Raw genomic sequence first — 55,918 nt, 5'->3', positions numbered from 1 at the left:
CTTGGCCACTCTTGACCGCTCAGAACGTCCGTTAATAGAGTCCCAGCATATTCAGTATCAGGAACTTTGTTCAGAATACCGAACAGCTGGAAGGACGCCACGGTGGCAGCTACACCAGTCTGGAGTGTGGACCCCCGAACGGGGAAGCCGCGCGAGCAGGTCGCGGTCGAGGCCACCGCGGAGGAGGTCGACCGCGCGGTGCGGTCCGCGCACGCCGTTCGCTCCGCCCTCGCCGACCGCACGGCGCGGGCCGCCCTCCTGCGCACCGCCGCCGGCCTCCTCGACGAGGCCGCGCAGCACGTCGTCGAGGCGGCCGACGCGGAGACCGCGCTCGGCCCGGCGCGGCTGACGGGCGAACTCGCCCGTACGACGGCTCAGCTCAGGGCCTTCGCGGACGTCGTCGACGAGGGCGCCTTCCTGGACATCAGGATCGACCACGAGGACGGCACCAGGACGCCGCCCTGGCCCGACCTGCGCCGCTACAAGATCCCACTGGGCGTCGTAGCGGTCTACGCGGCCAGCAACTTCCCGCTCGCCTTCTCGGTGCCCGGCGGCGACACCGCGAGCGCCCTCGCGGCGGGCTGCCCGGTGGTCGTCAAGGCGCACCCCGACCACCCCGCCACGTCGGAACTCTGCGTGTCCGTACTGCGCAGGGCGGCGGCCCGAGTGGGCCTGCCGGAAGACGTGGTGAGCCTGCTCCACGGCTTCGACGCCGGCATCGAGCTGGTGCGCCACCCCCTGGTCGCGGCGGCCGGCTTCACCGGTTCCGTGCGCGGCGGCCGGGCGCTCTTCGACGCCGCGGCGGCCCGGCCCGCTCCGATCCCTTTCCACGGCGAACTCGGCTCCCTCAACCCGGTCGTGATCACGACGGCCGCGGCGGAGGAGCGGGCCGAGCAGATCGGGGCGGGGCTCGCGGGCTCCATGACGCTGGGCGCGGGGCAGTTCTGCACCAAGCCGGGCTTCGTGCTCGCCCCCGACGGAGCGGCCGGCGACCGGCTGCTGAAGTCCCTCACCGCCGCGCTCAGCGACACCGGCCCCGGCGTCATGCTGGACCACCGCATGCGGGAGGCGTTCGTCGAGGGCGTGCGGGAGCGGGCGGGCCTTCCGGAGACGGAGGCCCCCGTCACCCCCGGCGCGGGCGGCGAGCACACCGTCAGCGCGGGCTTCCTCACCGTCCCGGCGCGGCTGCTCGCCGAGGAGGGGGCGCACGACCTCCTCCTGGAGGAGTGCTTCGGACCCGTCACCGTGGTCGCGCGCTACGTGGACCCCGCCGAGATCGGCGCCGTCCTGTCCCGGCTGCCCGGCAACCTCACCGCCACGCTCCAGCTCTCCGCGCAGGAGGAGGCGGGAGACGCGGGGGCCGGCGCCGAGCTGCTCGCCGAGCTCACGCCCCTGGCGGGGCGCGTGCTGGTCAACGGGTGGCCGACGGGCGTCGCCGTCGCCCCCGCGCAGCACCACGGCGGGCCTTACCCGGCGACGACCTCGACGTCCACGTCGGTGGGGGCGACGGCCGTCGAGCGGTGGCTGCGGCCGGTCACGTACCAGTCGACGCCCCAGGCGCTGCTGCCGGTGGAGCTGCGCGACGACAACCCGGCGGGGCTGCCGCGCCGGGTGGACGGCCGCCAGGAGTAGGAGCCGGGGTGCCGGGGCGCGGCCCCGGCACCCTCCGCCGACGGGAATGAGTCGCTCCGGCCGGCTGTTGAGCGGGGAGCGGAGGCACCCTCCGTGCCCTCGCACACGACTCACCCGGAGTGAAGAACCACATGCGCGTCGAGATCTGGAGCGACATCGCCTGCCCCTGGTGCTACATCGGCAAGGCCCGCTTCGAGAAGAGCCTGGCCGCCTTCCCGCACCGGGACGACGTCGAGGTGGTGCACCGCTCCTTCGAGCTCGACCCCGCGAGCCCCAAGGGCGTCACCGAACCGGTGACCGGCATGCTGGCCAGGAAGTACGGGCGCACGCACGAGGAAGTGCTGGCCATGGAACAGCAGGTCGCCTCCCAGGCGCGGGCGGAGGGGCTCGGCTTCCTGACCGGGGGCCGGGACCACGGCAACACCTTCGACGTCCACCGGCTGCTCCACCTCGTCAAGGCCCGCGGCCGACAGAACGAGCTGCTCGATCTCGCCTACCGGGCCAACTTCGCCGAGGAGCGGTCCGTCTTCGACACGCGGGTCCTGCTGGACCTGGCCGAGGAGGCGGGGCTCGACGCCGGCGAGGCGCGCGCCGTGCTGGCCGACGAAGGCGCGTACGCCGACGAGGTGCGCGGCGACGAGCGGGAGGCCGCCGAGCTGGGGGCGAGCGGTGTGCCGTTCTTCGTCCTCGACCGGCGCTACGGCATCTCCGGCGGCCAGCCGGCCGAGGTCTTCACCCGGGCCCTGGAGCAGGCGTGGGACAGCCGCGCCGTCACGCCGCTCGCGACGGTCGGCGCGGGCGGCGAGACATGCGACGCGGCGGGTGCGTGCGACGTATAAGCCTCTCTTGGAGGCCGGCGGCAAAAATACGCCATGGACGGGGAGTTGGCGGCGTAGCAGAGTAGGGGCATGAAGCCCCTGACTCTCACCGACGTCGTGGCCGCCGAGTTCGCGCCGGAGACGACGTACCTCAACACCTCTTCCTGCGGCCTCTCGCCCCGCCGCGCCGTGGCGGCCGTCAAGGCGGCGGCCGAGCAGAGTGCCACCGGACGGGACACCTTCGACTTCGCCCCGGTGACCGCCGCACGGGCCTCCTTCGCCCGTATCGTCGGCGTCCCCGCCGAGCGGGTCGCCGTGGGCACCGCGGTGTCGGTCCACGTCGGCCTGATCGCGGCCTCCCTGCCCGCAGGGGCCGAAGTCCTCAGCCCCGAGGGCGACTTCTCCTCGGTGGTCAACCCCTTCGCGGTCCGCGGCGACCTCAAGACGCGGTACGTGCCGCTGGAGGCGCTGGCCGAGTCCGTGCGCCCCGAAACCTCGCTGGTGGCCTGGTCGGCGGTGCAGTCCGCCGACGGGCGCGTCGCCGACCTCGGCGCCGTACGGGCTGCGGCCGCCGCGCACGGCGCCCGTACGCTCGTCGACGCGACGCAGGCGGCGGGCTGGTTCCCGTTCGACGCGGGGCTCTTCGACTACACGGTCACCGGAAGCTACAAGTACCTGCTGGCGCCGCGCGGCACCTCGTTCCTCACCGTCACGGAAGAGGCGCAGGAGTCCCTCACGCCGATCCACGCCGGGTGGCTCGCGGGCGAGGACGTCTGGGGCAGCACCTACGGCCCGGTCAACCAACTGGCACGCAGTGCGCGCCGGTTCGACGAGCCGCCGCCCTTCGTGGCGTACGCGGGGGCCGAGCACGCCCTCGCGCTCCTGGAGGAGGTCGGCATCGAGAACGTGCGCGAGCACGGCCTCGCGCTCGCCGCCCGCTACCGAGAGGGGCTCGTGTCGCTCGGCCACACGCCGGTCCCCGGCGACTCGGTGGTCGTGGCCGTCCCGGGCCTCGGGCACCGGATCGACGCGCTGGCGTCGGCGGACATCGCCGTGTCCGTCCGGGCGGGCAACCTGCGCGCCTCGTTCCACCTGTACAACACCACCGCCGACGTGGACCGGACGCTGGATGTGCTCGCGGGCTGAGCACGCCGCCGGGCGGGCCCGGTTTCCACCCGGCCCGCCCGGCGATCGCGTGCGCTGTACGCGGTCCTCACTTCACCGGCGTGAAGTCCCTCGCGCCGATGAACTCGGGACGGCGTACCGGCGCGGCGAACGGCTCGACGGCCGTGTTCTCCACGCTGTTGAAGACGATGAAGACGTTGCTGCGCGCGTACGGCGTGATGTTGTCGCCCGAGCCGTGCATCGCGTTGCAGTCGAACCAGGTCGCCGAGCCGGCCTTGCCCGTGAACAGCCGGATGCCGTGGCGGTCCGCCATGCGCGTCAGCACCTCGTCCGACGGGATGCCGGCGTCCTGCATCTGCAGCGAGCGCTTGTAGTTGTCCTTGGGCGTCTCTCCCGCGCAGCCCAGAAACTCCTTGTGCGACCCCGGCATGATCATCAGACCGCCGTTGGTGTCGTAGTTCTCGGTCAGCGCGATCGAGACGGACACGGTCCGCATGTTCGGCAGGCCGTCCTCGGCGTGCCACGTCTCGAAGTCCGAGTGCCAGTAGAAGCCCGAGGCCCCGAAGCCCGGCTTGACGTTGATCCGCGACTGGTGGACGTACACGTCCGAGCCGAGGATCTGCCGGGCCCTGCCGACGACCCGCGGGTCCCGCACGAGCCGGGCGAACAGCTCACTGATGCGGTGCACCTCGAAGACCGACCGTACGTCCTGCGACTTCGGCTCGATGATCGAGCGCTCGTCCGCGCGCACCCCCGGGTCGCTGACCAGCCGGTCCAGCTCCGCCCGGTAGAGCGACACCTCTTCGGGGGTGATGAGCTGGTCGACGGTGAGGAAACCGTCCCGCTCGAAGGCCATGAGCTCGGCCGGCTCGATCGGCCCCGGCGCGCCGGGCGCGGACCAGACGACCGGGTCCTGGCGGGGGGTGGTCACCTCGGCGGCGCCGCGCGTCGGGTAGAGGTCGACGCGTCGCGTCTCGGTGTGTGCGGTCAGTACGTCGGTCATGGTTCAGACCTCCTCGGTCAGCAGCGGGTAGACACCGTTCTCGTCGTGGTCCTCCCGTCCGGTGACGGGAGGGTTGAAGACGCATACGCAGCGGAAGTCGGTCTTGGGGCGCATGGTGTGGCGCTCGTGGCCGTCCAGCAGGTACATCGTGCCCGGCGTGATCCAGTGGGTCTCGCCGGTCTCGTCGTTGGTGAGCTCGGCCTCGCCCTCCGTGCAGAGCACGGCCTCGATGTGGTTCGCGTACCACATCGACGTCTCCGTACCCGCGTACAGCACGGTCTCGTGGAGCGAGAAGCCGACCTTCTCCTTGGCGAGCACGATGCGCTTGCTCTCCCAGGTTCCGGAAGCGGCCTTCACATGACGGTCGGTTCCCTCTATGTCCTTGAACGATCGGACGATCACGGTGAGTTGAGCCCTTCTGTATTGCTTCGGTACTGCCTGGGACGCCGGGCGTTCAGGCGTTCAGGTCGTGGTGCCTCCCTGCGCGGCGGCCTTCAGCCGGTCTCGCGGACGGAGCGGGCCAGGATGCTGAGGCCCTGGTCGAGCTCCTCGGGGGTGATGGTGAGCGCAGGCAGCAGCTTGACGACCTCGCTCTCCGGGCCGGAGGTCTCCAGCAGCATGCCGAGCTCGAAGGCGCGGCGGCAGACGGCGGTGGCGCGCGACTTGTCGGCGAACTCCATGCCCCAGACCAGGCCGCGGCCCCGGAAGCTCACGCCGGCCTCGGCGTTCTCGTCGGCGATGGACAGCAGGGCACGCTCGACCTGCTCGCCGCGGGCCAGCGTCTGCTTCTCCATCTGGCCGTCGGCCCAGTACGTGTTGAGCGCGGCGGTGGCGGTGACGAACGCCGGGTTGTTGCCGCGGAAGGTGCCGTTGTGCTCTCCGGGCTCCCAGACGTCCAGCTCGGGCTTGAAGAGGCAGAGCGACATGGGCAGGCCGTAACCGCTGATCGACTTCGACAGGGTGACGATGTCCGGCGTGATGCCGGCCTCCTCGAAGGAGAAGAAGCCGCCGGTGCGGCCGCAGCCCATCTGGATGTCGTCGACGATCAGCAACATGTCCTGGCGGTGGCACAGGTCCTGCAGCGCGCGCAGCCACTCGGCGCGGGCGACGTTGATGCCGCCCTCGCCCTGCACCGTCTCCACGATCACGGCGGCGGGCTTGTTGAGGCCCGAGCCCTGGTCCTGCAGGAGGCGCTCGAACCACAGGAAGTCCGGGACCTGGCCGTCGAAGTAGTTGTCGAACGGCATCGGCGTGCCGTGGACGAGCGGTATGCCCGCGCCGGCGCGCTTGAACGCGTTGCCGGTGACGGCGAGCGAGCCGAGCGACATGCCGTGGAAGGCGTTCGTGAAGGACACGACCGACTCGCGGCCCTTGACCTTGCGGGCGAGCTTCAGCGCGGCCTCGACGGCGTTGGTCCCGGTCGGGCCGGGGAACATCACCTTGTACGGCAGGTCGCGCGGCCGCAGGACCACGTTCTCGAAGGTCTCGAGGAAGGCGCGCTTGGCGGCCGTCGCCATGTCCAGGCCGTGCGTGATGCCGTCGCGCTCGATGTAGTCGATCAGCGCCCGTTTCAGCACGGGGTTGTTGTGGCCGTAGTTGAGCGACCCGGCGCCGGCGAAGAAGTCGAGGTAGGTGTGGCCGTCCTCGTCGTGCAGGTGGCTGCCCTGCGCGCGGTCGAACACGGCCGGCCAGCCGCGGCAGTAGCTGCGTACCTCGGATTCCAGGGTCTCGAAGACGCTCAGGGCGGGGGGAGTGATGGTCACAGCGGTCTCCTGGGAGAGAGAGGACGTACGAAGGGAAGAGGAAGGGGCCGGTTCAGGCGGCGAGCGGGCCGATGCGGTACAGCACCTCGGGCAGGTGGGTTCCCTCGGGGAACAACCCGCCGTCGAAGAGCACTTCGCGCTCGAGGCCCGCTCCGCGCCGCTCGGCGTAGGAGGTGAACAGCCGGTTGGAAGCGGTGTTGTCCGGCGTCACGGTCGTCTCGATCGTCGTCACGCCGTGCCGGGCGGCGACCTTCTCGGTCAGCGCCTCCAGGAGCGTGCCGGCCAGCCCCCGGCCGCGGTGGTCGTGGTCGACGGCGACCTGCCACACGACGAGGGTGTCGGGGCGCTCGGGGCGTATGTAGCCCGTGATGAAGGCGATCGGCTCACCGCCGGGGCTGTCCCTGGCCACGACGGACGTCGCCGCGAAGTCGCGGCACCACAGCAGATAGCTGTACGAGGAGTTGAGGTCCAGGGCCTGGGAGTCGCGGGCGATGCGCCAGATCGCGGCTCCGTCCTCCACTCGCGGAGCTTCGATCTGCAGGAATTCGCTTCGGGCACTTGCAAGGTCTGCTGGTGCGGCGGTCATGCGGAAGGAATTTACCGAGCAAATTCAAAAAATGCATCGTCGGAAGGGGTTGGGCGAGAGCGGAATCTGTGTTATCGCGCGAGACCGCTCTTCCCGCGAGCAGACTGCAAATGCGGGCGATTTGACCGGAAATAACCGGTCAAATCGCCTTCATTGTGGGGTCGGTCACACGGTCGAAACCCGGCCGAGTTCTCGTTGAAACTTTGGCGTTTACGGTCGGGGAAACGGGGCAGAAGAAAACGGGAAGCTGCGCCGATAAAGCAGCTTCCCGTTATCCGTTAATTCACTGGAATTCACAGAACCTATGCGCTGGGCCAGGTTTCCGCCACGGCCTTTCGGGCACTTTCGGAGTCGACATGCACACCGGACTCGCTCAGTGCCGCCCCGATTGCGGCGAGCGACGACCGGACCACGTCCCGCGTGGCGTCGGCGCCGTAGTGATTGACGCGGATCATCTCCTCGGCCAGCGCCCCGCCGCCCGCGATGAGCGGCACGGACGGGTCGGCGGCGAGCGCCTTCGCGACGATCTCCGACGCGTTCACCCCGGCCGGGGTGCGCAGCGTCGTGGCGACCGGCGCGGCCTCCCGCGCCTCGTGGACGTACGGCTCCAGGCCGCCGCCCAGCGCGAGCGCGCCCGCGCGCGTGGCCGTCGCGGCGGCCAGGTGCCTGGCCTGCACTGCGCCGAGCCCTTCCGCCTCGATGCGCTCCAGGCACGCCTCCAGCGCCAGCATCTCCAGCTGCGCGGGCGCGTGCAGCAGCGCCCTGCGGCCGCCGTCGATCCACCGCTCCTTCCAGTCCAGGAGGGAGAGGTACGAGCGGCGCGGGGCGGCGGGGTTCGCGGCGAAGCGCTCCCAGGCGCGCTCGCTCACCGACACCGCGGAGACCCCGGCCGGCCCGCCCATCGCCTTCTGCGCCCCGATCACGCACAGGTCGACGCCCCAGGCGTCGGGCAACAGGGGCTCGGCGCCCACCGAGGCGACCGCGTCGAGCATGAACAGGGCGCCGTGGGACCGTACGGCCTCACCGATCTCCGCGACGGGGTTGGTGTTGCCGGTGGCGGCCTCCGCGTGCACCAGCGAGACGAAGTCGATCTCCGGGTGCTCGTCGAGCGCCCGCGCGATCTGCTCGGCGGTGACCGCCGTGTCGAACGGCACGGTCAGGTCGAAGACCGCCGCGCCGCAGTCGCGCAGCCAGTTGCCGAAGGTCTGCCCGTACGGACCGGTCACCACGTTCAGCGCGGCCGAGCCGGGACGGGCGCCGCCGCGGATGCAGCCTTCGAGGGGAAGCAGCGCCTCGCCCTGCGTGACGACCACGTCCTGCTCGGTGGAGAGCAGCGAGGCGACCCGGCGTTCGACGGCGGCGAAGTGCGCGGCGGTCAGCGGGGCCAGGTCCAGGAACGGATGTGTCACGGCGGAGCTCTCTTCGATCTTCGGATGTTCGATCTCTCCCGGCCGAGCGTAACCGCCCCCTCGTAGAGTGCTGTGCATGAGTGAGCGCATGGTGCTGCGGGTGAAGGGGCGGGTGCTCGCCGGGCCCGACGACGTACGGGACGAGCTGTGGGCCGTCGACGGCAGAATCACGTACGAACGGCCCCCCGGCGCAGGCGATGTGCCGGTCGTCCACGGCTGGGCGCTGCCCGGTCTCGTCGACGCGCACTGCCATGTCGGACTCGACCGGCACGGCCCCGTCGACGAGGCGACCAGCGAGAAGCAGGCGCTCACCGACCGGGACGCGGGCACGCTGCTGCTCCGGGACGCCGGATCGCCGTCCGACACCCGCTGGATCGACGACCGCACCGACCTGCCGAAGATCATCAGGGCGGGCCGGCACATCGCCCGCACCCGCCGCTACATCCGCAACTACGCCCACGAGATCGAGCCGGGCGACCTGGTCGCGTACGTCGCGCGGGAGGCGCGGCGCGGTGACGGCTGGGTCAAGCTCGTCGGCGACTGGCTCGACCGGGAGACCGGGGACCTGGGCGCGTGCTGGCCGCGCGGCGAGGTCGGGGCGGCCATCGCCGAGGCGCACCGGCTCGGTGCCCGCGTCACCGCGCACTGTTTCGCGGAGGAGTCGCTGCGCGACCTCGTCGAAGCGGGCATCGACTGCGTCGAGCACGCCACGGGCCTCACCGAGGACACCATTCCGCTCTTCGCCGAGCGCGGGGTGGCGATCGTCCCGACCCTCGTCAACATCGGGACGTTCCCGCACCTCGCGGACAGCGGCGAGGCGAAGTTCCCGCGCTGGTCGGCGCACATGCGCGCCCTGCACGCGCGCCGGTACGACACGGTCCGCGCGGCGTACGACGCGGGCATCCCGGTCTTCGTCGGCACGGACGCCGGCGGTTCGCTCGCCCACGGGTTGGTGGCGGACGAGGTCGCGGAGCTGGTGAAGGCGGGCATCCCCGCGATCGAGGCCCTGTCGGCCACGGCGTGGGGCGCCCGGCGGTGGCTCGGACGGCCGCTGCTGGAGGAGGGCGACCCGGCGGACCTGGTGGTGTACGACGAGGACCCGCGCGCGGACGTACGGGTGCTGGCGGCGCCGCGGCGGATCATCCTGAACGGGCGGATCGTCGCCGGCTGACGGGAACGGGCGTGCGTGGCGCACCCGCGTTATTCGAATGCGAGGTCGGAAACCTCACGAAGGAGTGAACTCACCTCAGGTGGCTGACCGTTCACTCTCAGTGCGTAAGTATTCCTGTGTCTCAGCCGCCCCGGCGCTCACGTGTCCCCGTGGAGTGCGCCGGGCGGCGCCGTGTCACTTGTGGGGGTCCCACCGCTTTGAACAGCTCCTTCTTCAGCATGCCCGCACGCCGGTCCACGGACCGGTCCGTACGCCGGTGCACGCGCCGGTCCGCAGCCGCCGCGGCTGCCGTCGCCCTCACCGCAGGCCCCGCCGCCGGACTGCTCCTCGCCCCGGCGGCGCACGCCACCGGCGGTGGCGGTGAGGGGAAGGCGAGTGCCGTGGTGCTCCGCACCGGCCTCGACGTCTCCCTGCTCAACAAGACGGTCGACGTGCCGCTGACCGCCGCGCTCAACGAGGTCGAGGCCCCGGGGAACGCAGAGAAGACCGCGCTGACGGTCGAGTTGGACGGTGTCGAGCAGGGTGATCCGGTCAGCGTGCTCCGCGCGGACGTGGCCACCGCCAGGGCGACGGCCGACGAGCACCGGGCCGAGGGGTACGTCAACCTCGCGCACGCCAAGGTGCACGTGCCGGGTCTGCCGCTGCTCTCGCTCGTCGAGGTCGAGAAGGTCACCTCGAAGGCCCTGTGCGAGGCGGGCAGGCGGCCGGTGGCCGAGTCGAACGTCCTGGGTGCGGTGACCGTTCTCGGGAAGAAGGTCACCCTGTCGGCGGGCGGGCCGACGCGGGTCGAGGTGCCGGCGGTGGGCGTGGTGACGCTCGACCTGTCGAAGACGCACACCACCTCCCGTACGGCGGCGGCCACCGCGCTCGAACTCAAGGTGTCGGTGAACCCCCTCAAGCTGAACGTCGCCGAGGTCGACGGCACCGTCACGCTCGCCTCCGCGACGTGCGAGTCCCCGAAGGCCCCGCCCGCGAAGGAGGGGCCGCGGGAGGAACCCAGCGCCCCGCCCGCGCGGGACGTGAAGCCCCAGACGCAACCGGCGCCGGAGGCCAACCTGGCCGAGACGGGCGGCAGTTCGGCGACCCCCTACCTCGCGGGCGGATCGGCCCTGCTGCTCGCGGCAGGCGGCGGCGCCGTGGCGGCGGCACGGCGCCGGTCCCGCAACGGAGCCTGACCGAGGGGGCCGGGGGAGCGCCCCGGGCGGGGAGCGGCCGGGTTCGACAGCCGCCGGGGGAGCGCGCCGGGCGGGGGGAGCGGCCGGGCTCGACAGCCCGGCCGCGCGGCCCCGGTCCGCCCGCCGGGCCACGGCGACGCGTCCGGCTCGCGGGTGAGGCGGCAGGGACTTGCCCCGCCGCCCGCACTCAGCGCCCGACCAGGGTCAGTGCCTGGTCCAGGGCCTGGAGGAAGCGGCCGGTCGTCGCGCGGTCGCGCACGGCCAGGCGCAGCCAGCGCGGACCGAGGCCCGGGAACGTGTCCCCCCGGCGCACCGCGAAGCCCAGTCCCCGCAGGCGTACCCGTACCTCGTCGGCCCGGTCCATCCGTACGAGGACGAACGGACCCTCCGCCCCCGCGACGACCCGCACCTCCTCGAACTCCGCCAGACCGGCCAGCAGATGCGCCCGGTCCTCCGCCACCCGGTGCGCGGCCCGCGCGGCCTCCGCGAGCGCCGCCGGAGCGACGCACGCCTGGGCGGCGGCCAGCGCCGGCGACGACACCGGCCACAGCGGTTGGGCCCGCTCCAGCGCCGCTACGGTCTCCGGCGCCGCCAGGACGTAACCGATGCGCAGGCCGGCCAGGCCCCACGTCTTCGTCAGGCTCCGCAGGACCACGAGGCCCGGCACGTCCGTGCGCCCCGCCAGGGCCTCCGGCTCGCCCGGCACCGCGTCCATGAACGCCTCGTCGACCACCAGCGTCCGCCCGGGACGCGCCAGCCGGACGATGCTCTGCGCCGGGTGCAGGACCGACGTGGGGTTGGTCGGATTGCCGATCACCACCAGGTCCGCGTCCTCGGGCACGTCGTCCGGGCCGAGCCGGAAGCCGTCGCGCTCCCGCAGCAGCACCCGCCCGACCTCGTGCCCTGCGTCCCGAAGCGCCGCCTCCGGCTCCGTGAACTGCGGGTGCACGACGACGGGCCGCCGCACCGCGAGCGCCCGCGCGAGCAGCACGAACGCCTCCGCCGCGCCGGCCGTCAGCAGCACCCGCTCCACCGGCAGCCCGTGCCGTTCCGCGACCGCCGCGCGCGCGGCCCGCCCGTCCGGGTAGGCCGCGAGCGTGTCGAGGGAGGCGGCGATACGGGCCTTCAGCCACGCCGGGGGAGTGCCGGCCCGTACGTTGACCGCGAGATCGGTGAGATCGCCCTCCCGCACCTCGGCGTCCCCGTGGTGCCGCAGATCGTGCGCCGGGACCTGCGCGCCGGTGTCAGTGGGCGTGTGCATGGCTGCCGTGGTGGTGATGGTGGTGTCCGTCGTCGTCCGGGTGGAAGTGCGGCTGCTGCGGCGCCCCCACCTTGTCCTCGAAACCGGGCAGGGCGATGCGGTAGACGCAGGAGTCGCAGTTCATCCTCAGGTCCCCCTTCACGGCTTCCCGGTAGCGCTCCATCACGAGGTCCATCAACTCCTCGGTGGGGCCGATCACATCGGCCGAGCGCACCTGGGTCTGCGGGTGCGCGTCGGCCCAGTCCCGCGTCTGCTCCTTCACCCGGTCCGGCAGGATCCCGGTGAAGAGGAAGTACGGCAGGACCACGATGTGCCGGGCCCCGAGCCTGGTGCAGCGGTCGAGTCCACTCGGCACGTCCGGCGCGGCGAGCGACACGAACGCGGTCTCCACACCCGCGTACCCCCGTCCCTCCCAGAACAGTCGTGCGGCCTTGTGCACCTCCGCGTTGGCGTCCGGGTCGGTCGAGCCGCGCCCCACGAGCAGCACCGTCACGTCCGACCGGTCCACCTCGCCGAGCACCTCGTCGACCCGCCGCTCCAGCACGGCCAGCAGACCCGGGTGCGGGCCCAGCGGACGGCCGTAGGTGTACGAGATCCCCGGGTGGCGCTCCTTCTCGCGGGACAGCGCGGCCGGTATGTCGCCCTTGGCATGACCGGCGGAGACGAGCATGAGGGGAACGGCCGCGAAGCGCGAGACGCCGCGTTCGACCAACGAGGCCACCGCGTCGCCGAGCGGCGGCGGGGACAGCTCGATGAAGCCGCCCGCGACGGGCAGTTCGGGATGGCGCCGGCCCAGTTCCCCGACGAAGTCGCGGAAGGCTCCGGCCCCGGCTTCGTCCCGGGTGCCGTGGCCGGCGATGAGCAGTGCGGGCGCGGTGGTCACGCGTTCTCCTTGGTGAGGGGGGTGGGGGTGTGGCGCGCGAGAGGGGTGTAGAGCAGGGCGTTCAGGGCCGCCGCCGCGACCGCCGAACCGCCCTTCTCCGACACGTTGCTGACAGCCGGCAGACCGCTCTCGCGCAGTGCCGCCTTGGACTCGGCCGCGCCGACGAAGCCGACGGGCAGGCCGATGACGAGCGCGGGTTCGGCGTCCAGGAGCAGCAGCTCCTCCAGCGCGGTGGGCGCGCAGCCGATCACCCACAGGGCCCCGGGCCCCACCTGCTCGTACGCCAGCCTGATCGCGTGGGCGCTGCGGGTCAGTTCCGGGCCCGCCTTCGCCTCCTTCAGCCGGCACACGGTCTCGCGCCGGGTGATGCCCGCCGCGACCATCTCCACGTCCACGACGACCGGCGCGCCGGAGTGCAGCGCGGCGTGCGCGGCCTCCAGGGTGCGCTCGTCGCAGACCAGATCGGTGGCGTACTCCAGGTCCGCCGCCGAGTGGATGACCCGCTCCACGACGGCCCGGGTCAGCGGCGCGAAGTGCGACGTGTCGAGGCGCGAGCGCAGGCGCCGGAAGGACTCCTGCTCGATGGGGTGCACGATCCTGTCCGTCGTCATCACGAACCCTCCGTCTGCCAGCGGTAGCCGCGCGGTGTCACCATGCGGCCGGCGATCTCGCGGGCGGCGGTGTTGCCGACGACCACGACGGTCATCATGTCGACGGTCGCCGGGTCGAGCGCGGCGATCGTGGTGAGGCGGCTTGTTCCGTCCGGTCGCGAGGCGTTGCGCACCACGCCGACGGGCGTCGTGGGCGCGCGGTGCTCCGCGAGGATCGACAGCGCCTTGGGGAGCTGCCAGTCGCGGCCCCGGCTGCGGGGGTTGTAGAACGTCACGACGATGTCGGCCTCCGCCGCGGCCCGTACCCGCCGTTCGATGACCTCCCACGGCGTGTGCAGGTCGGACAGGCTGATCGACACGTGGTCGTGGCCGAGCGGCGCGCCCAGGATCGCGGCGGCGGCGAGCGCCGCCGTCACTCCCGGTACGCCGACGACGTCGATGTCGTCGCTCGCCTCGGCGAGCGCGGGCGAGGCCATGGCGTACACGCCCGCGTCCCCCGACCCGATGAGCGCGACCGCGTGCCCGGCGCGGGCCTCGGCGACGGCGGTACGGGCCCGCTCCTCCTCGGCGCCGAGCCCCGACTCCAGCACGCGCGTACCAGGTCGCAGCAGGTCCCGGATCTGGTCCACGTACTGGTCGAGTCCGACGAGCACCGAGGCCCGCCGGATCTCGTCGCGGGCGCGCGGCGTCAGCAGGTCACGGGCGCCCGGCCCGAGCCCGACGACCGCGAGCCGGCCGCGCGGCCTGCGGCGCACGACGGCGCAGGTGGCCATCGCCGCCCGCCCCTCGGGCGCCGACTTGCGTTTCGGTACGACGAGTTCACCGCCCCCGGCGAGCGCGGCGGCCTCCGCGACGGAGGGTGTGCCGACGGCGGCCAGCGGCGCCCCCGAGGGGTTCGGGACGTCGATGCGGGCCAGCTCGTCGGCGGCGTACGTCCGCAGCGGCACACCCAGCCGGGCCGCCGCCTCCACGATCCCGGCCTCGTCGGCCTTGGCGTCCACGGTCGCGAGCGCGGCGACGGAACGCGCCGAGAGTCCGGCGTCCGCGAGGCTCCGCTCGATCAGGGCGAGCACCTCGTCGGCGGGCGCGCCCCTGCTGGCGCCCACCCCGACGACCAGCGACGGCGGTCGGAGCACGACCTCGCGCTCCCCGATGCCGAGCACCCGGTCGCTGACGCGCACCACGGCGGGTGCGTCGTGCGCCTCCCGCGCCGCCTCGGCCGCGGCGGCCTCGGCGACGACGCCGGCGGCGACGGTGGCGGCCATGGCCCCCGGCAGCCCGCCCACCGGCACGGCGGCGACCGCGGCGGCCTCCGCCATGCCGACGGCGTCCTCGCCGGCGTGACCCGCACCGGTCTTCTCCGGCGTTCCGGCGCCGGACGCCCGCGAGCCGCCGGCCACCGGCGTCGCGGCGTCGTCCGCGCGCGTGACGTTCGCCGGCAGGGGCGGCAGCGGCCACACCGCGTCCGCCGCCAGCGTGACCGGTGCGCCGTCCAGGATCGCCCGCGTCACGGCCGCCGTCGCGCCCTCGACGGGCCAGCCCAGCGTGTCGAGGCCGGGTATGTCCGTGGCGTCCGTGGCCGTCGTGATCACCGGGTCGCAGCCCAGGACGTCCGACACCGCGAGCGCCAGCTCGTTCGCACCGCCGCCGTGGCCGCCGAGGAGCGCGACCGCGTGCCGCCCCGCCTCGTCGACGCAGACCACACCCGGGTCGGACGCCTTGTCCGCGAGGAGCGGGGCGAGAAGCCGTACGACCGCTCCCGTCGCGAGGAAGCACACCACCTGGTCGCACTCGGCGAAGGCGCGTCCGACCGCTTCCCGCACCGGGCCGTCGTACACCCGTGCACGGCCGGGCCAGGCCGCGGCCAGCCGGTCGCGGGCCACGGCGCCTGCCGCCGTGGCGGAGATGAGGCCGATCACTGAACTGCTCCTTCACTTGCCGGATCCGCGGGGCGGTGGCCCCACAGCAGAAAGACAGGGTTGGCGGCCGCGAGCCGGGTGACGTCCCCCGGCAGCGGCGCGAGACGCGACGACTGCAGCAGTACGCCCTCGGGTTCGAACCCGGCGGACGCCAGGGCCGCCCGTACCGCCGGGACCCGGTCCAGCGCCGCCAGCGCGACCACGACGGTGCGCCGCGCCCTGCGCGCGCACGCCGCCACGATGGCGGGCAGCTCCCGCCCGCCGCCGCCGACGAACACCGCGTCGGGCTCGGGCAGTTGGGACAGCACCGTCGGCGCCGCTCCGTGCACGGTCTGTACGTCGACCCCGTGCGCGGCGGCGTTCGCGCGGACGCGCTCCACGCCGTCGCAGGTCTTCTCCACCGCGATCGCCGCCGCCCCCAGCCGCGCGCACTCCACGGCCACGGAACCCGAACCGGCCCCGATGTCCCACACGAGGTCGCCCAGGCGCGGGCCGAGCCTGGCGAGCGCCAGCGCCCGTACCTCGAACTTCGTGATCATCGAGTCGCGGTGCTCGAACGCGGCCTCGGCCAGCGCCCAGCCGGCCGGTCCGGGGCCCCGCCCGGCGACCGTCCGCTGCGCCGGCGCGAGCGTGCGCGCCGCGTCGAGGCACACGACGACGCTGACCGCGGCCGGCCAGTCGCGCGCCGCCGCCTCCGACGGCGTGAGGCGCTCGACGCTCTCGCCCCCGTCCGCGTCGCCGAGCGCCGACGCCACGACGAGGGTGCGCGGGACGCCGGTACGGGCGAGGGCCGCGCCCAGTTCGCCGGGTCCGGCGCCGGGCCCGGTCAGGACGGCCGTCTTCGGGTGCGCCCGGCACACGTTCACGGCGGTGCGCAGCTCGCGCCCGTGCGCGCTCACGACCACCGCGTCGTCCCACGGCAGCCCGAGGCGCGCGAACGCCACCGCGACCGAGGGCGAGCCCGGCCGTACGTCCAGGGCGTCCGCGCCGAACCGTTCCGCCAGCGCCCGTACGATCCCGAAGAACCCCGGGTCGCCGGAGGCCAGCACCACGACCCCGGCGTCCGCGCCGTCCGCAGCCGCCTTGGCCAGGTGCTCCGCGACCGCGTCAAGCGCCGGCGCCAGCGGCCCCAGCACCACCCGGGCCGTGCCGTCCGGCAGCCCGGCGGCGTCCAGGTGCCGCCGCCCGCCGACGACGAGCCGGGCGGCGTCGAGCGCCGTCCGGGCGTCGGTGCCGAGCGGGGCACCCGTCCCCGTGCCGAAGACAGTGATCATGAGCCGGACCTTCCCGCCGCCGGTTCCGCGCCGGATCCCGTGCCCGCCTCCGCCGACTGCCGCTCCGCGCGCAGCGCCGCCCGCGCGGCGCGGTCCGCCCGGCGGAACCCGTGGAAGTGGCCCGGGTGGTAGAGGTGCGAGCGCGTGCCGGAGGCGGCCAGGGCGGGCCCCACCAGGAAGAGCGTGTGCTTCCAGAGCTTGTGCTCCTTCACCGTCTCCTCCAGCGTGGCGATGGTGCAGCGCAGCACCAACTCCTCGGGCCAGGTGACCTGGTACGCGATGACGACCGGGGTGTCGGTCGGGTAACCGCCCTCCAGCAGCTCCGCCGTCAGCTGCCCCGAGCGGGCCGCCGAGAGGAAGACGGCCATCGTCGTGCCGTGCCGCGCGAACTCCCGTACCTCCTCGCCGGGCGGCATCGGCGTCTTGCCGCCGCCGAGCCGGGTCAGGATCACGGACTGAGCGACCTCGGGGATCGTCAGCTCGCGCCGCGCGATCGCGGCGACCGCCGAGAAGGACGAGACGCCCGGCACGATCTCGACGTCCAGGCCGAGTGCGTCGCACCGGTCGACCTGCTCCTGCGTGCCGCCCCACAGCGCGGGGTCGCCGGAGTGCACGCGGGCCACCTTCAGCCCGTCCCGCAGCGCCCGCTCGTACACCGCCACCACGTCCTCCAGGGACATGGCGGCGGAGTCCAGGATCTCGGCGTCCTCGCGCGCGTGCTCCAGGATCTCGGCCTGGACGAGGCTCGCCGCCCAGATCACCACGTCGGCGTCGGCGATGGCGCGTGCGGCACGGAAGGTCAGCAGGTCGGCGGCGCCGGGGCCGGCGCCCACGAAGGTCACCTTGCCGGTGGGGGCATCGGCCATGAGTGGGGGTCCTCTCGGGATTCGGGGGTGCAGCGGGGGTGATCACGGATGTGCGCGGCAGGGGGTCAATCGACTAGCAAGAGCACATGGCGGTGTTCGTCGCGCTCGGCGCGTTCCTCATGACACTCTTCGGTGGCTGGGTGGCGCTGCGCGTCACGGACCGCCGCCACCTCGTCCTCGGACTGGCCGGCGGGCTGATGCTCGGCGTCGTCGGACTGGAACTGCTGCCCGAGGCGCTGGAGGCCGCGGGCGGCGAGGTGTTCGGCGTACCGCGGGCCCTTCTGCTGTTCGTCGGCGGCTTTCTGGTGGCGCACCTGGTGGAGCGCCTGCTCGCCGTACGCCGGGCGGCGCACGGCGCGCACCTCCCCGAAGCGGGGAGCGTGTCCACCGGGGACGGACCGGCGACGGGCGGACGAGTCCCTCAGGTGGGACTGACCGCCGCGGGCGCGATGGTCGGGCACAGCCTGCTGGACGGCATCGCGATCGGCGCCGCCTTCCAGGTCGGCGAGGGCATGGGGACGACCGTCGCGCTCGCCGTCGTCACCCACGACTTCGCCGACGGGTTCAACACGTACACGCTCACCAGTCTGTACGGGAACGCGCGCCGCAAGGCCGTGGCGATGCTGTTCGCGGACGCACTGGCCCCGGTGGTCGGTGCGGCGTCCACTCTCCTGTTCACCCTTCCGGGGGAACTTCTGGGCAGCTACCTGGGCTTCTTCGGGGGCGCGCTGCTCTACCTCGCGGCCGCCGAGATCCTGCCCGAGGCCCACCACGACCACCCCGCCCGCTCCACCCTGCTGTGCACGGTCGCGGGGGTGGCGTTCGTCTGGCTGGTGGTGGGCATCGCGGGCTGAACTCACAACTTTCCCCCGCGACCGCCGTCGCGCCGCGGGGGCGCGATCAGCGTGGACAGGTACGGCAGGGACCCGCCCTCCGCCAGCTCGGAAGCGGGCCGGATCGATTCCTCGGGCAGCCCGAGCGCCGAGCCCCACACCGCGTCCTCGGTGCGCCCGGTCTCGCGCAGTGCGGTCGCCACCTCGCCCGCGAGCCGCCCGAACTTGTACGCCACGACGGTTCCCGGGCCCTCCAGCGCCTCCTTCAGCACACCGGCCCCGGCCGTCACGGGAACGAGCGTCAGTGGTTCCGTCCCCTCCGTGAGCACGGCCCCGCTGCGGGCGGCGAGATCCTGCATGGCGGTGATGCCCGGCACGGTCACGACCTCCGTCCCCGGCACCAGCCCGGCGATCGTCTGCGCGAGATACGTGAACGTCGAGTAGACGTTGGGGTCACCGATCGTCGCGAACGCCACCGAGCCGTGCTCCCGCAGGAGTTCGGCGACCCGGGAGCCCGCCGCGTCCCAGGCGGCCTCGCGCCGCGCCCGGTCCTCGCGCTCGTTGAGTGCGAAGACGACCCGGACGATCTTCGCCGCGTCGACGTAGTGCAGCACGGTCGCCTCGGCCCGCCCGCGCTCGCCGCTGTCCATCACCGGTACGACCACAACGGCCGCGTCCCGCAGGGCGTTGACGCCCTTGACGGTCACCAGCTCGGGATCACCGGGCCCGACTCCGACACCGGTCAGCCTGGTGACCGGCCCCTCCACGCCACTCAACCCGCTCATCCCGCACACCTCTCGACAAATCTCATGGCCATCCCTGGCTCGGCAGCCCAGTGGGTATGCAGATAACTCGCATGCACACCCAGTTGTACGAACCCCTCGACCCGCCGCTCCGGCAGGTGCATCCCCCACGCCGGAGCCGCTCCCGCCCCGGGCTCGATCACGGTCCGGTGGAACTCGTGGCCGCGCAGCCGCGTTCCGGTGGCCGCCAGCGAACTGTCCGACACGGCGACCGCCTCGCGGTACCCCAGGGTCAGCCGCTCCGACATCCGCGCCCCGGCGTCGAGCACCCCGCACATGGGCTGCCCGTCGAGGGACCGCGACAGGTACAGCAGCCCCGCGCACTCCGCGGCGACGGGCGCCCCCGACCGGGCCAGCCGCGCGACGGCCTCGCGCAACGGCTCGTTGCCGGACAGCTCCGGGGCGTACACCTCGGGGAACCCGCCGCCGACGACGAGCCCACGGGTCCCCGGGGGCAGGGCCTCGTCCCGGAGCGGGTCGAACGGCACGACCTCCGCGCCGGCGGCGGCCAGCAACTCACCGTGCTCGGCGTACGAGAAGGTGAACGCCGGCCCGGAGGCGACGGCGACCACCGGTCGCCCGCTCACCGCGCCGCCGACCCGGGCCGCGGGGTCCCAGGCGTCCGCACCGAGCTCCGGCGCGCTGCGCGCCAGCGCCAGCAGCGCCTCCAGGTCGCAGCCCGCGCGCACCTGCTCCGCCAGCGCCGCGACCGCGTCGACCGCTTCGGCCCGCCGCTCGGCGACCGGGACGAGGCCCAGGTGCCGCGAGGGCGTCCGTACCTGACGCTCGCGCCGGAGGGCGCCCAGCACCGGCACGCCCGACGCGTCGAGCGCCTCCCGCAGCAACTCCTCGTGCCGCGCGGACCCCACCTTGTTCAGGATCACACCGCCGATCCGCACCTCGGGGTCCCAGGAGGCGAAACCGTGCACCAGTGCCGCCACCGACCGCGACTGCGACGACGCGTCGACCACCAGCACCACCGGCGCCCGCAGCAGCTTCGCGATCTGCGCGGTGGACGCCAGTTCGCCGTGGCCCGAGGCCCCGTCGTACATGCCCATCACGCCCTCGACGACGGCGAGATCGCACCCGGCCGAACCGTGCGCGAAGAGCGGCGCGATGAGCTCCGTACCGCACAGGTACGCGTCGAGGTTGCGCCCTGGACGGCCGGTGGCCAGCGCGTGGTACCCGGGATCGATGTAGTCGGGCCCCACCTTGTGCGGCGACACGGCGAGCCCGGCGGCCGCGAAGGCGGCCATCAGCCCCGTCGCGACGGTGGTCTTCCCGCTGCCCGACGACGGCGCGGCGACGACGAGACGTGCTACCACTCGATGCCCCGCTGCCCCTTCTGGCCCGCGTCCATCGGGTGCTTGACCTTCGACATGTCCGTCACCAGGTCGGCGGCCTCGACGAGCTTCTCCGGGGCGTTGCGCCCGGTGATCACGACGTGCTGGGTGCCGGGCCGGTCCCGCAGCACCTCGACCACCTCGTCGGTGTCCACCCAGCCCCAGTGCATCGGGTACGCGAACTCGTCGAGCACGTACAGCTTGTACGTCTCGGCGGCCAGGTCGCGCTTGACCTGCTCCCACCCCTCGCGCGCCGCCGCCTCGTTGTCGAGCTGCGCGTCGCGCTGGACCCAGGACCAGCCCTCGCCCATCTTGTGCCAGGCGACGGACCCGCCCTCGCCGCTCGCGCCCAGCACCTTCAGCGCGTTCTCCTCGCCGACCTTCCACTTCGCCGACTTGACGAACTGGAACACCCCGATCGGCCACCCCTGGTTCCAGGCGCGCAGCGCGAGCCCGAACGCGGCGGTCGACTTGCCCTTCCCGATCCCCGTGTGCACGACGACCAGCGGCCGGTTGCGGCGCTGGCGCGTGGTGAGTCCGTCGTCCGGTACGACGCTCGGCTGTCCCTGCGGCATCAGGCCGCCCTCCTGTTGGTTTCCTGTACGTCCTTGACGAGCCCGGCGATGCTGTCGGCCCGCAGCTCGTCGAGCGTGACGGCCGTGCCGCCCAGCTCGCGCGCCAGGTCGCCGGCCAGCCCCAGCCGCACCGGACCCGACTCGCAGTCCACGACCACCGAGGCGACGCCCTCCGCCTCGTGCAGCCGGGCCGCGCGCGCCGCCAGCGCCACCGGCTCCGGCCCGCCCGTCGCCCGCCCGTCGGTCACGACCACGAGCAGCGGCCGCCGCGAGGGATCGCGCATCCGCTCCACCCGCAGCACGTCGTGCGCCTTCAGCAGCCCGGCGGACAGCGGCGTACGGCCGCCCGTGGGCAGCGTCTCCAGCCGGACGGCCGCCGCGTCCACGGACGACGTCGGCGGAAGCACGAGCTCCGCGTCCTTCCCCCGGAACGTGACCATCCCGACCTTGTCCCGCCGCTGGTACGCGTCCAGCAGCAGCGACAGCACCGCGCCCTTGACCGCGCTCATCCGCTGCCGGGCGGCCATCGAACCGGACGCGTCCACGACGAACAGCACCAGGTTCCCCTCCCGCCCCTCGCGCGTCGCCTGCCGCAGATCGTCCCGCCGCACCACCAGACCGGGCCCGCTGCGCCCCCGCGCCCGCTGGTGCGGGGCGGCGGCCTGCACGGTCGCCGCGAGGTGCAGCTTGGTGAGCGCGCCCCGCGGCCGGCGGGCCCCGGTCGTGCGGCCGTGCTCGGTACGGGCCCGGGAGCGGCGCCCGGCCGCCCCCTCGCCGAGACCCGGCACGCTCAGCGTCTTCGTACGGAACGGCTCCCCGGCCCGCGCGGCGGCCTGCTCGCCCCCCGAACCCGCGGGCGCGTGCTGCCCCTCGCCGGCGTCCGGCTCGGCCTCACCGGGTTCGTCCCCGTCCGCCGTCCCGGGCGAATCGTCACCGTCCCCCTGCGGCGGCCGGCCGCCTCCGCCGGGCCCGTCGGGATCCGGATCGGGATCGTCCTCGTCGGACCCGCTGTTCTGCTCCAGCGTGTCGTCCAGCTTGTCCTCGTCGAGCCCCGGCGCGTCGAAGGGGTTGCGCCGCCGCCGGTGCGGCAGCGCGAGCAGCGCGGCCTGCCGTACGTCCTCGGCCAGTACGTCGGTGCGCCCGGCCCAGGCCGCCAGTGCGGTCGCCGTACGGGCCATCACGATGTCCGCGCGCATCCCGTCGACCTCGAAGGCCGCGCACGTGGCCGCGATCTGCCGCAGTGCCCCGTCCCCGAGCCGCACCTCGGGCAGCAGCGCCCGCGCGGCCACGATGCGGGCCCGCAGCGCCGCCTCCTCGCCCGCCCACCGCGCGGCGAACCCGGCGGGGTCGTCGTCGTACGCGAGCCTGCGCCGTACGACCTCCACCCGCTGATCGGTGTCCCGCGAGGCGGACACCTCCACGGTCAGCCCGAACCGGTCCAGCAACTGCGGCCGCAGCTCGCCCTCTTCGGGGTTCATGGTCCCGACGAGCAGGAACCGCGCGGCGTGCCGCACGGACACGCCCTCGCGCTCGACGTACGACGCGCCCATCGCGGCGGCGTCAAGCAGCAGGTCGACCAGGTGGTCGTGCAGCAGGTTGACCTCGTCGACGTACAGGATCCCGCGGTGGGCGTCGGCCAGCAGGCCCGGCTCGAACGCCTTGACGCCCTCGGACAGCGCCCGCTCGATGTCGAGCGCGCCGACGAGCCGGTCCTCGGAGGCGCCGACGGGCAGCTCGACCGTCCGCGCGGGGCGCGACACTCCGCCCCCCGCCTCGTGCGGCCCGTCCGGGCACGCCGGGTCGGGGGAGCCCGGGTCGCAGGAGAACCGGCACCCGGCGACCACCGCCACCTCGGGCATCAGCGCCGCCAGGGCGCGCACGGCGGTCGACTTGGCGGTGCCCTTCTCGCCGCGCACGAGCACACCGCCGACGGCGGGCGAGACGGCGTTCAGCAGCAGCCCGAGCCGCAGGTCGTCCTGCCCGACGATGGCGGTAAAGGGGTACGGCGTACTCAAGAGGAAGCCTCCACTTCAAGCTGGTTCAGGGCACCCGGAACGCACTGCGGCCCGCTCACGCGTCGTCCCCTTCCAGGTCGCCTTCGAGCTCCAGGTACGTGGCCCGCAGCCGCTCCAGCGTGTCCGCGTCCGGCTCGGCCCACAGCCCGCGCTCGGCCGCCTCCAGGAGCCGCTCCGTGATGCCCCTGAGCGCCCACGGGTTGGACTTCTTCATGAAGTCCCGGTTCTCCGGGTCGAAGACGTACTCGCTCGACAACTTCTCGTACATCCAGTCGTCGACGACCCCCGCGGTCGCGTCGTACCCGAACAGGTAGTCCACCGTGGCGGCCATCTCGAAGGCGCCCTTGTAGCCGTGCCTGCGCATGGCCGCCATCCACCGGGGGTTGACCACGCGCGCGCGGAAGACGCGGTGCGTCTCCTCGCCCAGCGTCCGGGTCTTCACCTGGTCCGGCGTCGCGCTGTCGCCCACGTACGCCTCGGGGGACTCGCCCGTCAGGTGCCGCACCATGGCGACCATGCCGCCGTGGTACTGGAAGTAGTCGTCCGCGTCGACGAGGTCGTGCTCGCGGGTGTCGACGTTCTTCGCGGCCACCGCGATCCGGCGGAACGCCGTCTCCATGTCACCGCGGGCGGCCCTGCCCTCCAGGCCGCGCCCGTACGCGTAGCCGCCCCACACCGCGTACACCTCGGCCAGGTCCGCGTCCGAGCGCCAGTTGCGCGCGTCGATCAGCGGCAGCAGACCGGCGCCGTACGCCCCCGGCTTCGAGCCGAAGATGCGGGCCGTCGCGCGCCGCCGGTCGCCGTGCTCCGCCGTGTCCTCGTCGGCGTGCGCCCGTACGAAGTTGCGGTCGGCGGGCTCGTCCAGTTCGGCCACCGCGCGCACCGCGTCGTCGATCAGCCCCACCACGTGCGGGAACGCGTCCCGGAAGAAACCGGAGATGCGCACCGTCACGTCGATGCGCGGCCGTCCCAGTTCGTCCAGCGGCACGATCTCGAAGCCGGTCACCCGCCGCGAGGCGTCGTCCCACACCGGCCGGCAGCCCAGCAGCGCCAGGATCTCCGCGATGTCGTCGCCCTGGGTGCGCATCGCGGACGTGCCCCACACCGTCAGGCCGACCGACTTCGGGTAGTCGCCGGTGTCCGTCAGGTACCGCGCCACCAGCGAGTCGGCCAGCGCCTGCCCGACCTCCCACGACAGCCGCGACGGGATCGCCTTCGGGTCGACGGAGTAGAAGTTGCGCCCGGTCGGCAGCACGTTGACCAGGCCGCGCGTCGGCGACCCCGAGGGCCCGGCCGGTACGTAACCGCCGTCCAGCGCGTGCAGGATGTTGCCGATCTCGTCCGTCGTACGGGCCAGCCTCGGCACCACCTCGTCGCACGCGAACCGCAGCACGGCCACGGCGTCCGGCAGTTCGACGCCCAGGACCTCGCCCACCAGACCGGCGGCCTCCGCCGCGTCCCAGCGCCGCTCCTCCATGCCCTCCGCGAGCCGCCGGCACAGCTGCTCCAGCAGGTCGATCGCGTCCGCGCCGGTGCGCGCCGGACCGTCCACCAGAGCCGTCAGCCCGTCCGGCACCTTGACCGGCGCGCCCGGCTCGCCCAGCAGCTCCTTCTCGACCAGCCCGAAGTGCTCCGCCAGGCAGGCGCGCAGCCCCGGCAGGGCGTTGGCCTTGCCGCCCCACACCTGCGAGGCACGCAGCACGGCGAGGACCAGGTTCACCCGCGCCTCGGCCTCCGGAGCGCCGCCCAGGATGTGCAGGCCGTCGCGGATCTGCACGTCCTTGATCTCGCACAGGTAGCCGTCGATGTGCATGACGAACTCGTCGAAGTCGTCGTCGTCCGGCTGCTCGTCGAGGTGCAGGTCGTGGTGGAGCTGGGCCGCCGTCACCAGCGTCCAGATCTGCGCCCGTACGGCGGGCGCCTTCGCCGGGTCGAGGTCGCTCACCAGCGCGTACTCGTCCAGCAGTTGCTCCAGCTTCGCCAGGTCGCCGTACGTGTCCGCCCGCGCCATCGGCGGCACCAGGTGGTCCACGACCGTGGCGTGCCCGCGCCGCTTGGCCTGCGTGCCCTCACCGGGGTCGTTCACGATGAACGGGTAGATCAGCGGCAGTTCGCCCAGGACGGCGTCCGGGCCGCAGCCCGCCGACAGGCCGAGGCCCTTGCCCGGCAGCCACTCCATCGTCCCGTGCTTGCCCATGTGCACGATCGCGTCCGCGCCGAAGCTGTTCTCCAGCCATCGGTACGCCGCCATGTAGTGGTGCGACGGCGGCATGTCGGGGTCGTGGTAGATCGCGATCGGGTTCTCCCCGAAGCCGCGCGGCGGCTGGATCATCACGACGACGTTGCCGAACTGGAGCGACGCCAGCACGATCTCGTCCCCGTCGACGTACAGCTGCCCGGGCGCCTCGCCCCAGTGCTCCAGCATCCCGTCCCGCAGGTCCGGCTCCAGCGCGTCGAACCACGCCTGGTAGTCCGCGAGCGGCACGCGCGCGGGCGCGGCGGCGAGCTGCTCCTCGGTCAGCCACTCCACGTCGTGGCCACCGGCGTTGATGAGCCGGTGGATCAGCTCGTCGCCGTTGTCCGGGTGGCCCTCGACGGCGTACCCCGCGTCGCGCAGGGCGTCGAGCACCCGGATCGCGGAGGCGGGGGTGTCGAGGCCCACGGCGTTCCCGACGCGCGAGTGCTTCGTGGGGTACGCGGTGAACACGAGCGCGAGCCGCTTCTGCGCGTTCGGCTTGTGCGCCAGCCGGGCGTGCCGTACGGCGATGCCGGCGACGCGCGCGGCGCGCTCGGGGTCCGCGACGTACACGGGAACGCCGGCCGCGCCCTCGCCGTCCTGCTCCTTGAAGGAGAACGGCACGGTGACGAGCCGCCCGTCGAACTCGGGAATGGCCACCTGCATCGCCGCGTCCATCGGCGACAGCGCCGCGTCGGACGCCTCCCAGGCCGCGCGCGACGAGGTGAGACACAGGCCCTGGAGCACGGGCACGTCGAGATCCGCGAGCGCGCCGACGTCCCACGCCTCGTCGTCCCCGCCGGCCGACGCGTCGCTCGCGCGCGTGCCGCCGGCCGCGAGAACGGTCGCGATCAGCGCGTCGGCCTTTCCGAGTTCCGCGTACAGCTGCGGATCGGCACTGCGCAGGGAACCGCAGAACACGGGAAGCGCGTTCGCGCCCTTCGCCTCGATCTGCTCGCACAGCACGTCGACGAACGCGGTGTTGCCGGACAGCTCGTGCGCCCGGTAGAACAGCACGCCGACCGTAGGACGGCGGTCGTCGTACGAACGCGTCCCGTGTACGCCCCACTCGGGCATCTTCCGCGGTTCGGCGAAACCGATGCCCGTGAGCAGCACGGTGTCCGACAGGAACCTGGCCAGCTCGACCAGGTTCTCCGGTCCGCCCTCGACGAGGTAGCGCAGCGCCTCCGCGACGACACCGGCCGGCACGGACGACTCGGCCATCAGCTCGGCGTCGGGCACGCTCTCGCCGCCCAGCAGCACGGTCGGAATCCCGGACGCCTTCAGGGCGGCGAGCCCGTCCTCCCAGGCGCGCTTGCCGCCCAGCAGGCGGACGACGGCCACGGAAGCGCCTTCGACGAGCGCGGGCAGGTCCTGCGCCGGGTCGATACGGGTCGGGTTGCCGATCCGGTACGGGCCGCCGGAGGCGCGCGCCGCCAGCAGGTCCGTGTCGGCGGTGGACAGCAGCAGCACCGTGTGGCCGTTCCCGGTGTTTTCGGTGCTCTCGGTCTCAGTGCTCATGCGGGCGCTCCAGGTGCGATGAAGGGAAGTCCTGAGGGCGCGCCCGACTCGATGAGCCGCAGCAGCGCGTCCGTATCCGCGTGTTCTTCGATCAGGTCGCCGAGGCGGTCGAGCTGCTCCTCGCGCAGCGCCCCGAACGAGGTGTCCGGCGCCGGTACGAAGCGGCGCCCCGCGGCGGTGGCCACCTCGCGCAGGAACGCGCGCCGGAACGCGTCGCTCTCCAGCGAACCGTGCCAGTGCGTGCCCCAGACGGAACCCACCCGGCATCCGTCCAGGAACGGCTCGCCGTCCACCACGTCGGCGACCCCGTGGTGGATCTCGTAGCCCTCGACGGGCTCGCCCAGCGCGCTGCCCACGGGCCGCGCCAGCGTCTTCTCGACGGCGAACCGCACCCGCACCGGCAGCAGTCCGAGCCCGTCCACGGTCCCGGCCCTCGACTCGACGTCGTCCTCGATGCGTTCGCCCAGCACCTGGAAGCCGCCGCAGATGCCCAGCACGGGACGGCCCTCGGCCGCCCGCCGCGCCAGCGCGGCGGCGAGCCCGCGCTCGCGCAGCCACTGAAGGGCCTTCACCGTCCCGCGCGTGCCCGGCACCACGACCAGGTCGGCGTCGGCCAGTTCCTCGGCCCGGTCCACGAACCGCACCACGACGCCCGGTTCGGCGGCCAGCGCGTCCACGTCGGTGAAGTTCGACATGAGCGGCACCGCGCACACGGCGACCCGCAGCACGTCGTCCCCGACCGGCGGCGCGACGACCGACTCCCGTACGGCGCCCCGCAGCGACACCCGGAGCCCGTCCTCCTCGTCGATGCCGAGACCGTGCGCGAAGGGCAGCACTCCGTACGTACGCCGGCCCGTCAGGCCCTCCAGCATGTCGAGCCCGGGTTCCAGCAGCGAGACGTCGCCGCGGAACTTGTTGACCAGGTAGCCGGCGACCAGTCCTTGGTCCTCCCGGCTCAGCAGCGCCGTCGTACCGAAGAACGAGGCGAACACCCCGCCCCGGTCGATGTCGCCGACGACGACCACCGGGAACCGGGCCGCTCGCGCGATGCCCATGTTCACGATGTCGGTACGCCGCAGATTGATCTCGGCCGGACTGCCCGCCCCCTCGCAGATCACGGCGTCATAACTGCCCCGCAACTCCCGCAGGCAGTCCGTCACGGTCCCGAGCAGCGCTTCCTGACGCCCGCCGTGGTAGCCGCGGGCGCTCATCTCGCCCACCGGCTTGCCCATCAGCACCACCTGGCTGCTGCGGTCACTGCCCGGCTTGAGCAGAACGGGGTTCATGAGCGCCGTCGGCTCGACCCGCGCGGCCTGCGCCTGCATGGCCTGTGCCCGCCCGATCTCCGCGCCCTCGCGCGTCACGAACGAGTTCAGCGACATGTTCTGCGCCTTGAAGGGCGCGACCTTCACCCCCCGGCGCACGAGCCACCGGCAGATCCCCGCCGTCACCACACTCTTGCCCGCGTCGGACGTCGTCCCGGCGACGAGCAGACCGCCCCCCAGTGACCCGCTCATGCGCGTCCCCTTCCTCTCCGTGCGCCCGCGCGTACGGCGCGTCGCAGCGCGCCGAGCGCCGGCCGCCCCCCGACGGCCGCCGCCAGCGCGAGCAGCCCCACGCGGCGCGAAAGCCGCGCCGCCCGCTCGATGTCGGGTACGCCGACGGGCCGCCCGCCGGCATTGAGCACGGGCCGGTGCTCGGTCCGGCCCGCGTACGAGAGCGTCCCGCCGAGCCGTACGCCGAGCGCGCCCGCGAAGGCGGCCTCCACCGGGCCCGCGTTGGGGCTCGGGTGCTTGGCGGCGTCCGCGCGCCAGGCCCGCACCGCGCCGTGCGGGTCGCCGCCCGCGACCACCGCGAGCGCGGCGGTCAGCCGCGCACCGGGCCAGCCGGCCACGTCGTCGAGGCGGGCCGAGGCCCAGCCGTAGCGCAGGTGCCTGGCCGATTTGTGCCCCACCATGGCGTCGAGCGTGTTGATCGCGCGGAACGCCACCAGACCCGGCACACCGCCCACCGCGCCCCACACCAGCGCGCCGACGACGGCGTCCGAGGTGTTCTCGGCGACGGACTCGACGACGGCGCGGGCGATCTGCTGGGCGTCCAGGGCCTGCGGGTCGCGGCCGCACAGATGGGGGAGGCGTTCGCGGGCGACCTCGACGTCCCCGGCCTCCAGGGCGCTGCCCACGGCCCTGGCCTCGCGGCGCAGCGATGTACCGCCGAGGACGGCCCAGGTGGCCGCGGCGGTCAGCGCGACGGCTGCGGCGGGGGAGCGGCGTACGGCGCGGGAGGCGAGCGCGGCGGCCCCGGCGGCGCCTCCGGCGCACACCAGGGTGTGCACCGCGCCCCACCCGCGGTGGTCACGCCACAGCAGGGACTCGACGGCGCCCGCGGCCCGCCCGAAAGCGGCGACCGGATGCCCCCGGCGGGGATCACCGAGAACGAGGTCGCCGAGCAGGCCGGCGGTGGCGCCGTACGCGAAGATGCGATCGGCACGCATGGCTCAGCCGGCCGATGCGCCTCGAAGCGCTGTCGTGCATGTACTCACAGGTATGACGGAACGGCAGCCAGGCATGGCGGTATGTCCTCACTCAGGGTCCGCGCCCTGGTTCGACGTGACCGGCGGTGAGAGTTCCTGGCTTCCGGGGAGTCGTGCTCCCCGGTCACAGTGGCGGGACCGCGCCGGTTTCGCACCGGGCTTCCTCTCGTGCCGCCGTATTTCGGCTCGGGAAGTCCACCACGCTCCGCGAACGCCGTCAACTTGCCGTTGACCTGCGGCGGGAGAGTGTGCTGAGGCACACAGAGACCGCCCCGTCGGCGGCCGCGAGGGGCCGGGGACGGGGCGGTCTCTGTGCTGGTTCGCCCGGATTCGGGCGGCGTGTCAGACGACGATCAGGTAGATGCCGAACGCCACGGCCGCCGCGCACAGCGCGAAGCAGGCGTACGCGCCGGTGCGGGCCAGGGCGGCGGAGCCGCCGCCCTGGGCGGAGGCGCTCTCCTGCTTGGAGAGGCCCACGATGCCGAGGGTGAACAGGCCCACCAGTGCGACGGTCGCCAGGAGGCTGACGCCGAACACGGAGCCGAGTGCTGCCCAGTCGATCTTCATGCTGCTGTGTCCCTGTCCTTACACCGCGGCCGGGCTGGCCGGCTCCGCGGAGCTGCCGGCCTGGGCCGGGATAGCGGTCTTGAGGTCCTCGGCGGCGAGGGCGCCGGCCGTGGGCGGCACGCTGACGGCCGCCATGGCGGTGGTCACGACGCCCGCGGGCTCGTCCTCCACGTCCACGTCGTTGACGTTGGTGTGGTCGACCACCTGACGGCGGGAGATGAACCAGATCGCGACGCACGAGCCGACGAGGAAGGCGGCCACGGCCGCGACACCCCAGTCGCCCTGCTTGGTCACGTACTCCGAGCCCGCGGCGACCAGACCGGCGGCCGGGAGCGTCAGGCCCCAGGCGACGAACATCCGGGTGGCGGTGGACCAGCGGACCACGCCGCCCTTGCGGCCCAGGCCCGCGCCCATCACCGCGCCGGAGCACGAGTGGGTGGTCGACAGGGAGAAGCCGAGGTTGGAGGAGGCGAGGATGACGCTGGCCGCGCCGGTCTGGGCGGCGAAGCCCTGCTGCGGCTGGAGGTCGGTCAGGCCCTTGCCCATGGTGCGGATGATGCGCCAGCCGCCGAGGTAGGTGCCCAGCGCGATCGCGACGCCGGCGGACACGATGACCCACAGCGGGGGGTTCGAGCCCGGGGCGAGGATGCCGCCGGCGACGAGCGCCAGCGTGATGATGCCCATCGTCTTCTGCGCGTCGTTCGTGCCGTGGGCCAGCGAGACCAGGCCCGCCGAGGTGATCTGACCGGCGCGGTAGCCCTTCGCGGTCGCCTTCGGGTCGGCGTTGCGGCCGATGCGGTACGTCAGCCGGGAGGCGAGGTACGCGGCGAGGCCGGCGACGAGCGGGGCGGCGATCGCGGGGATCAGCACCTTGGTGACGACGGTGCCGCCGTTGACGCCGCCGAAACCGACCGACGCGACGGTGGCGCCGACCAGGCCGCCCATCAGGGCGTGGGAGGAACTGGACGGCAGGCCGATCAGCCACGTCAGCAGGTTCCACAGGATGGCGCCGACCAGCGCCGCGAAGATCACTTCGGGTGTGATGCCCTCTTCGGTCACGATGCCGCTGGAGATCGTCTTGGCGACCTCCACGGACAGGAACGCGCCGACCAGGTTGAGCACGGCGGACATGGCCACCGCCGTCTTGGGCTTCAGGGCACCGGTCGAGATGGTGGTCGCCATCGCGTTCGCGGTGTCGTGGAAACCGTTCGTGAAATCGAACACGAGAGCTGTCACGATCACAATCGCGAGCAGCAAGGTGATGTGTTCCATTTACCCAGGCAATCGTTTGACGTCAGTGGCACGTGGAACGTAGGCAACCTGGGTGAACGGAAGGTGAACTGGGCCCGGCGGTGTGGTGACCCGAACCGGCTCGTCGAGATTCCGCTTGTGGTCCGAAGGGCGCCGAACCGGGCATTCCGGGGGCCCGGCGGTCCCGGGCCGGTCTCCGGGACCGGCCGGAAGACCGGTGGAAGAGATTCCGATCACCCCCCGCGACTCCGCTGGCAGGATCTCCCGCATGACCGACATGGATGCGCAGCGGCCGGAAGCGATCGAACGGGCGTGGGGCGAACTGGTGGCCACCGCTCGCAGGACCGTGCACGACGGGCTGGTGGTCGGCACCTCCGGCAACGTCTCCGTACGCGTCGGCGGACTCGTCCTCGTCACCCCGAGCGGAGTCCCGTACGACCGCCTGCGACCGGAGGACGCCCTCGCCGTCGACCTCGACGGCGAGCGGGTGCTGGGCGGGCTCGCTCCCACCAGCGAACTGCCGCTCCACCTGGCGGTCTACCGGACCACGCGAGCCCGCGCCGTCGTCCATACGCACGCCGTGCACGCCACCGCCGTCTCCACCCTGGTGACCGAGCTGCCCCTCGTGCACTACATGGCCGCCGCCCTCGGCGGCCCCGTCCGCACCGCCCCGTACGCGACGTACGGCTCGGCTGAGCTGGCCGAGAACATGCTGGCGGCCCTGCGCGACCGTTCCGGCTGCCTGCTGCGCAACCACGGGACCGTCACCTACGGCGACACGCTCGACCAGGCGTACGACCGCACCGCGCAACTGGAGTGGATGTGCCGCCTGTGGCTCACCGCGAGCGCGGTGCCGGGCCGTGAACCGTCCCTGCTCTCCCGCGAGCAGCTCGCCGAGGCGCAGGAGAAACTGCGCGGTTACGGCCAGCGCGGCTGACGCCCCCGCGACGGGCCCGGTGCCGCGACACGCGACCGTCCGGCCCCGCCCACTGGCCCCGCGCCCCCCGGATGCGGACACTGGAGCGATGCGCCCGGCTACAGCGACGGCAGCGGCCGTCACCTCCCTCCTCGGCGCCGGTGCGGCGGCGGTCGCGGCCGGCCGCTACGCCGGCGGCGCCGCGCTCAGGGCGTCGGCCGGCAGGCCGCTGCCGGCCGACCCCCGGCTGACCGTCCACGACGCGGCCGACGGCCGGATCACCCTGACCCGCTGCCTGGCGTCCCTGCGCCCCGGCACGTACGGCATCGAGGGCCCCGGTGTCCACGCGGTCGTCGGCCCCGTCCTGGAGGGCGTGCCGCACACCCCCGACACCGTCGTACGCCGTCTGGAACGCGTCAGCCACGGGACCCTCGCCGCCGGCGCCCGGGTGCGGCTGACGCCGCAGCTGCACGTCGGCGACCCGCGCAGCGCCCTCGGCATCGACCACGCCGACGTGGAAATCCCCGGCGAACTCGGTCCCCTGCCCGCCTGGTTCCTGCCGGGCGCCCGCAGCACCTGGGTGATCACCGTGCACGGACTGGGCACCACGCGGGCCCAGGCCATGAACCTCATGCCCTTCCTGCGGTCCCAGCACCTCCCCGTCCTCGGCCTCGCCTACCGGGGGGACGCGGGCGCTCCCCGGCCCCCGGGCGGCCTCGGGCACCTCGGCGACTCGGAATGGCGCGACGTGGACGCCGCCATCCGCCACGCCGTCCGCAGCGGCGCCGAGCGCGTCATCCTGCACGGCTGGTCCACGGGCGGAGCCATGGCCGTGCACGCGGCCGTGCGCTCCCCGCTCCGCGACCGCGTCAGCGGACTCGTCCTCGACTCCCCGGTGCTCGACTGGCAGGCCACCGTGCGGGCCCTGGCCGTCGCCCGCCGCACCCCCCGCGCGCTGCTCCCGCTCGCCGTCAGGGCCGTACAGGGCCGCACGGGTGTGCACGGCGACCGCCTGGCCGAGGCGGCGGGCCCCGGCGGGCTGCGGGTGCCGACGCTCGTCCTCCACGGCCCGGACGACACCGTGGCCCCCTGGCAGCCCTCGCGGGAGCTGGCCGGCCGCCTCCCGGGCCTGGTCGTCCTCCACCCCGTCCCGCACGCGCCGCACGCGGCGATGTGGAACGCAGCACCGGCCGTCTACGAAGAGGTCCTGCGCCGCTTCCTGACACCGTTGATGTAACCCGCACCACCGCCGCCGCCCGGAATATCCGGCCCGTCCGGCCGGGAAAGGTTCAAGCCAGACGCCGTCCACGAACGGCAAGTTCCATTCCGTTTGGGCTTTCGGGGCGTGAGCGGAGAGACTGCTCTCCGTGACGTCCCGTACCCCGCGCGACTCCAGGCTCCGACTTGTCCGCCCGCGACCGCTCGCCACTGCCCTGCCCCCGACTGCTCAGGGCGGACACCCGGCCGTGACGCACCGGCGTACCCGACCGGCCCCGAGGCCCCCCGAGGGCACCCCGCCCCCCACGGAACTGGCCCGTCAGGCCAGGGCCGTACTCGCCGACGCCGTACGGGTCGCGCGCTGGGCCTCCCCGTCGCCGCGCGGCGCGGCGTCCCGCGTGGAGCCCGGCCGGGACGGCGCGCTGTCGGCCGCGGCCGTGCAACAGGCAGCGGAGGACCTCGGCCTGACGCCGTCCCAGGTCCGCGCGGCCTGGGACAGAGCGAGACTCGCGGGCCTGATCGAACTCCACGGCGACCGCACCCGGCCCGGCTGGCGGTTGCGCGCCTGGGACCGTGACGACGCGGCCGTGCTGCGCGGATGGGTCGCCCTCTTCGACGCGTGGTCGATCGTCCACCCCGCGCCCGAGGGCATCGCCGCGACCGCCGTCGCCGAGGTCGTGGAAGCCGTTCCCCAGGTGCTCTCCCTCCTCCAGCTCTCGGCCGGCCCGGTACAGGTGCCGGCGCTGCTCGACCTGCTCGAACAGCGCGTCGCCGAACTGCGCGAGGAGCGCTGCGAGGTGCCGTACGGCCCGCAGCCGCTCCCGGCGGCCGACGCCGAGCCCGCCGTCTCCCTGCCGCTCCTCCTCGACTGGGCCCTGGAAGGCCAGGCCGCCGTCGGCGCCCTGACCCTCGGCCCGGGACTCGCCACGCTCACCGCCCTCGGCAACTGGGCGGTCTGGGTCAAGCTGGAACAGATCTGCGTCGCGGCGCAGAGCCCGGCGGGGAACATCGAGCAGTCCGCCGAGGACATGCTGCGCGGCTGCGCCCGCCTGACGCCCGGCCCGGCCCGCGCCGAGTACCGCGCCTGGCTCGCCGCCCGTACGGTCTCCAGCGCCGTGACCGAGCTCCTCGAAGCGGCCCGGGGCGAGGACGCGCTGCTGCGCGGCCTGGCCTTCGACGCGCTGCGGGTGGTCGGGGCCCCGGCGGAGTCCGGCGTGCGGGCCGCGGCCGACGACAGCTCGCTGCGCCCCTACGCCCTGCTGTGGCTGGCGGAGTACGAGGGCGCCGACCCCGAGGACGCCCACGAGGTCCTCACCCGCGAGGAGTCGACCTGGCTGTGGGTGGACACCGCCGCGGCCGTCGCCGACCACGGCGAGACACAGCTGCTGGTACGCCACCTGGACGCCGCGGTGCAGTCGACCGTGCCGGCGCTCCTGGCGGAGGTGCAGGCGATCGGCCACCCGCGCACCGTCCAGGTCCTGGTGGCCCTGGCGGCGGCCCACCCGGACCCGGCGCTGGCGAAGGCGGTACGCCGGGCCGCCTTCCAGGTCCACACGGGCGGCGTGTAGCGCGGCGGCGCGCCCACCGCACCCTCGGGAGCCCGCGGCGGGAACCGGGAGTCCCGGCGGCGGCCCCGCCGGGTCAGCCGCCGAGCGCCGGGGTGTACGTGCCGAAGCTCCAGACGTTCCCCTCGCGGTCCCGGGCCATGTAGTCCCGGGAGCCGTAGTCCTGGTCGGTCGGCGGCATCATGATTTCCACGCCGTGCTCGACCGCCCGCGCGTGGTGCGCGTCCACGTCGTCGACCACCACGTACACCCCCACCGGGCCCGCGCCCGCCATGGCCTCGGCGAAGACGCCCTTGCGGCCGTGCGACCCCACCATCACCGCTCCGTTGCCGTACGCCAGTTCCGCGTGCTCGACGTAACCGCCCTCGCTCTCGTAGAGCGCCACTTCCCGGAACCCGAAGGCGTCCTTGAGCAGTCCGATGGCCGCCTTGGCGTCCTTGTACAGAACCGTCGGGTACATGCTCGGTGCACCGGCCATGCCGATCACCCCGTCCTCTCGTCAGGCGGCCCGTCAAAGCGTCGCGCGTCACGCCGGTCGCGATGTGACGTGCCTCTCAGTCTTCCACCGGCCACTGACAACGCCACTCCCGCCGGGCACGCGCGGCCGAACGGGGGACGCGTCCGCCCCGCCCCGCCGTGTCGGCCGGGCCCGCCCGCCGACCCCCGGCGCCCACGACTACGTTCTGTCCCTGACACATGGGCGGCGCCGCAAGGGGGAATCGTGACGGCCAGCACGTCGACGGCCGCGCCGGCCGGTGGCATCAGCGGTTCCGGCGGCACCCGCGCCGCGGGCGCCACGCCTCCCGTCCGCGCCCTGCGCGACCAGCGCCGCCGCGCGCGGCGCATCGCCCTCGCCCTGCTCGCCGCCGTCCTCGCCCTGCCTCTGGCCACCGCCGCCCACCAGGCCAGAGGCGCCCCGTTCGGCGACCGGCTCACCGCGCACACACGGGCCACGCGCCCCGACCCCGCCCTGCGCATCAGGGGCCGGGCGGTCGAGGCGTACGACGAGACGAGCGGCCGGCGGCACTGGACGCACACCCGCGCGGGGCGCCGCCCCCTTGCCCTGCGGCCCGCCCCCGGTCACGCCTTCGCGCTCTGGAGCGACGGCCTGGTCACCGACACCGCCCGCACCACCGGCCGCACCGTCCACTGGCACCGCGCCGTCCCCGGACTCTCGTCGTGGCTGGCGGCCGGCGGCCCGGCCCGTGCCGCCGGGGTGCTGCACACCCTCGACCCCGCCGCCGGGATGCTCGCCGTCGTCACCCCGCAGCGCATCGCGGCGTACCGCACCCTGGACGGCGACCTGCGCTGGGTGCTGCCCGCCCGGCGCGGCTGTGCCTTCGACCCGCGCCGCACGGCCCGTACCGGCGGCGCGCTGCTGGTCGCCCAGCCCTGCGGCGCCACCGCCCCCTGGACCGACGAACTCGTCGCCGTCGACGATCTCGGCCGGATGGTGCCCGACCGCACCCCTCTGGGTAACGCCCTGCCGGACGGCAACGCCCGCGCCAGAAAAGTAGTTGCGGGCGACCGTTAGACTGGGTCTATGGCAACTCTCCTTGTGCATTAGACGGCGTCGAAGAATCTCCGCCCGTCCCTTCCGCCGTCCATACCGCCCTGGAGTTTTCCCCTTGATCACCGCCTCCGGCATCGAGCTGCGCGCCGGCGCCCGCCTCCTCATCGAGTCCGCCTCCTTCCGCATCGCCAAGGGCGACCGCATCGGTCTCGTCGGCCGCAACGGAGCGGGCAAGACGACCCTCACCAAGTGCCTCGCCGGCGAGGGCACACCGGCCGGCGGCACCATCACCCGCTCCGGCGAGGTCGGCTACCTCCCGCAGGACCCGCGCACCGGCGACCTCGACGTCCTCGCCCGCGACCGCATCCTCTCCGCCCGCGACCTCGACGCCGTCCTGCGCAAGATGCGGGAGAACGAGGAGCGCATGTCGAACGGGCAGGGAGCCACCCGCGAAAAGGCGATGAAGAAGTACGAGCGCCTGGAGACGGAGTTCCTCACCAAGGGCGGTTACGCCGCCGAGGCCGAGGCCGCCACCATCGCCGCCGCGCTCGGCCTGCCCGACCGCGTGCTCGGCCAGCCCCTGCACACGCTGTCCGGCGGTCAGCGCCGCCGCGTCGAGCTGGCCCGCATCCTCTTCTCGGACGCCGACACCCTGCTCCTCGACGAGCCCACGAACCACCTCGACGCCGACTCCATCGTCTGGCTCCGGGACTACCTCAAGAACTACCGCGGCGGGTTCATCGTGATCTCCCACGATGTCGACCTCGTCGAGACGGTCGTCAACAAAGTCTTCTACCTGGACGCCAACCGGTCCCAGATCGACGTCTACAACATGGGCTGGAAGCTCTACCAGCAGCAGCGCGAGGCCGACGAGAAGCGCCGCAAGCGCGAGCGCCAGAACGCCGAGAAGAAGGCGTCGGCCCTCAACTCGCAGGCCGACAAGATGCGCGCGAAGGCTACCAAGACCGTCGCCGCGCAGAACATGGCCAAGCGCGCCGAGCGGCTGCTCTCCGGCCTCGAGGCGGTGCGCGTCTCCGACAAGGTCGCCAAGCTGCGCTTCCCGGACCCCGCGCCCTGCGGCAAGACCCCGCTGATGGCGGAGGGCCTGTCCAAGTCGTACGGCTCGCTGGAGATCTTCACCGACGTCAACCTGGCCATCGACAAGGGCTCGCGCGTCGTGATCCTCGGCCTCAACGGCGCGGGCAAGACGACCCTCCTTCGGCTGCTCGGCGGCGCCGAGAAGCCCGACACCGGCGAGGTCATCCCGGGCCACGGCCTCAAGCTCGGCTACTACGCCCAGGAGCACGAGACCCTCGACCCCGAGCGCTCGGTCCTGGAGAACATGCGCTCGGCGGCGCCCGACCTCGACCTGGTCGCGGTCCGCAAGACGCTCGGCTCCTTCCTCTTCACGGGCGACGACGTCGACAAGCCGGCCGGAGTCCTCTCCGGCGGCGAGAAGACCCGTCTCGCGCTGGCGACCCTCGTCGTCTCGTCCGCCAACGTCCTGCTCCTCGACGAGCCGACGAACAACCTCGACCCGGCCAGCCGCGAGGAGATCCTCGGCGCCCTGCGCACGTACAAGGGCGCGGTCATCCTCGTCACCCACGACGAGGGGGCGGTCGACGCGCTGGAGCCGGAGCGGATCATTCTGCTGCCCGACGGCGTGGAGGACCTGTGGGGCCCGGACTACAAGGACCTCGTCGCGCTGGCCTGACCGAGCCCCGGCCCGGGGGCCGGATCCCCTCCCGCTGGATCATTCGGCTTACCGGTGATCCTTCATCTGAGTGAGTGGCTCTCGTACCCCGGCGTGTCATGCACCGGATCGCGGCCCGCCCCCCTTGGGGCGGGCCCTTCGCGTTCCGCTGATCGTTTACCGGCGCTGACCTGGCCGTTCCTCTCGGGCTTCGTCGATACGTACGACGGAAAAACCACGCCACCGCGCGCCACGATGCCGGCGGGCGGTTCCGGTCGGCCAAACGTTGTTGTACGGACCTTGCCGAATGGGTGGCCAGGAAGCCGGGAAGGGGTGATCATGAGAGTCCAGAGCGCACTTCCTTGAGGAGGCACGGGTGGCCGAGACTCTGAAGAAGGGCAGCCGGGTAACCGGCGCCGCGCGCGACAAGCTCGCGGCAGACCTGAAGAAGAAGTACGACTCCGGTGCGAGCATCCGGGCGTTGGCCGAAGAGACCGGCCGCTCCTACGGATTCGTACACCGGATGCTCAGCGAGTCCGGCGTCACGCTGCGGGGACGCGGCGGGGCGACACGAGGCAAGAAGGCCGCTACGGCCTGACCGCCTCGGGCGGGCCCGGCCCATCGGATTTTGGGCGGTGGCCACCCGGTCGATCGCAGGATCGCCCGGGTGGTTACTGTGCAGTCACTTGATGACGGCACGACTGCCACCCGGACCGGAGGCGCCACATGGCTTCGCTCGACTCTGTGCTCGACAAGGACGGCGTACGACTCACCGTCGAGGACGCCGTTGCCACGGTGACCCTGACCAATGCGGCAAAGCGCAACGCCCAGTCTCCCGCTCTGTGGCGGGCGTTGACAGAAGCCGGACGGTCTCTGCCTGGCGACGTGCGGGTCGTGGTGCTGCGCGGCGAGGGCAAGTCCTTCTCCGCCGGCCTGGACCGGCAGGCGTTCAGCCCCGAGGGCTTCGACGGTGAGCCCTCCTTCCTTGACCTGGCACGCGGCTCCGACGAAGACCTCGACGCGGTCATCGCCGAGTACCAGGAAGCGTTCACCTGGTGGCGGCGCAGCGACCTCGTGACCATCGCCGCCGTACAGGGCCATGCCATCGGCGCCGGTTTCCAGCTCGCCCTCGCCTGCGACCTGCGGGTCGTCGCCGAGGACGTGCAGTTCGCCATGCGCGAGACCAGCCTCGGCCTCGTCCCCGACCTCACCGGCACGCACCCGCTGACCAGCCTCGTCGGTTACGCGCGTGCGCTGGAGATCTGCGCCACCGGACGCTTCGTCCACGCGGCGGAGGCCGAGCGCGTCGGCCTCGCCAACCTCGTCGTGCCCGCCGGAGAGCTCGACGGCGCGGTCCAGGACCTGGCGGCCGCGCTGCTGGCCGCGCCGCGCGATGCGGTGATCGAGACCAAGGCGCTGCTCCAGGGCGCGTCCTCGCGCACGTACGAGGACCAGCGTGTCGCCGAGCGCGCGGCGCAGGCACGCAGGCTCCGCGACCTCGCGGGCCTCGGCGACTGACGCCTCCGGGCTCCCGCCGGCCGGTGCGGCGACCGTCGCGCCGGCCGGCTCATTCCACCCGGGTCACCAGGACGGCCACCGTGGCCCGGCTGTCCTGGGACGCGGCGACCGCCTTGCGCACGGCGATCGCCACCGCGAGCGCGCGGTGGCCCGCCGCCGTCGCCACCTCGACGCGCACGTGGCCGTCGTCGAGATGGACCGGGGCGCCGAGCACACGGGTCAGGCGTGCCACGCCGGGCACCGCCGCGGCGGCGGCCGCCGCGCGCTCGGCCCTGCCGCGCTCCTGCGGCCCGTCCGGACCCTCACCCGTCCCCGCCGTGCCGCCCTCCCCGGTGCCGACTTCCTCGGGGCTGCCCTCCTCGGTGCCGCTCTCCCCGGCCTCGCCCGCCGCAGGCCCGCCCTCCCCGGGTTCACCGCCGGTTCCCCCGTCCGGGGGAGTGGCCGCGACGGGTTCCTGACCCGCCTCCAGCAGGTCCGTCACCCGCAGGTCCACGGCCGTGACCGCGAGGCCCAGCCGGGCCGACGCCGCCTCGCGCAGCGCGAGGCGCAGCCGCTCCGCACGGTGCGGCAGCGGCTCGCCGTCCGCCGTGGCCGTCAGGTCCGCCCGGATGCGCAGCGGCCCCGGCGGCAGAGCTCCGGGCGGCGGCGGAACGGCGGGTTGTGAGGCTGCGTCCGGGTCGGCGAGCCCGATGCGCAGCGACCCCAGCCGCACGCCGCTCAGGCCCGCCGTCGCCTCCCGCAGAACCGCGTCGGCCGCCTTCTCCGCGAGCCACGCGGCGTCCGACGCCTCGCCCAGGGGCAGCAGTCTGCCCAGGCCGAGTCGTTGCCGTACTGCCCGGGTCATTCCGTCAGGTGCCATTGCTCCAGCCTGCCGCATCCCCGGCGCAAGATTGGGCAACCGGCCCTAATCTTGGCAATGGAGTCCAGTACCGCCCGGAAAGGGACGAACGGATATGGCTGACACCACGCGGACCCGGCCGGACAATCCCGACAAGGGAACGTCCGGCGAGGGGGCTCGGAAGACCTCCGTGACGAAGCGGGGCGGCGGCGATCCTTCCTCCCGCGGACGTACGACGATCGCCGACGGCGTGGTCGAGAAGATCGCCGGTCTCGCCGCGCGCGACGTGATGGGCGTGCACGCCATGGGCAGCGGACTCTCCCGCACCTTCGGGGCCGTCCGCGACCGGGTGCCCGGCGGCGCCAAGTCGGTCAGCCGGGGCGTCAAGGCCGAGGTCGGAGAGGTACAGACGGCGCTGGACCTGGAGATCGTCGTCGAGTACGGCGTGTCGATCTCCGACGTTGCCCGCTCGGTCCGGGAGAACGTCGTGTCCGCCGTGGAACGCATGACGGGCCTTGAAGTCGTCGAGGTCAACATCGCGGTCAGCGACGTGAAGCTGCCCGACGAGGAAGAGGACGAGCCGGAGCCACGTCTCCAGTAGAGGGAGCAGCAGGATGAGCATGGCGGTGGTCGGCCTTGTGGCCGGTATGGCGCTCGGATTCGCCGGGTACTTCGGTGGGTTCGGAGCATTTCTGCTGGTGGCGGCGTTGGGCGCGATCGGCTTCGTAGTGGGCAAGTTCGCCGACGGCGACCTCGAACCAGGCGACTTCTTCCGCGTGGGTGAGCGCGGCGGCCGGCCGAGGTGACCTCCGCGATGGCCACCGGTCAGATCGAGGCCGCCGAGCGCGGCGCGACCCGGATCGCCGACCGGGTCGTCGCGAAGATCGCCGCGCAGTCGGCGCGCGAGGCGCTCGGGAAGACGCCGGAGGGCGGCAAGGCGCCGCACGCGACGGTGACCGTGCATCACGACAGGGCGCGGGTCCGGGTCGTGCTGGAACTCGGCTACCCCTCCGACATCGGCGGACAGTGCGGCGCGGTACGCCGCGGGGTCACCCACGGCGTCAGCACGCTGACGGGCATGGAGGTGTCCGAGGTGGCGGTCCACGTCGAGCGGCTGCACTCCGCGCAGGCGCCGCACGGGAAGCGGGGGAGGATCCGGTGAGCGAACTCGACAGCGGCGACAGCGGCCGCACGCAGCGGCTTCCCGTCGTCGGAGGCGAGCAGGACGGGCCGGACGCGCCCCGCTCGTCCGGCCCGGGCGTCGCAGCGGCGGACCGGGTGCCGACCCTCAAGGAAGAGCGGGACGGCGCGCGGGCCGGACGGTTCTGGTCCGCCCGCCGGGTGCCGGCCGCGCTGATCGCCCTGCTGACACTCGGCGGCGCCGGTCTGCTGCTGTACGACATCGCGGCCGTACGGGCCGGCCACCCCGCGATGCGGTGGCGGCGCGAGCTCGCGGACGGCCTCGCGACGCGGCCCCTGGACGACGTCTGGGTGCTCGTCGGCGCGGGCGTCGCGGTGGCGCTCGGCCTGTGGCTGCTGCTCCTCGCCCTCACCCCCGGGCTGCGCGCGATCCTGCCGATGCGGCGTACCTCGTCCGACGTACGGGCGGGGCTCGACCGGCGGGCCGCCGCGATGATGCTGCGCGACCGGGCCATGGAGGTGTCCGGCGTGCAGTCCGTGCGTGTGGCGGTGGGACGCTCCAGGGTACGGGCGCGGGCCGTCTCCCACTTCCGGGAACTCGACGACGTACAGGCCGACCTGGAAGCGGTGTTCGCCAAGGGGATCCAGCAGCTCGGGCTCGCCAGCAGGCCGGGTCTGTCCGTGCGGGTCGGCCGGCCGGCCAGGAAGGGGTGACGGAGCGATGCCCAAGAAGGTCAACCGTGTCCTCGTCGGGCTGGCGGGCCTGGTGCTGCTCGCCGTCGGCGGCGGGGTGCTCGCCACCGGGCTCGGGATGTCCGTACCGTCGTGGTGGCCCTTCGACGGACGGGACGACGTGCTGCTCAGCGATGCGGACCGGACGCGGTGGCGGGACTCCGGGTGGTGGTGGCCGGTGGTCATCGCAGCCCTGGCCGCACTGGTCCTGCTCGCCCTGTGGTGGCTGCTCGCGCAGCTGCGCCGGCACCGGCTCGCCGAGGTGCTGGTCGACAGCCGGGACGGCGACGGCGCGGTGCTGCGGGGGCGGGCTCTGGAGAACGTACTGGCCGACGAGGCGCGGACGCTGGACGGTGTGGAGCGGGCGCACGTGAGGCTGACGGGCCGGCGCGACGCGCCCCGGGCGCGCGCGGCGCTGCTTCTCGAGCCGCACGCCGAGCCGGCCGAGACGCTGACCGGGTTCACGGGCGGCGCGCTGGCCCACGCGCGCGACTCCGCGTCGCTGGAGTCGCTCCCGGCGGAGGTCCGGCTGCGGGAGGTCAAGCACGGGGCGCGGCGCGTGAGCTGAGGCCGCAGGAGGACGGGCTCTTCGGCCGAGCCCGTCCGGTGGGCGGCGCGCTGGGGCGTCGCCGGCGGATCAGAAGCCGTGGCGGGCGCCGCCGTCCACCGGCAGCATGACGCCGGTCAGGTACGACGCCGCAGGGGACAGGAGGAACGCGGCCGCCTTGCCGAACTCCTCCGGCCGGCCGTAGCGCCGCAGCGGGATGTTCGCTTCGTTGGCCGCCCGGGCCGCCTCGGCGTCACCGGACAAAGCATCCAGCTGACGCACCCGGTCCGTGTCGATACGGGCCGGCAGCAGGCCCACCACCCGGATGCCCCGCGGCCCGAGGTCGTCGGAGAGGGACTTCGCGAAGCCGGCCAGGCCCGGGCGCAGGCCGTTGGAGATGGTGAGGCCGTGGATCGGTTCGTGGACCGACCCGGAGAGCACGAAGCCGATCACGCCTCCCTCGGAGAGCTCGGCCGCCGCCGCACGGGCCAGACGTACCGCGCCGAGGAAGACGGCGTCGAAGGCCGCCTGCCACTGCTCGTCCGTGTTGTCGGCCGCCACGCCCGGGGCCGGGCCGCCGACGCTGATCAGGATGCCGTCGAAGCGCCCGAAGTGCGCCCGGGCGGCGGCGATCAGGCGCTCCGCCGACGCGGGGTCGGCGTTGTCCGCGGCGACGCCGACCGCGTTCGGCCCGAGTTCGGCGGCGGCGTCCGCCACCGCCTTCTCGTCCCGGCCGCTCACCACGACCTTCGCGCCCTCCGCCGTCAACTGCCGCGCCGAGGCGTGGCCGAGCCCCCGGCTGGCCCCGGTCACGACGTACACCCGGTCCTTCAGTTCAAGATCCATGGGCCCATCCTGCCGCCTCTTCCCCGTCCCCGTCGAGGGCGAGCGCGGACCCAACAAGTCCGATATGACTGAATGCCTGCGGGAAGTTCCCGAGCTGTCGCCCGGAGGCCGGGTCGTACTCCTCGGCGAGCAGTCCCACGTCGTTGCGCAGCGTCAGCAGCCGCTCGAAGAGCTCCCGGGCCTCCTTCACCCGCCCGGTCATCCGCAGCGCGTCGACGAGCCAGAACGAGCAGGCCAGGAAGGTTCCCTCGTCGCCCGGCAGGCCGTCCACGGTGAGGCCGTCCGTGCTGTAGCGGCGGATGAAGCCGCCGTGGCTGAGCTCGGACCGCACCGCCTCCACCGTCCCGACGACCCGGGGATCGTCCGGCGGCAGGAAGCCGACGCGGGGGATGAGGAGCGTGGCGGCGTCCAGCTCGCTGGAGCCGTAGTACTGCGTGAAGGTGTTGCGCTCCGGGTCGTACCCCTTCTCGCAGACCTCCCGGTGCACCTCGTCGCGCATCGCCCGCCACCGGTCCGCGTCGCCGCGCAGCGACGGGTCCTCCTCCAGGGCGCGTACGGCGCGGTCGGCGGCGACCCACGCCATCACCTTGGAGTGCACGAAGTGCCGGCGCGGACCCCGGACCTCCCACAGGCCCTCGTCCGGCTCGCGCCAGTTCGCCTCCAGGAAGCTGAGGAGGCTCAGCTGGAGGTTCCACGCGTGCGGCTTGGGGCGCAGACCCCACGCCCTGGCCATGTAGAGCGAGTCGATGACCTCGCCGTACACGTCGAGCTGGAGCTGTTTGACGGCCGCGTTGCCGGTGCGGACGGGGGCGGACCCCGCGTACCCGCTCAGCCACGGCAGTTCCGTCTCGGGCAGCCGGCGCTCGCCGGACAGGCCGTACATGATCTGGAGGTCGGCCGGGTCGCCCGCGACCGCCCGCAGCAGCCAGTCGCGCCAGGCCGCGGCCTCGTCGATGTAACCCGCCGCGACGAGCGCGCCGAGGGTCAGGGTGGAGTCGCGGAGCCAGCAGTAGCGGTAGTCCCAGTTGCGGACGCCGCCGATCTCCTCCGGGAGCGAGGTCGTGGGGGCGGCGACGATGCCGCCGGTCGGTGCGTAGGTGAGCGCCTTGAGGGTGATGAGCGAGCGCAGCACGGCTTCCCGGTACGGGCCCCGGTACTGGCAGTGGGAGGCCCACTCCTCCCAGTCCTGGAGGCTGTGCTCCAGTCCCTCGTACGGGTCGGTGGGGGGCGGCTGCTGCTCGTGCGACGGGTGCCAGGTCAGGACGAACGCCACCTTCTCGCCCTCGGCCACGGTGAACGACGAGTAGGTGGTGTACTGCTGGCCCCAGGTCTTCACCCAGTCCGCCGGCTCGGTGCGCAGCCAGGCGGAGTCGGGTCCCGCGACGGCCACCCGGTGACCGGCCGTGCGGCGCATCCACGGCACGATGTTGCCGTAGTCGAAGCGCAGGCGGAGCGTGGAGCGCATGGTCACCTCGCCCGAGAGGCCCTCCACGATCCGTACGACGTCGGGCGCCTCGTCGCGCTGCGGCATGAAGTCGGTGACCTTGACCGAGCCGGACCGGGTCTCCCAGACCGTGTCCAGGATGAGGCTGTCACCGCGGTACGAACGCCGCGCGCAGGCGTCCGCGCCGGCCGGGGCCACGCGCCAGTGACCGTTCTCCTCGTCGCCGAGCAGTGCGGCGAAGCACGCCGCCGAGTCGAAACGGGGCAGGCAGAGCCAGTCGATGGAACCGTCCTTGCCGACCAGCGCGGCTGTCTGGAGGTCCCCGATGAGCGCGTAGTCCTCGATGCGTTGGGTCACGAGACCTCGTGTTCCCGCGCGGGTGCGGCGTTAAGCGGTCCGGGCCGCGCGGCGGCGGGCCGGCTCAGGCGTCGGCGGTGGCCGGTTCGGCCGGCGCCCCGTCGGGGGCTCCCGCCGCCTCCGCGCGGTCGCGCAGCTCGCGGCGTACGAGGACGACCCAGCCGACCGGCACCGCCGCGGCGAACAGCCACCACTGCACGGCGTACGCCATGTGCGGGCCGATCGAGTCGGCGTCGGGGTCGGGCAGGAGCTGCGGCTTCGGCCCGGCCGGGACCGGCTCCGTCAGCTCGATGTAGCCGCCGAGGACGGGCCGCCCGAGCGCCTCGGCCTGCTGTGCGCTGTTGATCAGCATGACCTGCCGGGGCGGCAGGCCGCTCAGGTCCTTGATGCCGGTGCCCCCCGTCGTCTCGTCGGCCTTGAGGCGTCCGGTGACGGTGACTTCGCCCTCGGGGGCGGCCGGGACCTCCGGGAACGCCTGCTGGTCGGCGCCGAACGGGACCCAGCCCCGGTTGACCAGGACGGCGCGGCCGTCGTTCATGACGAGCGGGGTGAGGACGTGGAAGCCGACCTGGTCGTCGGCGTCGGTCCGGCGGCGTACGACGACCTCGTGCGCGGTGTCGTACGTGCCGGTGGCGGTCACCCGGCGCCAGTAGTCGGCGCGCGGGACGGTGTGTCCGGGGGAGGTGATGTCGCCGACGGGCCGGGGCCCGGCCCGCAGGTTGCCGGAGATCAGCTCGTTCTGCGCGACCCGGTGCTCGTGCCGGTGCAGCTGCCAGAAGCCCAGCTCGACCATCGTGGGGATGAGAGCGAGCATCAGAAGGGTGAGGATCACCCACTGCCGGGACAACAGGAAGCGGTACACGTCCTTGACGTTACCCTGGCGCGCGGCGGTCCCCGGCGGGTGGGTCTCCCGCCGGGGCGAGCCGGTGTCCGGCCCCGGACGCCGCCGCCTCAGACCTTGTCGACGATGCCCACCTTCCCCTCGGCGCGCGAGCAGTGGGCGCCGCAGTACCAGTGGCCGTCGACCTCGACGCCCTGGCCCAGGATCTGCACCCGGCAGTGCTCACAGATGGGCGCCATCCGGTGGATGGCGCAGGAGAAGCAGTCGAAGACGTGCACCGCGCCCTGCGCGTGCACCTCGAAGGACATGCCGTAGTCGTTTCCGCATACCTCGCAACGTGCCATGCGCCACAGGGTGGGACGGCGGGCGGCGGCAGGGCGAGTGGCCGGCGGGCGAGTCGCGCCCCAATCACCCGTCTGCCGTGACGGCCCGGCCCCCGTCAGCCGGCCGGAACCACGTCCCGCAGCAACTGCGTGAAGGCCGCCTCGTCGACGACGGGGGTGCCGAAGGACCTGGCCTTGACGGTCTTGGACGTGGCCGAGTCGGGGTCGTTCGTGACGAGCAGGCTCGTGAGCCGGGACACACTCGTCGCGACGTGCAGTCCCGCTTCGACCGCCCGGTCCTCCAGCAGCTCGCGGTCCACCGACGTGTCGCCGGAGAAGGCCACCCGCATGCCCTGCTTGAGCAGTTTGCCAGGTTCGTACCGTCCTGGGTTCGGGTGCGGGCACGCCGGCCGCTTCCGCGACGGACGCCAGCTGCCCCCGCCGCCCCGGTACGACGCCTGGTGGCCCACCCGCGGTGTCGCCGGCGAGTCCGACCACTCGGTGAGCGGCCGGCACTCCAGCAACGGCAGCCGCACGCCGCCCTGCGCCGCCGCGTGCAGACTCGGACGGAACGCCTCGGCCAGGACGCGCGCGTCGTCGAGCGCGTGGTGCGCACGCTGCTGCACGACGCCGAAGTGCGCGGCCAGCGACTCCAGCTTGTGGTTGGGCAGCGGCAGGCGCAGCTCCTTGGAGAGCGCGATCGTGCACAGCCGCTGCTGAACCGGCGCGGTGCGGGCGGCCCGTGCGTACTCCCGGGCGATCATCGACCAGTCGAACATCGCGTTGTGCGCGACGAGCACCCGGCCGTCGAGCCGCTCCGACAGTTCGGCGGCGATGTCCGGGAACAGCGGGGCGCCCGTCAGCACGTCGCTCGTCAGGCCGTGGATCCAGACGGGGCCGGGGTCGCGCTCGGGGTTGACGAGCGTGTACCAGTGGTCCTCGACGTCCCCCCGGTAGTCCAGCCGGTAGACGGCAGCGGAGATTATCCGGTCGTCGCGCGCGAGCCCGGTGGTCTCCACGTCGACGACCGCGTACCCCTTCGGGTAGGCGGTCGGCCACGGCGCTGCTGTCGATTGGTCTTCGAGCATGGTCACTGAGGATACGGGCCCCCACTGACAGCCCCGCCCGCCCGGGTGAGCAGACCGTTCACCAGAGCCCGCACGGAGTTGACGAAGAGGCGTTCGGGATCGGCGGGCCGGGCCAGGGCGCGCGCCAGCGCCGGGTCGTGCTCCGCGGTCCGCGCGTCCCACAGCTCCTCCTCGCCCGGGTGCTGCGCGGGGGCCCGTTCGCGGTTGCGCTCCACGAGGACGTGTCCGACGACCTGGAACTGGACCGCCCGTACGGCCTCGGCGGCCCGCGCCCCGCGCAGTCCCGCGGCGTGCACCTCGCGGACGAGGGCCCGCTGGGCGGGCAGGAACATCCGCTCGGTGAGGCCGCGTTCGTGGACCATCGCGATCAGGTGGGGGCGCTCGCGCAGTTCGCGGCGCAGGCCGCGGGCGACGGAGACGATGCGCGCGGCCGGGGTGCGGCCGGCCGGGCGGACGACGCGCATCTCCTCGACGGTCCGCTCGACGAGGGCGTCGAGGAGCGACTCGCGGTTGCCGACGTGCCAGTAGATGGAGGTGACCGCCGTACCGAGCTCGGCGGCGAGCCCGCGCATGGTGAGCGCCGCCGGCCCGTGCGTCCTGACGAGGGCCGCCGCCGCGTCCAGGACCTCGTCGCGGGTCAGCGCGGTGCGCGGCGTGCGTCGTCCGGCGCTGTCGTCCGTGGCGCCCGAGGCGCGCGTGGTGCGTGGCATTGGAGCTCCCAAATCCCGTACGTGCGCGACTCTTTCACCTTCGTCCGCGCCGGTGTAACAGTGTTACAGGTCTCTCCCCCCATGAAGGGCGGTACGACATGGCACGCGTACGGTACGGCGCGCGGACCGAGGACGAGATCGCGGCGGGGCGCCGCTCCGTCTCCCGGCTCCCCGCCATCTGGTCCACCGGAGTGGTGGCGGTCTGGGAGAGCGATCCGGACGCGGTGGCGGCCGTACTTCCGCCGCCCCTCAAGCCGGCCGAGCGGCCCCTCGTACGGGCGAACATCAGCCGGGTCGAACTGCCCGGTTATCCGCTGGGCGCCGGATCGGTGGCGGTCTCCGCCGTCCACGACGAGGTCCGCGGCTGGTACCCCCTCGTCATGCCGATGACCCACGAACGGGCCCTGACCGGCGGCCGCGAGGTCTTCGGCGAGCCGAAGAAGCTCGGCGAGGTGACCGTCGACCGTGACGGCCTGGTCGTACGCGCGGCGCTCGCCCGCCACGGCATCGCCTTCGTCGAGGTGCGCGGGGCGGTGGACGGGCCGCTGCCGCTGCCCGAACCGACGGAGAAGGTCGACTTCTACTACAAGTTCCTGCCGGCGGTGGACGGCCGGGGCTTCGACGCCGACCCGGTCCTCGTGCACTGCGTCCGCCGCGAGAAGGTGCGCAGTCTGGAGCGGATCACGGGCGACGTCGTGCTGCGCGAGTCGGTGTACGACCCGGTCGCAGACCTGCCCGTGCGCCGTGTCGTCGGGATCACCCTCGGGGAGAAGACCACCGACCAGAAGGGGCGCGTGGTGGAGCGCGTGAGCGCGCGGGCGCTGCTCCCGTACATCCACCAGCGGTACGACGACCCGCTCCAGATCCTCGACGGCCCGCCGGAGGGGAGCGTCTGATGCGGCTGGAGGAGGGGCAGGTCGCGGTCGTCACGGGCGCGGCGAGCGGGATCGGGCTCGCGATGGTCCGCAGGTTCGCGGCCGGCGGCCTCTCGGTCGTACTCGCCGACGTCGAGGAGGAGGCGCTGGCGAAGGCCGCCGCCGAACTCCGCGCGGCGGGCGCGCGGGTGCTCGCGCGGGTCGTCGACGTCGGCGTCCGCGAGTCCGTCACCGCCCTCGCGGACGCCGCCTACGACTCCTTCGGGGCGGTGCACGTGCTGTGCAACAACGCGGGGGTCGGCTCCGGCGCGGAAGGCCGCATGTGGGAGCACGAGGTGAACGACTGGAAGTGGGCGTTCGCGGTGAACGTCTGGGGCGTCTTCCACGGCATTCAGGCGTTCGTCCCCCGGATGATCGACGGCGGCGCACCGGGGCACGTCGTCAACACCTCGTCGGGCGACGGCGGGATCGCCCCGCTGCCGACCGCGTCCGTGTACGCCGTCACCAAGGCGGCGGTGGTGACGATGACGGAATCGCTGTACGCGCACCTGCGCGCGGAGGGCGTTCCCGTGAGCGCGTCGGTGCTGTTCCCCGGACCGCACATGCTGCGCACCGGGCTGTGGGAGTCGCACCGCAACCGGCCCTCCCGCTACGCCAAGGAACGGCCCCGTAGGACGCCCTACCGCAGCCTCGGGCAGTGGGAGACGGCGATGAGGGAAGCGGGTCACGACATCGAGTTCACACCGGTCGAGGACGTGGCCGAGACCGTGGTCGACGGGATCGAGGCGGACCGGTTCTGGATGCTGCCGGCGAGCGAGCACAGCGACCGGCAGATCCGCGCGCGGGCGCGGTCGATGCTCGACCGCTCCGAGCCGTCGTACCTGGAGCACTTCATTCTCGACTGAGGCCCCACCGAGGGAGGACACGCGATGACGGAACAAAGCGACCCGTACCTGATCATCTCCTCCGACTGCCACGCCGGTCTGCCGACCGAGCGGTACCGGCCCTACCTGGACAGTGCCTTCCACCGCGACTTCGACGACTTCCTCGGGCAGCGCGACGCCCGCCGCGAGGAGATGACGCGGCTCGGCGTGCGCAACGAGGCGTTCGCCGCCCAGTGGTTCGAGGACAACGAGGAGGGGCTGCGCGGCGGCTGGGACGCGGCGCAGCGCCTCAAGGAGCTCGACGGCGACGGGGTGGCCGCCGAAGTCGTCTTCCCCGACGCCGATGCCGTCGACAGCCGGACCGCCGCGCCCTTCGGCGTCGGCCTCGGCCTCTCCGGCGACCAGGACCCCCGGCTCGGCATGGCGGGTGCCCGGGCGCACAACCGATGGCTCGCCGAGTTCGTGGCGCAGAACCCCGAACGCCACTGCGGGGTGGCCCTCCTGCCCGTCACGGGCGAGGTGCGGGAGGTCGTCGCCGAGATCCACCGGGCCAGGGAGTCCGGGCTGGGCGCGCTGATGATCCCTTCGATGTGGGTCGACAAGGCGCCGTACCACGACCGCCGTTACGACCCGGTGTGGGCGGCGGCGGCCGAGACGCGCATGCCGGTCGTGACCCACTCGGGCGCCGCGCCGCGCCACGAGTACGGCGACCACCTGGGCATCTACGTCTCCGAGGTGACGTGGTGGCCCGCCAGGCCGCTGTGGTTCCTGCTCTGGTCGGGCGTCTTCGAGCGCCACCCGGGGCTGCGGTTCGGCGTGGCGGAGTCCGGCTGCTGGTGGCTGCCGAACCAGCTCTGGTTCATGGACCGCCTCTACCTGGGAGCGCACGGCGGCAAGAAGCTCTCGCCCTTCGCCGAGCTGAAGCGGCCGCCGAGCGAGTACCTGGACCGGCAGGTCTTCGTCTGCGCCACCAACACCAAGCGGCGCGAACTCGCCCAGCGCTACGAGATCGGCGTGGACAACATCCTGTGGGGCAGCGACTTCCCGCACCCCGAGGGCACATGGCCCGACACGCGCGCGTGGCTGAAGCGGACGTTCCATGACATCCCCGTCACCGAGACGCGTCGCATCCTCGGTCTGGCCGCCGCCGAGGTCTTCGGCTTCGACACCGCGCGACTGGCCCCCCTCGCCCGGCGCATCGGCCCCACGCCGGCGGAGCTGGGCCAGCCGGACGACCAGCCGGCGGTCGAGGCGTCGTGGGCCAGGTCGCGCGAGACGGGCCGGCACTGGCTGACCGGCCACGACTTCCCGGTGCTGGGGGTCGCGCCGTGACCGGGGAGCGCTACACCGTCATCTCGGCCGACTGCCACGCCGGAGCCGACCTCCTCGATTACAGGCCGTACTTGGAGAAGCGCCACCACGACGACTTCGACGCCTGGGCGGCGGCGTACGTCAATCCGTACGAGGACCTCCTCGCCGACACCGCCGACCGCAACTGGAACTCCGCCCGCCGCCTGGCCGAGCTCGAGGCGGACGGCATCGTGGCCGAAGTGGTCTTCCCGAACACCGTTCCGCCCTTCTTCCCCAGCGCCTCGCTGATGGCCCCCGCTCCGTCCGCGGCGGAGTACGAGCAGCGCTGGGCGGGCCTGCGGGCCCACAACCGGTGGCTCGCGGACTTCTGCGACGCGGTGCCGGGACGGCGGGCGGGCGTCGCGCAAATCCTCCTCAACGACGTGGACGGGGCGGTACGGGAGATCCGCCGCACCAAGGCGGCCGGTCTCACCGGCGGCGTCCTGCTGCCCGGCGCGCCGCCGGGATCGGGTGTACCCGAGCTCTACTCGCGGACGTACGACCCGATCTGGGCGGTCTGCGAGGAGCTGGACGTGCCCGTCAACCACCACGGAGGGTCGGCCTCGCCGCCGCTCGGCGACGAACCGGCGGCCCGCGCGGTGTTCATGGTGGAGACGACGTGGTTCTCGCACCGCGCCCTGTGGCACCTGACCTTCGGCGGGGCGTTCCGAAGGCATCCCGGCCTGAAGCTGGTCCTCACCGAACAGGGGTCGGGCTGGATACCGGGCGTGATCGAGATGCTGGACTACTACCACTCCCGGCTGGTGGCGGCGGCGGCCCGCGCGTCCACCGCCGAGTCGAAGTTCGGCGCGGGCCTGGCGGACGCGATGGGCGGCAGCCCGAGCGAGGCCTGGCGCGACAACTGCTACGTCGGCGCCAGCTTCATGCGCCCCCACGAGGTGCCGCTGCGCGACCGGATCGGCCTCGACAAGATCATGTGGGGCAGCGACTTCCCGCACGACGAGGGGACGGCTCCGTACTCCCGCGAGGCGCTTCGGATCGCGTACGCCGGACTGCCGAGGGAGCAGGTCGCCGCCATGGTGGGCGGGAACGCGGCCCGCGTGTACGGCTTCGACCTCGGCCTCCTGGACCGGCTCGCGGCGGAGTCCGGCCCGCTGGTGGCGGAGATCGCCGAACCGCTCCCGCCCGCCGGCATCCCGCCCGACGCGACCAGCCCGGCCTTCGCACCGGGAGGGTCGGTACGCGTCTGGTGAGCCCCGTGCGGCGAACCACTCCGGCGTGCGTCCGGTGACCACCCTGCGGCCGAACCACTCCGGCGCGCGTCCGGTGACGACCCCGCGGCGGATCACTCCGGCGTGCGTCCGAACCGGACGGCCGCTGTGCAATAGGTGGAATTCCGCATCCGCACCCTCGCTGACAGACCGTCTCGCATACTTGTCGGTAACAACCTCTAGCCGAGCGCTCGTCCGGCCTCTATCGTGCGGGCATGCCGAACCTGCCCGATGTCGTGCTGTGGTCGATACCCGCCTTCGTCCTGCTCACCGTGCTCGAAATCGTGAGCTACCGCCTCCATCCCGACGAAGACGCCGCGGGGTACGAGACCAAGGACGCCGTGACCAGCGTCGGCATGGGGCTCGGCAGCATCGCGTTCGACTTCCTGTGGAAGATCCCGATCGTCGCGATCTACATGGCGGTGTACGAGCTGACGCCCGCCCGCGTCCCGGTCCTGTGGTGGACGATCCTGCTGATGCTGCTCGCGCAGGACTTCTTCTACTACTGGTCCCACCGCGGCCACCACGTGATCCGCATCCTCTGGGCCTGCCACGTGGTCCACCACTCCAGCCGCAAGTTCAACCTCACCACCGCCCTGCGCCAGCCCTGGACGAGCCTCACCGTCTGGCCGTTCTACCTGCCGCTGATCGCCTGCGGCGTGCACCCGGCCGCGCTCGCGTTCTGCTCCTCCGCGAACCTCGTCTACCAGTTCTGGGTACACACCGAGCGGGTCGGCAAGCTGCCGCGTCCCTTCGAGTACGTGCTGAACACGCCGTCCCACCACCGTGTCCACCACGCCTCCCAGGGCGGCTACCTCGACCGGAACTTCGGCGGCATCCTGATCGTCTGGGACCGGCTCTTCCGCTCGTTCGCGGCCGAGACCGAGCGCCCGGTCTACGGCCTCACCAAGAACATCGAGACGTACAACCCGCTGCGCGTCGCCACCCACGAGTACGCAGCCATCGTCCGCGACGTACGGGCCGCCACCACCTGGCGCGAGCGCGCCGGCCGGATCTTCCGGGGGCCCGGGTGGCAGCCGCGCCGCCCGGCGGAGGCGGCGGTGACCGGGCAGGCGCAGGAAGCCCCGGCGGGCCAGGCCGCGTGAGCCCCGCCGCCCCGCGCGACCCCTACACGGCCGCGGCCGCCCACCCGGACCCGGACGCCACCGCGGCCGCCGGCGGCCGCCCCGGCGAGCAGGCCCCCGGAACCCGGCCCCCCGTGGCGCACTCCGGGACGGCTCGCCGCGGTGCGTGGGCCCGGTGGGCTCTCGCCGCGTTCGCCGTCGCGGCCCTGGCCGACCTCGGCTCGCTCGTCGCCGGGGCCGACACCGGTCACCTGGCCGCCAAGCCCCTCCTGATGCCGCTGCTCGCGGCGTACGCCGTCCTGCGCGGCGCGCCGCGGCTGCTGACCGCCGCGCTGCTCTTCGGCTGGGGCGGCGACGTCTTCCTGCTCGCCGACGCCGACTGGGCCTTCCTCGTCGGCATGGGCTCCTTCGCCGCCGGGCACGTCTGCTACCTGCTGCTCTTCGCCCGCGCGGGTGCCAGGACGTCCGGGCTCCTCGGCGCCGGATACGCCGTCGCCCTCCTCACCACGGTCGCCCTGCTGTGGCCCGACCTGCCCGGCGACCTGCGCGTCCCGGTCGCCGGGTACAGCCTGCTGCTGACGGCCATGGCGCTGCGCGCGGGCGGCCTCGGCCGGTACGCCGGACTCGGCGGCGCGCTCTTCCTGCTCTCCGACACGCTCATCGCCACCGGCGTGGCCGAGTGGCCGCAACCGCCCGCCCCCGACTTCTGGATCATGCTCACCTATCTCGCCGCGCAATACCTGCTGGTCAGAGGCGCACTGGGACGCCGGGCGACCCCGGCCGGCCCGGCGGCGTACGGTGAAGGACGTACCACCGTCTGAGCACCGAGGATCCCCATGCGCGCCACCGTCATCCACGCCCCGCACGACATCCGCGTGGAGGAGGTGCCGGATCCGCGGATCCAGGAGCCCACGGACGTGGTCGTCCGCGTGCTGCGCGCCTGCGTCTGCGGCAGCGACCTGTGGGCGTACCGCGGCGAGTCCGCCCGGCAGCCCGGACAGCGCATCGGCCACGAGTTCCTCGGCGTCGTCGAGGAGGCCGGGCGCACAGTGGCCGGGTTCGCCCCGGGCGATCTCGTCGTCGCGCCCTTCGTGTGGTCCGACGGCACGTGCGAGTACTGCGCCGAAGGGCTCCAGACCTCCTGCCCGCAGGGCGGGTTCTGGGGCTCCGTGGGCTCCGACGGCGGCCAGGGCGAAGCCGTGCGCGTGCCCTTCGCCGACGGAACGCTGGTCAAGCTCCCGGCCGCCGCGGCCTCCGACGACCGGCTGCTGACCGGCCTCCTCGCCCTCTCCGACGTCCTGGGCACCGGACACCACGCCGCCCTCGGCGCGGGCGTGCGGCGCGGCTCGACGGTCGCGGTCGTCGGCGACGGCGCGGTCGGGCTGTGCGGGGTGCTGGCCGCCAAGCGGCTCGGGGCCGAGCGCATCATCGCGCTGGGCCGCCACCGGGCGCGCACCGACATCGCCAAGACCTTCGGCGCCACCGACATCGTCGCCGAGCGCGGCGATGCCGCCGTCGCGGCCGTACACGAACTCACCGGCGGGCAGGGCGCGCACGCCGTGATCGAGGCGGTAGGCACCGAGCAGTCGATGCGCACGGCCGTCGGGATCGCCCGCGACGGCGGCGCGATCGGTTACGTCGGCGTCCCGCACGGCAGCGGCACCGGCCTCGACCTGGGCGTGCTGTTCAACCGCAACGTCGCGCTGCGCGGGGGAGTGGCCCCGGTGCGCGCGTACATCCCCGACCTGCTGCCGGACGTCCTGGACGGAACGGTCGACCCGTCGCCGGTGTTCGACGTCACCGTGGGCCTCGACGGCGTGCCCGACGGCTACCGGGCGATGGACGAGCGCACCGCGCTCAAGGTCCTCGTCAAGCCGTGACCGCGCCGGGGGCCCTCGTCGAGCCTCGTGCTCGACCTGCCCGTTCTCGTGCCGTGGGAGAGGGCCCCCTCGGGGGCGGGCAAAAAACGAAAGAAAGAGAACCAAGAAAAAAACCCGGGATACACCCGCTCGCTATGTCCCCCTCCCTTT

At 73.5% G+C, this 55,918-nt stretch carries 53 protein-coding genes and 1 riboswitch; of the genes, 25 read left to right on the top strand and 28 right to left on the bottom strand.

The features are described 5' to 3' along the window. The first annotated feature begins 102 nt into the window (after nt 1–102). The 3 genes from AC07FK_RS05275 to AC07FK_RS05265 all read left to right on the top strand — a co-directional run bounded on the left by AC07FK_RS05275 (nt 103) and on the right by AC07FK_RS05265 (nt 3,596). Nucleotides 103–1,632 carry an aldehyde dehydrogenase (NADP(+)) gene (locus tag AC07FK_RS05275; protein WP_479102747.1) on the top strand — a complete coding sequence of 510 codons (1,530 nt, stop codon included), beginning with the start codon at nt 103–105 and terminating at the stop codon, nt 1,630–1,632. A gap of 131 nt (nt 1,633–1,763) precedes the next feature. Further along, nucleotides 1,764–2,471 (top strand): DsbA family oxidoreductase, encoded by a 708-nt coding sequence (locus AC07FK_RS05270; RefSeq protein WP_479102745.1) that lies wholly within the window; start codon nt 1,764–1,766, stop codon nt 2,469–2,471. 69 nt (nt 2,472–2,540) lie between these two features. After that, the gene (locus AC07FK_RS05265; RefSeq protein ID WP_479102744.1) at nt 2,541–3,596 is read left to right on the top strand and encodes an aminotransferase class V-fold PLP-dependent enzyme; all 1,056 of its coding nucleotides are present in this window, start codon (nt 2,541–2,543) and stop codon (nt 3,594–3,596) included. 67 nt (nt 3,597–3,663) lie between these two features. Here the strand turns inward: AC07FK_RS05265 and thpD are convergent, their stop codons facing one another. The 5 genes from thpD to AC07FK_RS05240 form a co-directional block, all read right to left on the bottom strand. After that, the gene (gene thpD, locus AC07FK_RS05260; RefSeq protein WP_479102743.1) at nt 3,664–4,578 is read right to left on the bottom strand and encodes an ectoine hydroxylase; all 915 of its coding nucleotides are present in this window, start codon (nt 4,576–4,578) and stop codon (nt 3,664–3,666) included. Nucleotides 4,579–4,581: 3 nt separating this feature from the next. Then, on the bottom strand, nt 4,582–4,980 hold the full coding sequence (locus tag AC07FK_RS05255) for an ectoine synthase (RefSeq protein WP_069929355.1): 399 nt from the start codon (nt 4,978–4,980) through the stop codon (nt 4,582–4,584). A 92-nt stretch (nt 4,981–5,072) separates the two neighbouring features. Then, on the bottom strand, nt 5,073–6,341 hold the full coding sequence (gene ectB / locus AC07FK_RS05250; protein ID WP_479102742.1) for a diaminobutyrate--2-oxoglutarate transaminase: 1,269 nt from the start codon (nt 6,339–6,341) through the stop codon (nt 5,073–5,075). 52 nt (nt 6,342–6,393) lie between these two features. Then, on the bottom strand, nt 6,394–6,927 hold the full coding sequence (gene ectA / locus AC07FK_RS05245) for a diaminobutyrate acetyltransferase (RefSeq protein WP_479102740.1): 534 nt from the start codon (nt 6,925–6,927) through the stop codon (nt 6,394–6,396). A gap of 302 nt (nt 6,928–7,229) precedes the next feature. Further along, the gene (locus AC07FK_RS05240; RefSeq protein WP_479102739.1) at nt 7,230–8,336 is read right to left on the bottom strand and encodes a pyridoxal-phosphate-dependent aminotransferase family protein; all 1,107 of its coding nucleotides are present in this window, start codon (nt 8,334–8,336) and stop codon (nt 7,230–7,232) included. A 76-nt stretch (nt 8,337–8,412) separates the two neighbouring features. Between AC07FK_RS05240 and AC07FK_RS05235 the strand changes: the two genes are divergently transcribed. Continuing rightward, a complete protein-coding gene (locus AC07FK_RS05235) occupies nt 8,413–9,507 on the top strand; it encodes an amidohydrolase family protein (protein WP_479102737.1) in 1,095 nt (364 codons plus the stop codon). A gap of 197 nt (nt 9,508–9,704) precedes the next feature. Continuing rightward, a complete protein-coding gene (locus AC07FK_RS05230) occupies nt 9,705–10,682 on the top strand; it encodes an SCO1860 family LAETG-anchored protein (protein WP_479102735.1) in 978 nt (325 codons plus the stop codon). A gap of 187 nt (nt 10,683–10,869) precedes the next feature. On the opposite strand, the gene cobC is transcribed toward AC07FK_RS05230, so the two are convergent. The 6 genes from cobC to cobM are packed head-to-tail and all read right to left on the bottom strand — an operon-like array spanning nt 10,870 to nt 17,496. Next, nucleotides 10,870–11,943, bottom strand: coding sequence for an Rv2231c family pyridoxal phosphate-dependent protein CobC (gene cobC / locus AC07FK_RS05225; protein WP_479102733.1), 1,074 nt, complete (start codon nt 11,941–11,943; stop codon nt 10,870–10,872). Continuing rightward, nucleotides 11,927–12,826 carry a sirohydrochlorin chelatase gene (locus AC07FK_RS05220; protein WP_479102731.1) on the bottom strand — a complete coding sequence of 300 codons (900 nt, stop codon included), beginning with the start codon at nt 12,824–12,826 and terminating at the stop codon, nt 11,927–11,929. Before AC07FK_RS05220 ends, cobC begins: the two co-directional genes overlap by 17 nt. After that, nucleotides 12,823–13,437: a precorrin-8X methylmutase gene (locus tag AC07FK_RS05215; RefSeq protein ID WP_479102729.1), complete on the bottom strand. Its 615-nt coding sequence runs from the start codon at nt 13,435–13,437 to the stop codon at nt 12,823–12,825. The genes AC07FK_RS05220 and AC07FK_RS05215 overlap by 4 nt, the downstream gene beginning before the upstream one ends. Beyond that, entirely contained in the window at nt 13,437–15,356 is a 1,920-nt protein-coding gene (gene cobJ, locus AC07FK_RS05210; protein ID WP_479102727.1) for a precorrin-3B C(17)-methyltransferase, read from the bottom strand. Before cobJ ends, AC07FK_RS05215 begins: the two co-directional genes overlap by 1 nt. Next, nucleotides 15,353–16,630 (bottom strand): precorrin-6y C5,15-methyltransferase (decarboxylating) subunit CbiE, encoded by a 1,278-nt coding sequence (cbiE, locus tag AC07FK_RS05205; protein ID WP_479102726.1) that lies wholly within the window; start codon nt 16,628–16,630, stop codon nt 15,353–15,355. Before cbiE ends, cobJ begins: the two co-directional genes overlap by 4 nt. Next, a complete protein-coding gene (gene cobM, locus AC07FK_RS05200; RefSeq protein ID WP_479102724.1) occupies nt 16,627–17,496 on the bottom strand; it encodes a precorrin-4 C(11)-methyltransferase in 870 nt (289 codons plus the stop codon). Before cobM ends, cbiE begins: the two co-directional genes overlap by 4 nt. Nucleotides 17,497–17,582: 86 nt before the next feature. On the opposite strand from cobM, the gene AC07FK_RS05195 reads away from it, so the two are divergent. Further along, a complete protein-coding gene (locus AC07FK_RS05195) occupies nt 17,583–18,350 on the top strand; it encodes a ZIP family metal transporter (protein ID WP_479102722.1) in 768 nt (255 codons plus the stop codon). 2 nt (nt 18,351–18,352) lie between these two features. Here AC07FK_RS05195 and cobI read toward each other — a convergent pair whose 3' ends face one another. The 9 genes from cobI to AC07FK_RS05150 form a co-directional block, all read right to left on the bottom strand. Next, nucleotides 18,353–19,114, bottom strand: coding sequence for a precorrin-2 C(20)-methyltransferase (cobI, locus tag AC07FK_RS05190; protein WP_479102720.1), 762 nt, complete (start codon nt 19,112–19,114; stop codon nt 18,353–18,355). After that, nucleotides 19,111–20,457 (bottom strand): cobyrinate a,c-diamide synthase, encoded by a 1,347-nt coding sequence (locus tag AC07FK_RS05185; RefSeq protein ID WP_479102718.1) that lies wholly within the window; start codon nt 20,455–20,457, stop codon nt 19,111–19,113. The genes cobI and AC07FK_RS05185 overlap by 4 nt, the downstream gene beginning before the upstream one ends. Then, nucleotides 20,451–21,050 carry a cob(I)yrinic acid a,c-diamide adenosyltransferase gene (gene cobO, locus AC07FK_RS05180; protein WP_479102717.1) on the bottom strand — a complete coding sequence of 200 codons (600 nt, stop codon included), beginning with the start codon at nt 21,048–21,050 and terminating at the stop codon, nt 20,451–20,453. Before cobO ends, AC07FK_RS05185 begins: the two co-directional genes overlap by 7 nt. Further along, entirely contained in the window at nt 21,050–23,065 is a 2,016-nt protein-coding gene (locus AC07FK_RS05175) for a putative cobaltochelatase (protein ID WP_479102715.1), read from the bottom strand. The genes cobO and AC07FK_RS05175 overlap by 1 nt, the downstream gene beginning before the upstream one ends. Before the next feature lie 55 nt (nt 23,066–23,120). Continuing rightward, the gene (gene cobN, locus AC07FK_RS05170) at nt 23,121–26,822 is read right to left on the bottom strand and encodes a cobaltochelatase subunit CobN (RefSeq protein ID WP_479102714.1); all 3,702 of its coding nucleotides are present in this window, start codon (nt 26,820–26,822) and stop codon (nt 23,121–23,123) included. Further along, on the bottom strand, nt 26,819–28,327 hold the full coding sequence (locus tag AC07FK_RS05165) for a cobyric acid synthase (RefSeq protein WP_479103893.1): 1,509 nt from the start codon (nt 28,325–28,327) through the stop codon (nt 26,819–26,821). Before AC07FK_RS05165 ends, cobN begins: the two co-directional genes overlap by 4 nt. Before the next feature lie 8 nt (nt 28,328–28,335). Beyond that, the gene (locus tag AC07FK_RS05160) at nt 28,336–29,316 is read right to left on the bottom strand and encodes a cobalamin biosynthesis protein (RefSeq protein ID WP_479102712.1); all 981 of its coding nucleotides are present in this window, start codon (nt 29,314–29,316) and stop codon (nt 28,336–28,338) included. A gap of 129 nt (nt 29,317–29,445) precedes the next feature. Continuing rightward, a riboswitch (cobalamin riboswitch) is annotated at nt 29,446–29,521 on the bottom strand. A 176-nt stretch (nt 29,522–29,697) separates the two neighbouring features. After that, the gene (locus tag AC07FK_RS05155) at nt 29,698–29,922 is read right to left on the bottom strand and encodes a hypothetical protein (protein ID WP_453403573.1); all 225 of its coding nucleotides are present in this window, start codon (nt 29,920–29,922) and stop codon (nt 29,698–29,700) included. An 18-nt stretch (nt 29,923–29,940) separates the two neighbouring features. Further along, on the bottom strand, nt 29,941–31,194 hold the full coding sequence (locus AC07FK_RS05150) for an inorganic phosphate transporter (protein WP_479102710.1): 1,254 nt from the start codon (nt 31,192–31,194) through the stop codon (nt 29,941–29,943). A 256-nt stretch (nt 31,195–31,450) separates the two neighbouring features. On the opposite strand from AC07FK_RS05150, the gene AC07FK_RS05145 reads away from it, so the two are divergent. From AC07FK_RS05145 to AC07FK_RS05135, 3 genes are all read left to right on the top strand, one after another. Continuing rightward, on the top strand, nt 31,451–32,110 hold the full coding sequence (locus tag AC07FK_RS05145; protein WP_479103891.1) for a class II aldolase/adducin family protein: 660 nt from the start codon (nt 31,451–31,453) through the stop codon (nt 32,108–32,110). Nucleotides 32,111–32,198: 88 nt separating this feature from the next. Then, complete coding sequence (locus AC07FK_RS05140; protein ID WP_479102708.1) at nt 32,199–33,326, top strand: alpha/beta hydrolase family protein; 1,128 nt, start codon at nt 32,199–32,201, stop codon at nt 33,324–33,326. Nucleotides 33,327–33,456: 130 nt separating this feature from the next. Beyond that, entirely contained in the window at nt 33,457–34,875 is a 1,419-nt protein-coding gene (locus AC07FK_RS05135; protein WP_479102706.1) for a hypothetical protein, read from the top strand. A 73-nt stretch (nt 34,876–34,948) separates the two neighbouring features. On the opposite strand, the gene AC07FK_RS05130 is transcribed toward AC07FK_RS05135, so the two are convergent. After that, on the bottom strand, nt 34,949–35,350 hold the full coding sequence (locus tag AC07FK_RS05130; protein ID WP_479102704.1) for a VOC family protein: 402 nt from the start codon (nt 35,348–35,350) through the stop codon (nt 34,949–34,951). 243 nt (nt 35,351–35,593) lie between these two features. On the opposite strand from AC07FK_RS05130, the gene AC07FK_RS05125 reads away from it, so the two are divergent. The 4 genes from AC07FK_RS05125 to AC07FK_RS05110 all read left to right on the top strand — a co-directional run bounded on the left by AC07FK_RS05125 (nt 35,594) and on the right by AC07FK_RS05110 (nt 39,596). After that, nucleotides 35,594–36,406 (top strand): hypothetical protein, encoded by an 813-nt coding sequence (locus AC07FK_RS05125; RefSeq protein ID WP_479102702.1) that lies wholly within the window; start codon nt 35,594–35,596, stop codon nt 36,404–36,406. A 94-nt stretch (nt 36,407–36,500) separates the two neighbouring features. After that, nucleotides 36,501–38,099 (top strand): ABC-F family ATP-binding cassette domain-containing protein, encoded by a 1,599-nt coding sequence (locus tag AC07FK_RS05120; RefSeq protein WP_453403566.1) that lies wholly within the window; start codon nt 36,501–36,503, stop codon nt 38,097–38,099. Between the two features lie 355 nt (nt 38,100–38,454). After that, nucleotides 38,455–38,676: a helix-turn-helix domain-containing protein gene (locus AC07FK_RS05115; RefSeq protein WP_018518904.1), complete on the top strand. Its 222-nt coding sequence runs from the start codon at nt 38,455–38,457 to the stop codon at nt 38,674–38,676. 128 nt (nt 38,677–38,804) lie between these two features. Then, complete coding sequence (locus AC07FK_RS05110) at nt 38,805–39,596, top strand: enoyl-CoA hydratase/isomerase family protein (protein ID WP_479102699.1); 792 nt, start codon at nt 38,805–38,807, stop codon at nt 39,594–39,596. Nucleotides 39,597–39,645: 49 nt separating this feature from the next. On the opposite strand, the gene AC07FK_RS05105 is transcribed toward AC07FK_RS05110, so the two are convergent. Beyond that, entirely contained in the window at nt 39,646–40,455 is an 810-nt protein-coding gene (locus tag AC07FK_RS05105; protein ID WP_479102697.1) for a nucleopolyhedrovirus P10 family protein, read from the bottom strand. Nucleotides 40,456–40,549: 94 nt separating this feature from the next. On the opposite strand from AC07FK_RS05105, the gene AC07FK_RS05100 reads away from it, so the two are divergent. Genes AC07FK_RS05100 through amaP form a run of 5 tightly spaced genes read left to right on the top strand, consistent with a single transcriptional unit; the run spans nt 40,550 to nt 42,874 of the window. Beyond that, nucleotides 40,550–41,035: an Asp23/Gls24 family envelope stress response protein gene (locus AC07FK_RS05100; RefSeq protein WP_479102696.1), complete on the top strand. Its 486-nt coding sequence runs from the start codon at nt 40,550–40,552 to the stop codon at nt 41,033–41,035. 13 nt (nt 41,036–41,048) lie between these two features. Continuing rightward, complete coding sequence (locus AC07FK_RS05095; RefSeq protein ID WP_028814280.1) at nt 41,049–41,240, top strand: hypothetical protein; 192 nt, start codon at nt 41,049–41,051, stop codon at nt 41,238–41,240. Nucleotides 41,241–41,248: 8 nt separating this feature from the next. After that, nucleotides 41,249–41,596: an Asp23/Gls24 family envelope stress response protein gene (locus tag AC07FK_RS05090; protein ID WP_479102693.1), complete on the top strand. Its 348-nt coding sequence runs from the start codon at nt 41,249–41,251 to the stop codon at nt 41,594–41,596. Then, the gene (locus AC07FK_RS05085) at nt 41,593–42,288 is read left to right on the top strand and encodes a DUF6286 domain-containing protein (protein ID WP_479102691.1); all 696 of its coding nucleotides are present in this window, start codon (nt 41,593–41,595) and stop codon (nt 42,286–42,288) included. Before AC07FK_RS05090 ends, AC07FK_RS05085 begins: the two co-directional genes overlap by 4 nt. Before the next feature lie 7 nt (nt 42,289–42,295). Next, complete coding sequence (gene amaP, locus AC07FK_RS05080) at nt 42,296–42,874, top strand: alkaline shock response membrane anchor protein AmaP (RefSeq protein ID WP_479102690.1); 579 nt, start codon at nt 42,296–42,298, stop codon at nt 42,872–42,874. A gap of 69 nt (nt 42,875–42,943) precedes the next feature. Here amaP and AC07FK_RS05075 read toward each other — a convergent pair whose 3' ends face one another. From AC07FK_RS05075 to AC07FK_RS05050, 6 genes are all read right to left on the bottom strand, one after another. Further along, nucleotides 42,944–43,699, bottom strand: a complete 756-nt coding sequence (locus AC07FK_RS05075; protein ID WP_479102688.1) for an SDR family oxidoreductase — start codon at nt 43,697–43,699, stop codon at nt 42,944–42,946. Next, nucleotides 43,689–45,500, bottom strand: coding sequence for a glycoside hydrolase family 15 protein (locus tag AC07FK_RS05070; RefSeq protein WP_479102686.1), 1,812 nt, complete (start codon nt 45,498–45,500; stop codon nt 43,689–43,691). The genes AC07FK_RS05075 and AC07FK_RS05070 overlap by 11 nt, the downstream gene beginning before the upstream one ends. Before the next feature lie 64 nt (nt 45,501–45,564). Then, on the bottom strand, nt 45,565–46,362 hold the full coding sequence (locus tag AC07FK_RS05065) for an SURF1 family cytochrome oxidase biogenesis protein (protein WP_479102685.1): 798 nt from the start codon (nt 46,360–46,362) through the stop codon (nt 45,565–45,567). Between the two features lie 89 nt (nt 46,363–46,451). Next, nucleotides 46,452–46,685 (bottom strand): hypothetical protein, encoded by a 234-nt coding sequence (locus AC07FK_RS05060; RefSeq protein WP_453403555.1) that lies wholly within the window; start codon nt 46,683–46,685, stop codon nt 46,452–46,454. 95 nt (nt 46,686–46,780) lie between these two features. Then, nucleotides 46,781–47,758 (bottom strand): DEDDh family exonuclease, encoded by a 978-nt coding sequence (locus AC07FK_RS05055; RefSeq protein ID WP_479102683.1) that lies wholly within the window; start codon nt 47,756–47,758, stop codon nt 46,781–46,783. Next, nucleotides 47,755–48,462: a TetR/AcrR family transcriptional regulator gene (locus AC07FK_RS05050; RefSeq protein WP_479102681.1), complete on the bottom strand. Its 708-nt coding sequence runs from the start codon at nt 48,460–48,462 to the stop codon at nt 47,755–47,757. Before AC07FK_RS05050 ends, AC07FK_RS05055 begins: the two co-directional genes overlap by 4 nt. Nucleotides 48,463–48,560: 98 nt before the next feature. Here AC07FK_RS05050 and AC07FK_RS05045 point away from each other — a divergent pair, with 98 nt between their 5' ends. From AC07FK_RS05045 to AC07FK_RS05015, 7 genes are all read left to right on the top strand, one after another. Beyond that, a complete protein-coding gene (locus tag AC07FK_RS05045; protein ID WP_479102679.1) occupies nt 48,561–49,358 on the top strand; it encodes an acetoacetate decarboxylase family protein in 798 nt (265 codons plus the stop codon). After that, entirely contained in the window at nt 49,358–50,242 is an 885-nt protein-coding gene (locus AC07FK_RS05040) for an SDR family NAD(P)-dependent oxidoreductase (protein WP_479102678.1), read from the top strand. Before AC07FK_RS05045 ends, AC07FK_RS05040 begins: the two co-directional genes overlap by 1 nt. 24 nt (nt 50,243–50,266) lie before the next feature. Beyond that, a complete protein-coding gene (locus AC07FK_RS05035) occupies nt 50,267–51,553 on the top strand; it encodes an amidohydrolase family protein (protein ID WP_479102676.1) in 1,287 nt (428 codons plus the stop codon). Beyond that, nucleotides 51,550–52,785: an amidohydrolase family protein gene (locus AC07FK_RS05030; RefSeq protein WP_479102674.1), complete on the top strand. Its 1,236-nt coding sequence runs from the start codon at nt 51,550–51,552 to the stop codon at nt 52,783–52,785. Before AC07FK_RS05035 ends, AC07FK_RS05030 begins: the two co-directional genes overlap by 4 nt. Before the next feature lie 233 nt (nt 52,786–53,018). After that, complete coding sequence (locus tag AC07FK_RS05025; protein WP_479102673.1) at nt 53,019–53,909, top strand: sterol desaturase family protein; 891 nt, start codon at nt 53,019–53,021, stop codon at nt 53,907–53,909. A gap of 113 nt (nt 53,910–54,022) precedes the next feature. Further along, entirely contained in the window at nt 54,023–54,709 is a 687-nt protein-coding gene (locus AC07FK_RS05020) for a lysoplasmalogenase (RefSeq protein WP_479103889.1), read from the top strand. Between the two features lie 15 nt (nt 54,710–54,724). Further along, complete coding sequence (locus AC07FK_RS05015; protein ID WP_479102671.1) at nt 54,725–55,768, top strand: zinc-dependent alcohol dehydrogenase family protein; 1,044 nt, start codon at nt 54,725–54,727, stop codon at nt 55,766–55,768. The last annotated feature ends 150 nt before the right edge of the window (nt 55,769–55,918 follow it).

Source organism: Streptomyces sp. NPDC046122, assembly GCF_056429965.1.
This window is presented reverse-complemented; position numbering and strand designations above follow the sequence as displayed.

What these genes read in the sequence shown, in the direction of transcription:
- amaP (WP_479102690.1), top strand. Translation starts at nt 42,296, where the DNA reads ATGCCCAAGAAGGTCAACCGTGTCCTCGTCGGGCTGGCGGGCCTGGTG.
- AC07FK_RS05095 (WP_028814280.1), top strand. Translation starts at nt 41,049, where the DNA reads ATGAGCATGGCGGTGGTCGGCCTTGTGGCCGGTATGGCGCTCGGATTC.
- AC07FK_RS05110 (WP_479102699.1), top strand. Translation starts at nt 38,805, where the DNA reads ATGGCTTCGCTCGACTCTGTGCTCGACAAGGACGGCGTACGACTCACC.
- AC07FK_RS05140 (WP_479102708.1), top strand. Translation starts at nt 32,199, where the DNA reads ATGCGCCCGGCTACAGCGACGGCAGCGGCCGTCACCTCCCTCCTCGGC.
- cobI (WP_479102720.1), bottom strand. Translation starts at nt 19,114, where the DNA reads ATGAGCGGGTTGAGTGGCGTGGAGGGGCCGGTCACCAGGCTGACCGGT.
- thpD (WP_479102743.1), bottom strand. Translation starts at nt 4,578, where the DNA reads ATGACCGACGTACTGACCGCACACACCGAGACGCGACGCGTCGACCTC.
- AC07FK_RS05265 (WP_479102744.1), top strand. Translation starts at nt 2,541, where the DNA reads ATGAAGCCCCTGACTCTCACCGACGTCGTGGCCGCCGAGTTCGCGCCG.
- AC07FK_RS05025 (WP_479102673.1), top strand. Translation starts at nt 53,019, where the DNA reads ATGCCGAACCTGCCCGATGTCGTGCTGTGGTCGATACCCGCCTTCGTC.
- AC07FK_RS05075 (WP_479102688.1), bottom strand. Translation starts at nt 43,699, where the DNA reads ATGGATCTTGAACTGAAGGACCGGGTGTACGTCGTGACCGGGGCCAGC.
- AC07FK_RS05235 (WP_479102737.1), top strand. Translation starts at nt 8,413, where the DNA reads ATGAGTGAGCGCATGGTGCTGCGGGTGAAGGGGCGGGTGCTCGCCGGG.
- AC07FK_RS05130 (WP_479102704.1), bottom strand. Translation starts at nt 35,350, where the DNA reads ATGGCCGGTGCACCGAGCATGTACCCGACGGTTCTGTACAAGGACGCC.
- AC07FK_RS05160 (WP_479102712.1), bottom strand. Translation starts at nt 29,316, where the DNA reads ATGCGTGCCGATCGCATCTTCGCGTACGGCGCCACCGCCGGCCTGCTC.
- AC07FK_RS05150 (WP_479102710.1), bottom strand. Translation starts at nt 31,194, where the DNA reads ATGGAACACATCACCTTGCTGCTCGCGATTGTGATCGTGACAGCTCTC.
- cbiE (WP_479102726.1), bottom strand. Translation starts at nt 16,630, where the DNA reads ATGATCACTGTCTTCGGCACGGGGACGGGTGCCCCGCTCGGCACCGAC.
- cobM (WP_479102724.1), bottom strand. Translation starts at nt 17,496, where the DNA reads ATGGCCGATGCCCCCACCGGCAAGGTGACCTTCGTGGGCGCCGGCCCC.
- AC07FK_RS05015 (WP_479102671.1), top strand. Translation starts at nt 54,725, where the DNA reads ATGCGCGCCACCGTCATCCACGCCCCGCACGACATCCGCGTGGAGGAG.
- AC07FK_RS05035 (WP_479102676.1), top strand. Translation starts at nt 50,267, where the DNA reads ATGACGGAACAAAGCGACCCGTACCTGATCATCTCCTCCGACTGCCAC.
- AC07FK_RS05155 (WP_453403573.1), bottom strand. Translation starts at nt 29,922, where the DNA reads ATGAAGATCGACTGGGCAGCACTCGGCTCCGTGTTCGGCGTCAGCCTC.
- AC07FK_RS05040 (WP_479102678.1), top strand. Translation starts at nt 49,358, where the DNA reads ATGCGGCTGGAGGAGGGGCAGGTCGCGGTCGTCACGGGCGCGGCGAGC.
- AC07FK_RS05145 (WP_479103891.1), top strand. Translation starts at nt 31,451, where the DNA reads ATGGATGCGCAGCGGCCGGAAGCGATCGAACGGGCGTGGGGCGAACTG.
- AC07FK_RS05195 (WP_479102722.1), top strand. Translation starts at nt 17,583, where the DNA reads ATGGCGGTGTTCGTCGCGCTCGGCGCGTTCCTCATGACACTCTTCGGT.
- ectA (WP_479102740.1), bottom strand. Translation starts at nt 6,927, where the DNA reads ATGACCGCCGCACCAGCAGACCTTGCAAGTGCCCGAAGCGAATTCCTG.
- cobN (WP_479102714.1), bottom strand. Translation starts at nt 26,822, where the DNA reads ATGAGCACTGAGACCGAGAGCACCGAAAACACCGGGAACGGCCACACG.
- cobC (WP_479102733.1), bottom strand. Translation starts at nt 11,943, where the DNA reads ATGCACACGCCCACTGACACCGGCGCGCAGGTCCCGGCGCACGATCTG.
- AC07FK_RS05050 (WP_479102681.1), bottom strand. Translation starts at nt 48,462, where the DNA reads ATGCCACGCACCACGCGCGCCTCGGGCGCCACGGACGACAGCGCCGGA.
- AC07FK_RS05215 (WP_479102729.1), bottom strand. Translation starts at nt 13,437, where the DNA reads ATGACGACGGACAGGATCGTGCACCCCATCGAGCAGGAGTCCTTCCGG.
- AC07FK_RS05060 (WP_453403555.1), bottom strand. Translation starts at nt 46,685, where the DNA reads ATGGCACGTTGCGAGGTATGCGGAAACGACTACGGCATGTCCTTCGAG.
- AC07FK_RS05045 (WP_479102679.1), top strand. Translation starts at nt 48,561, where the DNA reads ATGGCACGCGTACGGTACGGCGCGCGGACCGAGGACGAGATCGCGGCG.
- AC07FK_RS05090 (WP_479102693.1), top strand. Translation starts at nt 41,249, where the DNA reads ATGGCCACCGGTCAGATCGAGGCCGCCGAGCGCGGCGCGACCCGGATC.
- cobO (WP_479102717.1), bottom strand. Translation starts at nt 21,050, where the DNA reads ATGCCGCAGGGACAGCCGAGCGTCGTACCGGACGACGGACTCACCACG.
- AC07FK_RS05105 (WP_479102697.1), bottom strand. Translation starts at nt 40,455, where the DNA reads ATGGCACCTGACGGAATGACCCGGGCAGTACGGCAACGACTCGGCCTG.
- AC07FK_RS05100 (WP_479102696.1), top strand. Translation starts at nt 40,550, where the DNA reads ATGGCTGACACCACGCGGACCCGGCCGGACAATCCCGACAAGGGAACG.
- AC07FK_RS05270 (WP_479102745.1), top strand. Translation starts at nt 1,764, where the DNA reads ATGCGCGTCGAGATCTGGAGCGACATCGCCTGCCCCTGGTGCTACATC.